The organism is Bacillus sp. bc15, assembly GCF_900142585.1.
In the GTDB taxonomy this organism is placed as follows: domain Bacteria; phylum Bacillota; class Bacilli; order Bacillales; family Bacillaceae_G; genus Bacillus_A; species Bacillus_A cereus.
On the sequence record NZ_FRBJ01000003.1, the window covers coordinates 1 to 57,671 of the forward strand.

Consider the following 57,671-nt stretch of genomic DNA (forward strand, 5'->3'; position numbering starts at 1 on the left):
AAGGATATCGCTAGAAAAAACAAACTAACAGTTACAGGGAAAAAGTTGTACAAAGTACGCTGTTCAACTATAGAGCGAAGCTTTGCAGACGCCAAAGAACTACATGGCTATCGATATGCTCGATTTCGAGGGCTGAAGTCTGTCCAAATGCAGGCTTATCTCACCGCAGCTTGTCAAAACATGAAAAAAATAGCCCTCCATCTGACCAAAAAAGGTCTGGTGGAGGGCTATTTTTTTGAAACTCTATTATTTTATGTTGTTTTTATTCGCTAAAATCAAAATGATTACAGAGTGTTGGGAACCCCTAAAGGGTTTCCCAACACTCTGCCCAAAATATCTTTTGGAACAGCTTCTTCGTCCTACTTATATAAATCCTAATCCCCATACAAGAACGTATCCAAGAACCGATAAGCAAACCGAGCCAATCAGCCCTGCCACGAATGCTTTACTTCCTAATTTACGAAAAGTTTTAAACTCTACATTTAAACCGAGCCCTGCCATCGCCATTGCGATTAGCATATAAGCAATGACAACAATGTATCCCGCAACAACTTCTGGAATAATCCCAAGCGAATGCACTGCACTCATTGCTAAAAACCCGAAGATGAACCACGGAATTGGAAGGTCGCGCCATGATCTTTTTTCCTCGCTACCTTCACTCTTACCAAACCATAATCCGATTAAAATCGCTACTGGTACAAGCATTGCAACGCGCGTTAGTTTCACGATAACTGCGATATCTACAGCCGTGCTTCCTCCTGGCGCCGCAGCCGCAATTACGTGAGCAATTTCATGCAGTGTCGCCCCTGAGAACACTCCATATCCGTATGGAGATAGGCCAAGCACTGGATATAATAACGTATAAATAAGCGTAAATATTGTACCTAAAATTGCAATGATCGCCGCTCCAACTGCTGTTTCGTCATCTTTTGCTTTCACTTGCGGTGCAATTGCCACGACCGCGGCCGCGCCGCAAATTGCCGTACCGCATGCTGTTAAAATCCCAAGTTTCTTTTCTACTTTAAATACTTTCGTTAGTCCGTATACAACAAAAATAGTAAATGTAATAACAACCGCCGCGATGACCAATACTTTCGGCCCCGCCTTCGCAATATCAACAAGATTTAATCGCATTCCAAGTAAGATGATCCCAAAGCGCAGTAACTTCTTACTCGCAAAGTTCGTTCCTGCAATCGCATCATGAGGAACTCCAATTGCAGCGCGCCAAACCATCCCAATTAGAATAGCAATTACTAATTGTCCCATAATATTTAAAAATGGAAGCTCTGCTAAATATTTCGCGGCAATTGCGATTAATAATGTAATCCCAATTCCTTGCGAAAATCCAAAGCCCTTCTTCTTTTGTATAACAAGTGTTTGTTCCACCTTGTACCACCCCAACAATCGTATTGGAACATGCATGTTCTTTCTACTTACATTATAAGAGAGTTTCTATAATAAGTTTAATACCAATACCGAATCTCTATCATCAGAAATACTTATGATAAGATGATAGAAAAGAAAGGAGCCCATTATATGAACGTAGACATTTTAAAAATTTTTGTTACTGTCGTTGAACAGAAACACTTCTCTCGTGCAGCGGAATTATTAAATCTTTCACAGCCTGGCGTAAGTATGCATATACGCAACTTAGAAAACGAATTTGGAACTACACTCATTCAGCGATCTCCGAAACATGTCCAAGTCACGGAAGCTGGAAATATATTATATATACATGCAAAGCAAATGCTCTCTCTTTACGAAGATGCTAAGCAAGAAATTAATGAACTACATAACGTTGTAACAGGAACACTTCGCATCGGTGCTAGTTTTACAATTGGCGAATACTTACTTCCAAAAATACTCGCTAACTATGCGAATGAAAATCCACGCGTCGAAGTGCATACCTTTATCTCAAATACAGAAGAAGTTTTGCAAAGTCTTCGCTCTAATCAAATTGATATCGGCTTAGTGGAAGGGCAAGTCGTATACGCTGATGTTAACGTTGAAACATTTATGCAAGATGAAATGAAGCTCGTCGTTCCGCCAAATCATCCATTGCTCCGCACAAAGGAAATAAATGAAAGCACACTCCAAGACCAAGTATGGGTATTAAGAGAAAGTGGTTCTGGTACACGTGCTTATAGCGATCGATTTATTCATCAACACCATTTAAAAATGAAGCGATTCTTTACATTTAGCAGTATTCAAAGTGTGAAGGAAGCCGTCGCCGCCGGTCTTGGCATCGCTATACTTTCTGATTGGACTGTACGGAAAGAGCTACTAGCAAGAGAACTATTCCACATCGAGGTTCCAAATGAACAACTAATCCGTCCGTTCTCCATCGTGCGCGGCAAATATTTCATTCCCTCTAAAGCCATTCAAGTGTTCTTAAATCATGTAAATTCTTTTGCGAAAAAACAGCATTGACCTTCACATTAGTGTGAAGGTTTACAATACATGTAAAAGGAGTGAAACACATTGCGAATTGGAGAATTATCAAAAGAAACTGGCGTTAGTGAAAGATCACTAAGACATTACGAAGAAAAGGGATTACTCCCTTCTAAGCGCCTCGCAAATGGCTACCGTGATTTTGATGAAAGTGCCATCGGAAAAGTGGAGCTTATTCAAATGTACTTACAAATTGGCTTAAATTTAGAAGAGACGGCAAGGATGCTGCGCTGCCTTGAAATTGAACCGCACCTGTACGACAATCCGTGCAGCAGTATCCTTACGCTTTACGAAGATAAACTCAATGAAGTAACAAAGCAAATCACATTACTTTCCAACATCCAAACGAATTTGCAAAAACACGTTTCACTCCTAAAACAAGCAAAAAAAAAGGGATGATTACATGTTTGTTATACATGGCAGTTCAAGACAAAACGGAAATACGGAAGCTTTAACACATATGATGATTGATGGAATTGAAACAGAACAAATTTATTTACGTGATCACACAGTCTATCCTATTACAGATAAGCGTCATGATACAGAAGGATTCCAACCTGTAAATGATGACTACGAGCAGTTAACGAAACGCATGTTAGAGCACGACACGATTATCTTTGCTACACCATTATATTGGTACGGAATGAGTGGACATATGAAAAACTTTGTTGATCGCTGGTCACAAAGCTTGCGCGATACATCTCTTCATTTCAAAGAGAAAATGAAAGATAAAAAGATGTATGTTGTCATCGTTGGCGGAGACAATCCAAAACTGAAGGCATTGCCGCTTATTGCTCAGTTTCAATACATCTTCGATTTTGTTGGTTCATCATTTGAAGGATATATCATTGGAGATGCGAATGGATTAGATGAAATCAAAAACGATGCTGAGGCGCTGGCAAAAGTACAATTGTATAATAATAAATTCAAAAATAGCGAACAGAAATAAGTTTGACAAACTATTTAGACTTAGCAACGCAAGAAGAATTAGAAACCATGTTACAAGAATATCCTGGCACAATACTTTTCATTAGCCATGACCGTGCCTTTATTCGCTCTGTTGCAGACCATATTCTACAAGTAGATGAGAGTGAACCAAGAGTATTCCACGGTAATTACGAGCAATACACAAAAAGAACAATCGGGAATTCTGTAAACGTTACTGAACAAGAATTATTAAGGTTACAAACAAAATTAACTGAAGTCATCAGCCGGATTTCTATACCCAATCATCACGATGACATCACATCTCTCAACCAAGAATACGAAACACTATTAGTTCAAATCCGGAAGTGTAAAGAAGCGCTCTAATGTCTTCCCTATATATCGACGAGACCTTCTGCATTTCCCAAGAAATATTGAAACTTCGACATAGAATACAAAAAGCCGTGCACCAGCACGGCTTTTTACTTTATCCCGCATTAACGGGCAGTAAGACTCCCACCTCAAAATTCGGTTAAGGCAAAGAAGGTAGATGGGAGACCAACTGCCCGTAAATGCCCGATTGGTTCAACTAATAATCAGTGGGGAACAAACACCCCCACTGATTAAAGTTTCACTTTATATACGAACAGCAGTCCCGCTCACTGCAACCATTAGCATCCCTTCGCGAACGACTTCGTAGTCCACGTCAATACCAACAATGGCATTCGCATTTTTTTGTCTTGCGAAAGTTTTCATCTCTTCCATTGCAATGTCGCGTGCTTCTTTTAATTTACTTTCATAAGCACCCGCACGACCGCCGACAACGTCACGGACAGAAGCAAAGAGGTCACGAACGATATTCGCACCCATAATCGCTTCTCCATTGACGATATCGATATACTCAATAATTTCTTTTCCTTGAATTGTAGACGTTGTTGTTACAATCATACTTTATAGCCTCCCATATGAGATTTTTACCTACTTATGGTGCACTAATTCAGTACAAATTATATTTACGAACTAAACTGAGCTTCGTATAACCTACTGTATCCTCCGCCTTGCTCAATTAATTCATCATGTGAACCTTGTTCTGCAATACCGTCTTTATTTACAACGACGATTCGATCTGCATTTTTAATCGTTGCAAGTCTGTGAGCGATAACTAACGTTGTACGACCAGCTGCTAATTCAGCAAGTGATTTTTGAATTGCAAGTTCCGTCTCAGTATCTAGTGCGGAAGTAGCTTCATCTAGTATTAAAATTGGCGGGTTTTTCAAGAACATACGAGCAATTGCTAGACGCTGCTTCTGTCCACCAGAAAGTTTTACACCACGCTCACCGATAACAGTATCTAAACCGTCTGGTTGTGAGTAAATTAAGTCTTCTAACTGCGCACGTTTTACTGCCTGCCAAATTTCAGCTTCTGACGCCTTTAAGTTCCCGTAAGCAATATTTTCACGAATTGTTCCTGAGAATAAGAACACATCTTGCTGCACAATTCCAATTTGCTTACGAAGTGAAGATAATGTCATATCTTTCGTATCAATACCATCAATTTGAATTGATCCAGATGATTGCTCATAAAAACGTGGTAATAGGCTACATAACGTCGTTTTCCCTGCTCCTGATGGTCCAACGAACGCAACCGTTTCACCTGCATGTATGTTCAAACTAATATCTTTTAAAATCGGTTCTTTATTTTCATATCCGAACGTAATGTTGTTATATTGAATATCACCATGTACCTGTTTAACTTCCATTGCATCTTTAGAGTCTACAATGTCAGGCTCTGTTTCAAGAAGCTCTACATACCTTTTAAAACCAGCGATTCCTTTCGGATAGCTTTCGATTACCGCGTTAATTTTTTCAATTGGACGGAAGAAAATATTCGTTAATAGAACGAATCCGATAAATCCACCGTACGTTAATTCTCCTTGCAGAACAAACCATGTACCGCATATTAATACGAAGAGCGTTACGAGACGCATGAGCATATAACTAATCGATGAATTTAAAGCCATAATTTTATACGCCATTAATTTCGTTGTACGGAAACGAGCGTTGTTCACAGCGAATTGCTCTTTCTCAAACTTTTCATTTCCGAATGCTTGTACAACGCGAATACCACCAACGTTGTTCTCAATACATGCATTGAAATCAGCAACATCTGAGAATAAACGTCTAAACGTACCTGTCATTTTTTTATTGAAGTAAAGTGCTAACCATAATAGGAATGGAATGACGAAGAACGTTAATAACGCTAACTTCCAATTGATCATCATCATAAATGAGAATGCCCCAACTAAAGTCATTACGGCGATAAATAAATCTTCTGGTCCATGGTGAGCAATTTCCCCAATTTCCATTAAATCGTTTGTAAGGCGCGAAATTAAATGACCTGTTTTATTATTATCAAAAAATCTGAATGATAGCTTTTGAATATGATCAAATAATTTCTGCCTCATATCTGTTTCAATGTTAACACCAAGCATATGTCCCCAATATGTAACGACATATTGTAAGCCTGCATTTAACATATAAACTGCGAGTAAACCGAAACAAGCCCATAAAATAAGCGTCCAGTTTTGCCCTGGCAATAACTTATCAATAAATTGATTTACGATAAGCGGGAAGCCAAGTTCCAGTAATCCTGCGATAACTGCACAAGAAAAGTCGAGTATAAATAAACCTTTATACGGTCTATAGTAAGAAAAAAATTTACGTAGCATATCTTACCTCCATTTTCCAAAATTAAAAAGACTCCCTAAATGATAACCATTATCAAATGATTATTCAAGTTATCCGTCTATGAAACTGAAAATAAGCTTTACGATAGTTGTCGTTTTTTGCCGGAAAGTCGATATATTCGAATAATCGCCGATATATTTCGAGTTGCGCTGATATATTTGCAAAATCGCCGATATATTTTAAGTTGCGCTAATATATTCGGAAAATCGCCGATATAAATTTCATTTACTAACTACCCTTCCCCGCCCCAAAAACAAAAAAAGTATCACCACAAGGTGATACCTTTCCTTCTATTACATCGCTTCCGAATCCCACTCATGCTCCTGTTCAACGAATACAATACCTAATTCGTGATGTCCACCAGCATATAATGCAGTTTGTGCAAGACGAAGCTCACCATTTGTATCTAATACTTCTAATTTACAAAATGCTCCTGTCGTCTTCGTTTGAAGCGCATCATAAAATTCCTCGGCGCTTTTTGGAATGACTCCATTTACTTTCGTAATAATTTCTCCAGGCAGTAATTTCAGCTCTGCTCCAATTGTATTTGGAATTGTATCTAGTACAACGAGCCCATCATTGCGTGCAGCAAAATACGCTGGTCTTGTTTCATCGGCAATTTTCTCTTGCATCGAAATTGTGAAACGCCCAAGCATCGCGACTCCCATCGCGATAATTGCAAGTACGTGCCACCAGTAACTTGCGATTCCTAAAACGAGCACAAGTCCTGCTAATCCATAAACACGTCTTCCTGTAAATAATAAAGCTTCCGTCGGCTCATAACTTTTAATCTTTCTCATAAATCCAATTAAAAATGGAACGAGGAATAGAGAATATGTATTTGAACCTATTGAAACGACAGGCCACCATGAAATAAACTGCGTTACCGCATCACCCGGTACAAGAATAAAAATAGGAACGATCCATAAACGCTTTGATTCGTGTAAACCAATCTTTAATCCACGCTTCCCCTTCCTGATCTTCGGTGTAGAGTATCCTACCGCGTTTTTAGAAATCAATAAGCCTTCTACAATAAGCATAACGCCTAGTAAAATAGCAAGGGATACGATGGTATTCTCTTCACCTTCTCGAAGCTGTAAGAAGGAAACTGGTAGCTTAGAAGATAATAGAACACATACAATCGCAATGCTAAATGTATAAGCTGCCGATAAATACCGATACATAGCCGTTAATCCAAATAATAATGTCCAAATTAAAATAGCCCATAAGCTTGCTTTAGAAACAACAAGTCCAAGCCCAATCGTAATAATAGATACTACTAATCCGTATCCAATCCCTGCAAATAGAGAGGTTCGCAGTTCAAACCAAATATCATAAACTTTAAAAGAAAAATCTTTTCGTTCTCTTAACATACGTAAGTATCCAACGAAGATACTACTTATTACAAATATATAGACAGCAGGGTGTAAGAAAAAACGTCCAACTGCCCGCATTATTTCAAAAATCCACGCCTCCACGAACTCATTCACCACCATTTATATCATTCTTTCTTTTTATATTATCACAACTAAACAAACGTTTGTTTAACACAAAAAAATACAGGCAGCAAACTGCCTGTATTTCTTCTTATTTTGCCATTAACTTTAATGCTGACTGTAATTGTAAATCATTTTCTCCAGAACGGATTTTTTCGATAATTTTAGTTTGAATCGCTTCGGCTGTCTTTTTATCAAGCTGTCCTGTCGCTTCCATCTCATTTGCATTTTGGAATGCTTTCAGCGCCGATTCTGTCTCTTTACTAAAGTATCCATCTTCACGACCTGGTACATACCCTAAGCTCTTAAGCATTTCTTGAGCATGTTTTACTTGTACATCATTTGAATTGTATGAAAGTGTTTTTTCAATTTGAATTGGTGTCGCATGATAATAATTTGGTTGCTTCACTTCTACTGTTGGTGCGATTCCTTTTTTATGAATCCAGTTCCCATCCGGTGTTAACCATTTAAACATTGTTAATTTAATGTTGCTGCCGTCTTTAAATGGAACAGCTTGCTGGACAGTACCTTTACCAAATGTTTTTTCACCAATTAAATCGTATCCTTCTCCTTCTTTCAGCGCACCCGCTAAAATCTCTGAAGCAGAAGCACTTCCATTATCAATTAATACTGAAATTGGATATGGTTTCCTCTCTTTCAGTTCCGTAGAGAATTTCTTCTTCTCACCATTTCGCTGCTCTACTTGTAGCATTGGCTTTTTATTCGTCATAATTTCCCCTAGTATATCTTCTACACTATTTAAATAGCCACCAGGATTACCACGCACGTCAATAACTAAGCCTTTTATATTTTTCTTCTCTAACTCTTTTAACTGATCCTTAAATTCCTTCGCTGTATTTTCAGCAAAAGAAGTGATTTGCATATAACCGATATCTTTTCCACTCTCTTGCTTCACAGAACTAAACACTGTAAAGATTGGAATCTTTTCACGCTTAATTTTAAATACAATCGGATCAGTTACTCCCGCACGTTTAATTTCAATTGCGACAGTCGTTCCCTTTTTACCACGAATTTTTAATACCGCTTCTTCACGTGATAAGTCTTTCACACTGTTTCCATCTACAGATAAAATTTGGTCATTCGGTTTAATTCCTATCTTTTCTGCTGGTGAACCTTTAATTGGCGATACGATAATAAGCTTATCGTCCGTCTTGTTCACCTCAGCCCCAATCCCCTCTAATTCAGGATCAAGCGATTCACTAAACTGTTTGGCTGTTTCTTTATCCATATACGTGGAATAAGGGTCCTTCAGCGTAGACAACATACCTTGTATTGCACCTTCAACTAACTTTTCATCTTTCACGTCTTCCACATAACGTGAATCAATTAGTGCATACGCCTCATTAATTTTTGCCAAATTCCCTTGCGCAGTGCTAGCATTCCCACTCGAAATTGTTTGCGTTACTTCTGCTGGGGTAACCCCAAATACAGACATGCCTGCAAACATTCCGCCAGCACCAATTAAAAATGCAACAACCATTCCAATAATTGCAACTCTACGTTTCAATGCGGAATTCCCCTTTCCAAAACACACAGGTGGTGTAGCAAAAGGCATCACACAGTGTGTGATGCCTTTACCTATTTCTACTATATGATAAGCTTGTACGAATTATGTTTGCAACTTTTTATACTTTTAAGAAGCGACGAATTGACATTACACTTCCCCACATACCGATTAAAGCACCGATTAACACTAGTAAACCAGCTAATTGGAATACGAAAGGACTGTATGGTAGAAGCTCGAAAATTGTTCCGCCAAGTTTTTCGTTAAACACACCTTGCAACGAATTATACGTAACTAGAATTAGGCCAATTGGAATAATTGATCCTAATACTCCTAAGAATAATCCCTCTAGCAAGAATGGCCAACGAATAAACCAGTTTGTTGCACCAACAAGTTTCATAATTTCAATTTCTGTACTACGAGCATAAATTGTAATTTTAATTGTATTAGAGATTAAGAACATCGCTGTGAATAAAAGACCAGCAATTAACGCAATCCCAATGTTACGACCAGTTTTTACAGTATCAAATAATCGTTCAACTTGCCCTTTTCCGTACTGAACATTACTGACAAACTGCATTTTTTCAACTTTCTTCGCGATTGTCGCTGTATCTGTTGGTTCTTTTGCTTTTACAACGAATACGTTTTTAAGTGGGTTATCTTGTTCAAATAACTCAAACGTTTTTCCACTATCACCTAAGCTTTTAATTAAACGTTTTAACTCTTCTTCTTTAGAAGAATATTTAATAGAATCTACTTTTGCAATCTTACTCATATCTTCTTCTAATTTCTTTTGATCCGCTTCTTTTGCAGCTGGATCAATGTGTACACGAATCTCTACATCTTGCTCTACTTTCGTCGCAAAATGGTTCATATTCATAATCGCTGTTAAAAAGACACCTACAAGTAATAATGTAACTGTTACTGCACTAACAGAAGCAAATGTCATCCATCCGTTACGTGATAGATTCTTTACACCTTCTCGCAAATGTCGACTAAGGGTCTTAGCCTTCATATCCGTATCCTCCCTCAATCTCATCTCGAACAATTTTTCCGCCTTCAATCGCGATTACACGATGACGGATTGTATTTACAATATCTGCATTATGCGTCGCCATAACGATCGTTGTGCCGCGCTCATTAATGCGAGTAAAAATATTCATAATATCAAGAGCTGTTTCAATATCTAAGTTACCTGTTGGCTCATCGGCAATTACAACCTTTGGTCTATTTACAATTGCTCTTGCAATAGCCACACGTTGTTGCTCCCCGCCCGAAAGCTCACTTGGAAGTGCATCTGCACGATCTTCAAGGCCTACAAGACCTAGAACTTCTGTTACACGCTCACGAATTGCATCCGGTTCTTCTTCAATTACTTCTAAAGCAAATGCAACATTCTCATATACCGTTAATTTAGGTAGCAATTTAAAATCTTGGAAAATCACGCCTAATTGACGACGAAAATACGGAACGTCTCTTTCTGCCAATGTTTCGATAGTAAGTCCATTTACATTAATAGATCCTGTAGATGGTTTCTCTTCACGATACATCATTTTAATAAATGTAGATTTTCCGGCTCCACTCGGTCCAACTACGTATACGAATTCACCTTGTTTAATGTTAACTGTAAGACCAGCAATGGCTTTCATACCATTCGGGTACTCCTTATAAACATTCGTCATTTTTATCATTATTTATCACCCAATACTTAATGATTTTTTTCGAAATACTTTTCTGTACATCTGAAAATAAAAGACATCCTTCATTTTCACTTATTCATCCTTGTTGAAGATAGTTTACTTATGCTTTCTCATAAGCAATACCACTCTATGTAATATATTTCAGCAAAATTCTACAAACCCCATTGTAACATCAAACGGTTTCCAATTTGGATACATTTTTGTTACAGTTATGTTACATACCAGAAAAAAGGAAAACGAGTTGACTATATTATCAACTCGTCCATTTCACCTTTTTTATTTATGTTCAGCTAACCATTCAGACACTTTTTTCGCATCTTCACCTTGAATAAGTCCTGGTGACATTGAACCGCGGCCTTTTTTAATAATCTCTTCGATATCTGCAGCGTCGTACTTACCGCCTACTTTTCTTAAATCAGGTCCAGTTGCCCCTGATAAATCTGTTGCGTGACATCCCGCACAACTTCTTTGGAAAATTTGTTCTGCGCTGTCTGTGCTTGCAGACTGTTTCGAAGACTTACTCTCTTCTTTATTTCCGCATGCTCCTAAAGTAAAAACAACCGATGTCCCTAGCGCAATAGCCAACAATTTCTTTTTCACTTCTATCGCTCCCCATTGTTGATATTCTTTTTATTCCTAACACACTCATTTTCATTATAAGCATTATCTTTATATAGAAAAACTAAGGTGTATTTCATATTCCTCAAAAATACAGCGAGAACCTTGATAAAATAAAGCTTTCATAAGTTGTTTCAATTCTGTGAACAACTTAAAAAACTTCTATAAAGAATCCTTTTTAAAAGGAAAATTAGAAAAGTTCTATATAAACCTTCACCCTATTACCGCTCTATTTTACTATTCTCTACTTTTTACAAAACAATATACAGCATTGTAATCTACATATAATCCCATCAAAAAGAGAAGTTGTCGTTTCCAACTTCTCTTCCTCTTTACTTCATCTATAAAAATAAAATCAAATGCCTTATATCCTCTATATCCTCTATATCCTCAGCATGCGCCAACAATTTTGTTGGCTTTTTTTCGCTTATTAGATGCGAGAACGTAAGTAAGCATCAATAAATGGATCAATCTCTCCATCCATAACTGCTTGTACGTTACCAACCTCCGTATTTGTACGGTGGTCTTTTACAAGAGAATACGGGTGGAATACGTAAGAACGGATTTGGCTACCCCATCCGATTTCTTTTTGTTCCCCACGGATTTCATCTAATTGTGCCTGTTGCTCTTCTAGTTTCTTTTGATATAATTTCGCTTTTAACATCTTCATCGCATGCTCACGGTTTTTAATTTGTGAACGCTCTGACTGACACGTTACAACTGTATTTGTCGGTGTATGTGTAATACGAACTGCTGAATCTGTCGTATTTACGTGCTGTCCACCCGCTCCACTTGCGCGGTACGTATCAATTTTTAAATCTTCTGTACGTACTTCGATTTCAACTTCATCATTGAACTCTGGTACAACTTCACAAGATACAAACGATGTATGACGACGACCTGAAGAATCGAATGGTGAAATACGTACAAGACGATGTACACCTTTCTCTGCTTTTAAGTAACCGTAAGCGTTATGACCTTTAATTAATAAAGTTACACTCTTAATACCAGCTTCATCACCTGGTAAATAGTCAACCGTTTCTACTTTAAATCCACGTTTTTCAGCCCAACGTGTATACATACGTAATAACATAGAACCCCAGTCTTGTGACTCAGTTCCACCTGCACCTGGATGTAATTCTAAAATCGCATTATTTTTATCATAAGGATCACTTAATAGTAACTGAAGCTCATACTCATTCATTTCTTGAATTAAGCCTTTTACTTCTGATTCTAATTCCTCATGTAAATCTTCATCATATTCTTCTTTTAAAAGCTCATGCGTTACTTCTAAATTTTCGAACGTCTCATCTAACTGACGGAAACTTCCAACCATATCTTTTAACGCATTCGCTTCATTAATTACAACTTGTGCGCCTTGTTGGTCATCCCAAAATCCTGCGCCCATCATTTTTTCTTCTAATTCTGCAATTTGGTTCTCCTTAGTAGGGAGGTCAAAGAGACCCCCTAAAAGCCGCTAATCGCTTAGCCATTTTCTCTAATTCCTGTCTAATTTCTACTAATTCCATTTCCTTCACCTCTATGTAATTGCTGTTACTTTCGTATGAAAACAAGGGAAACTCTCTCCACTTATTACGGAGAGAGTTTAATTCTTCTTAATTATACATTTTTGATATAAAAGTTTGCAAAGCAGCCAAAGCTACCGCCCTATATTACTGAACAATACCACAGCAGTTTTTATATTTTTTACCGCTACCACATTTACATAAATCGTTGCGGCCCACTTGGTCACCTTTTACAACTGGCTTTTTCTTCGCTTCTTCGCCATCGCTAGATGGATGAACAGCTTCACCTTGAACAACTTCTTGACGTTCTAAGTTTTGTTCAATTTCAGCTTTCATAATGTAACGAGAAATTTCCTCTTCAATAGAAGCAACCATTGACTCGAACATCGCGAATCCTTCCATTTGGTACTCACGAAGTGGATCAATTTGACCGTAAGCACGTAAATGAATACCTTCACGAAGGTGATCCATCGCATCAATATGCTCTGTCCATTTCGTATCTACAACGCGGAATACAACAACCTTCTCAAACTCACGCATTTGCTCTTCTGGCATAAGCTTTTCTTTGTCATTGTAACGCTCTATTAATTTCGCGATAATCGGTTCGCTCATTTCCTCAGGAGCAAGGCGACGTAATTCTTCTTCTTTTATGTCTCCTTCTTGAAGCAGATTTGTATTTAAGTAGTCAACAAGACCTTTAATGTTCCAATCCTCTTCAATTTCCTCTTGTGTATGAAGCGCAACAGCACGTTCTACTGTAGATTTCATCATACCTTCAATAATGCCACGTAAGTTTTCCGATTCCATTACTTCTTGACGTTGCTTATAAATAACTTCACGTTGCTGACGAAGTACATCATCGTATTGTAATAACTGCTTACGTGCATCATAGTTATTTCCTTCAACACGTTTTTGTGCAGACTCTACCGCACGAGAAACCATTTTACTTTCAATTGGCTGAGAATCATCCATACCAAGACGATCCATCATTGCTTTCATATTATCTGAACCAAATCGGCGCATTAATTCATCTTCCATTGATAAGTAGAACTGCGTCACACCAGGGTCCCCTTGACGACCAGCACGACCACGTAACTGATTATCAATACGACGGCTTTCATGACGTTCTGTACCGATAACTGCTAGACCGAAGATTTTCACATCATCTCCAAGCTTAATATCTGTACCACGACCAGCCATATTCGTTGCAATCGTTACAGCACCTTTCATACCAGCTTCTGCAATGATATCTGCTTCACGGGCATGGTTTTTCGCATTTAAAATGTTATGACGTACACCTTTACGCGTTAACATTTTTGAAATAAGCTCTGAAGTTTCAATTGCAACTGTACCTACAAGAATAGGTTGCCCTTGTTTATGACGATTCACAATATCCTCAACAACTGCATTGAACTTACCTTCCATTGATTTAAAGATTAAATCGGCACGATCATCACGAATAATCGGTTTGTTTGTTGGAATTACGATAACATTCATATTGTAAATACTACGGAATTCTTCTTCTTCCGTTTTCGCTGTACCAGTCATACCAGATAACTTTTCATACATACGGAAATAGTTCTGGAACGTAATTGTTGCAAGCGTCATACTTTCATTTTGAATTTCTACACCTTCTTTTGCTTCAATCGCTTGGTGCAAACCTTCGCTATAGCGACGACCTTTCATAAGACGACCAGTGAATTGGTCTACAATTACGATTTCGCCCTCTTGTACAACATAATCTGTATCACGATGCATAACAACGTGTGCACGAAGCGCCTGATTAATATGGTGAAGAAGTGCTACATGTTTTAAATCGAATAAGTTTTCAATATGGAAAGCTTTCTCTGCTTTCGTAATACCATCTTCTGTTAACATTACATTTTTCGTTTTCACATCAAATGAATACTCTTTTTCATTTTCTAACGTACGAACGAATGCATTTGCAAACATGTATAGCTCTGTTGATTTTTGAGCTTGTCCCGAAATAATAAGCGGCGTACGCGCTTCATCGACTAAAATAGAATCGACTTCATCGATAATAGCAAAGTGAAGTGGACGTTGAACGCACTGCTCTTTATATAAAACCATGTTGTCACGTAAGTAATCAAATCCAAGCTCATTATTTGTACTATACGTAATATCAGCAGCATAAGCCTCTTGTTTCTCTTCGCGTGACATACTATTTAAGTTAATTCCTACCGTTAAGCCAAGGAACTCATGAAGTTGTCCCATTTCGTTTGCATCACGTTGTGCTAAGTATTCATTGACTGTAACAACGTGAACACCTTTTCCTGTTAAAGCATTTAAATATACAGGTAATGTAGATGTTAACGTTTTACCTTCACCCGTTTTCATCTCAGAAATATTCCCTTCATGTAAGGCAATACCACCCATTAACTGTACGCCATATGGACGCATTCCAAGAACACGAGTTGCCGCTTCGCGAACAACTGCAAAAGCTTCAGGTAGTAGATCATCTACTGTTTCACCTTTTGTTAGACGTTCTTTAAATTCAAGCGTCTTTCCTTTTAATTGTTCATCAGTTAGTGGCTTAATAGATGACTCTAATGCATCAATTTGCTCAACTGTCTTTTGCATACGTTTAATTTGGCGTTGGTTTACATCAAACACCTTTTTTAAAATACCGATCATAGGAAATACGCTCCTCTTTTATTAAAATAAAACTTCCGATTGTTTTTCTTTTTCTCTATTACAATCAGTCGTTGTAAAAATCAAATGTATGTTATGCCAATTTTTCTCCTAATTAAAAAAACTAAAATGTATATACCTAATGATAATTGTAACACTTGTCTTATAACTATGACAACAATCGGCCGAATGTCGGGCCTTATATTCAAAAAAAGTTTTCATTTCATTTGTTCTAACAAACTAACATGCCTTTTCTCCATCCCTCTATTGCAAATTTCGTATTAAATATCCCCCTTTAAAAGAGGATAATCGAAGGAAATCTATTAGTTTTAAATGAACAATTACAAAAAGCCGGAAATTCCGCAGGTGCAGCATCCATAGATACTTACACCTGCGAAACAACTACGACTTTAAACGATACTGTTATGTTGCAAGATCTACTCAACCACAGCAAAAAACACCCTTAAAATATATCTGGATCAATCACGAATTTTATTAATTTATTGGTATTTCTAATTCATGATATTTCCCTTTCTTATCCTTCATAAAAGAAATAAATTTCACCTTAGTTGATTCATTTGAAAAGTTTTTATAATTTTTATAAGGGTCATCTCCTATAAAATAATTTGTCCCTATATATCCTCGTACTGTTTTACCAGCAGGTATTACAGGATCAAACTGATATTGTTTAGGTAACTCCATTGCATACGGAATTACATTATAAAACTCTCCTATTTTAGAATAAAACAATGTATCGGAAATAGACTCATTACTAAGCAAGTTAATATCCCGATTTGTTGTATTTGTAATATTTAAAGGTAAAACATACGTCACTACTTCACGGTCTTCATAAGGATCATAAACTTTTGTAGGATCAAGAGGATCAAGAGCATGAAACGTAACTCCTTGTCCATCTTCAAAAGTTCTATTAGATAAAAATTCATCTTTTACCACTTTATAAGATTCATTATTTAGATTTAATGTTTTAAATCTAAATAAACTAGCAAATATACATAGCAACAGACACAATCCAATGATTATTAAGACATGATTTCTTGTCACTCTTAATCTACCAACTTTCCATTATTAACATGTACAATGCGATCTACTATACCGTTATCCAGGACATGCACATCATGACTAGCTACTATAATAGTCGTTCCTTTAGATTTTTCTACTTCCAAAATATCTAAAACATCTTTTATCCCATCACTATCTAAAGCATTAGTTGGCTCGTCTAATAACAATAGTGTTGGTTGTTCCATTAAAGCTTGCGCTATCCCTAAACGTTGTTTCATACCTAAAGAATATCTTTTATACTTTCTCTTATCTGTTTTATCAAGTCCAACCCTCTGAATAATATTATAAATTTCCTCATCAGAAATTTTATTATTAATCGATGATAAAAATTTCAAGTTCTGAAAACCAGTATACCCTGGAATAAAACTTGGATATTCAATCAATATCCCCATAGAATCAGGGAATTGCTTTTGTTTTCCAATCATTTCATTATCTATATAAACAACTCCAGAATTCAAACGCATTAATCCTGATATAGCACGTAAAATCATTGTTTTACCAGAGCCATTATGCCCCTTCAAAACTAAAAATTCGCCTTTTTTTACTGACAAATTAATATTATCTAACACAATATTTCCTTTTAATCTTTTCGTCATACATTCACATTTAATATAATTGTCCATAAATTATTCACCTATCACATCTAGTTTTTTAAAACAAAAACTACCTAATAAAATCATTACAACAACAATTACTACTCCTATTAGAAGTAAATCATTCCATTGAATAGATTGATTATTACCTAAAGTCAATTGAATTGAACTGTGATCAACAAAATACCAACGATTTGGCATAACAAAAGAGCCTAAAAAATAAATACTATGAAAGAAAATAGACAAAAACAGGTACAACAACATTAGTACAAAAACAATAGTTATTGGTATATAAAACGTTAAAAACTCAAAAACCAAAGCTAATAAAAAGCTTATAATTATTTGAATTAGCATAGTACCTAATATCTTATAAGGAAATTGACTATATAAATTTAAAAAATTATCCTCTCCTAAAGAAAGCAAATAGTAAGCGCTAAACCAAATAAAATACATACCAATCCAAATAATAATTATATAAAAAAACAAAGATAATATTTTCGTTAACCACAGAAAATGCTTCTTCTTAACACGAGGAAGTAAATAAACACCATTCTGTTGAATATCTGAAAAAGCAAAATTCCCTACAAGCAACAAAGGAGTGATTTGAAAGAATACCCAATAAAAAGGGATAGAAAATCGCCCCTCCTTATAAAAATAAGATAAATCCACAAAGTCTACTCCATGAAAAAATCGATAAAAGGTAACATCTACTAATACAGATTCTTTACCATTACTAAGAGGCTGATTGTATAAAAAAGCAATTGCAATAATAGCGTAAATTAAGAATAAAAAAGCCATTATCTTGATGGAATCTCGAAACCTTACATGTAAATCTCTTTTTAACAAATAATATAAGATCATAATGTAAACTAGATCACCTCTGTCTCATCATTCATAGAAATATAACTTTTTTTAGATAAAATCCATACACTTATAAAAAAGATAAAAAAACAGCCAAATAAGCGTATAAATAAACCAGTAGCATCTTCAAACACATTTATATAAAAAGCATTTGTAAATAAAAATCCATGTAATATAAATCTATCTAGTAAAACAGCAGTGATCATACATATTATTACAAGTAAACTAGGTAAAAATAATTGCAATAAAGCACTTATCATACATATAAAAACATTCGCAAATAATTGAATACAAAATAATAATGGATAATTTACATCAACACTAGTTACAGCCATCATATTTGACATCAAAAACAACTGTAAAATCATACTCCCAGCGAAAAAACAAACAAAAACGAATAGTTTCAAATAATATATAGAAACTAATTTCATTGCATTATTCACTCGACAAACTACATAAACACTAAAAAAATTCGACATAGAATATACAGAAAAAACGATGGTTAAAGGAATAAATATAGTCGACAAATTATAAAACGACATAACTTTATACAAAGTTTCTAATTCGTTCATTTTTTCTTTTACAATGCCCTGTTCAAAATAATTGAACAAGCAACCAATGATACTAACATTAAGTAAAAAAAGAATACTTAACCAAACGTACTTCATCCTTATAGTTTCTTTCATTGCATTATAAAAGAACATGCTTCCTACTCCCCCGTAAATAAAGAACTACAGAACAAAACCAAATACATAACAGGACACTAAGAAAAATTTGCAATTCAAAAAAACCGAAGTCTTTAATTAAATAATCTTTAGGATAGAGAATCCCCCTCCCAATACCAAGCCAAACAATATGTAAAACAAATGGAACTAAATAAATAAAATAAACTCGTTTTATAAAAAACGAAATTGATAAAGCCAAACTCGAAAATACCGCACCGTATAAACTATTTAAAAATACATACATTAGAAAATATAAAGTAGGATACTCATAATAAACCGTATTAAATTGAGCTGTTGGTGAAACAGTAGCCGCCATATAATTTAATATCGGATGCGGAGCAACTGTCGGATAAGTCATCGCATATAAATAAAAATGAAATAGTAAAGGGACACTTATAATAAAAAAAGATACTATAAAATTAATACAATAAAGTAATCTAAAATAATGACGCGTTCCCATCTTAGAAATGACAGGATAAATAAATCCATAATTTTTATCAATTCTATAAATCCCAGCTACAGCCATTGCAGAAATCATAGGAAATATAAGTAGATAAAATTCACTATAAAATGGTAATCTATTAAAATGTAAAATGTTAGATAAATATGGAGATACCTTTATAATCCCAGCATCATTAAATCCTTTCGTTGTTACACACATAGCAATATATTGAGCAATGACAATTACTAACATAATAAATACAGACAACCAAAACATCCTATCTTTTAAAATCCTTCCTAAAAAGTAACTCATCTACAACTCCTCCATAAACCATTAATGAAATTTAAATCTTTTTTAATATGAAAAGTTGATCCGCAACACCATAACATTTATTTTCTTTATTTAACCAAATGTAACGAAAAGAAACATTTGCTCTCTCTCCTTCAAATTTAGGAAACTCAACTTCATACTGATAAACATCATTTGTACCTTTTCTTTTTACACTCTTAACTTCTTGTTTCCACTGAATTATTTTTCCATCAATTTGTTCAATCCGTCCCAAAAGATACGTTGGTTTTTTCTTATTCGTCACACCCGTTAAAAAAACATAATAATTTTCTGGTATAACTCCTGACTTTAATTTTTTATTTGAAAGCTTATCCTCTATTAAGCTATCATTTCTTTCTATTTGACCTTGAAAGAAATCATGACCATTTTCACTTTTTAAAAACACTTGTTCAACAATAGTATTTTTCTTAATTTCTTGTAACTGAATACTTTTCAAATTATCTTTTTCCGTTAAAGTATCTTCAATATTTACAATCGGTTCATCTACTTTCTTTTGACAAGAAACTAAGAAACTAATACTCAATATAAAAAAACAAACTAAAATATATCTTGAGATAAACCTCATTACAACTCCTCCTATTTTAAAAATGAAATAGCAGGAAAAGCCGTATAATCAAGACTCGGAACTATACGACTTTTTCTAGTACTACACAATAAATAATTTCAATTTATAATTTCTAAATCAATATTCAGTGTAAGGTCCACTCGGTCTTACACTATCAGGACTCCAAGCAGTAGGATAAGCATTATTTTCTCTAGAATAACCACCAAATCTCACAGGTACATTTTTTCCATAGTTTTCATATGCGTAATTTTGGAAAAGATACGTTTTACCTGGTTTCACCGTTCCTTCATGCTTACCCGACTCACCTGAAACATTTACCCAATCTCTATTACCTTTACCTTTATTTTTATCAGCTTCTGTCCAAACGTTAAAAGAACCACCGCCCTTCTCACTACTCTTTACACGCATATACATAGAAGTAGGTGTCTCTTTAGGACGTGCATTAGTAAAATCATATGCATTCCAAAGTCTAAAGGTAAATTCTACATGATCATCCTTTGTATCAGCCTTAGCAGGTTCGGTTAAAGCAAAAGTACTAGCTAAAATACCTAACGATAAAACAGATCCAAACATAAAACGACTTTTTTTCTTAATGCTCACTAAAAGCACCTCCGATAATTTGTAGCATTATATCGATTTTATTTTTTTACTAAAGAAACAAAGTAAATCTATATAATGCAATTTAAAGATAACAAAAGCAAAATACACTATCAATTGATTCCAGAAAACTTAATATTTTATTTACAATTATAAAATATTGTTAAATTAAACAAAATTAGTATACTCCTAACAAGTACATACTTATGGAGATAATCACATTCAAAATCTCAATACAAAAAAGCGCAGCCATTTCGGCTGCGCTTTTGAATTATTATTTAGTTTCGATTAAACCGTATTTCCCATCTTTACGGCCATATACAACATTAGTTTCATTTGTATCAGCATTTGTGAAGACGAAGAAATTATGTCCTAGCATATCCATTTGTAGGATCGCTTCTTCAACGTCCATCGGTTTTAAATCGAATCGTTTTGTACGTACAAGTTCTAATTCATCCTCTTCTACCGCATCCAGAACAGCTACTGCTTCTGGAAGGATAAAGTTCGTTTTCACAGAACCTTTCTCACGTAACTTACGATTTACCTTTGTTTTATGTTTACGAATTTGTCGCTCAAGTTTATCAACTACTAAATCGATAGCAGCGTACATATCGCTATTAGTTTCTTCTGCACGAAGTAATAAATCAGTAAATGGTATTGTTACCTCGACACGTTGCTTGTCAGAGTATACTTTTAAATTAACTTTAATCTCTGGGAATGTATCAAAATAACGCTCTAACTTACTTAGTTTTTTCTCTACATATTCCTTTAATGCTGGAGTTACTTCAATATTTTCACCACGAATGTTGAATTTCATAGATGAATTCCTCCTTTCAAGCCTATGTACTATAATTTCGACACTGGCTTAAAAACTCCTTCTAACTTTTTTAAAAAAATTAGTGGAATTGCGATTTTTTTATCGTTTTTTGTTGAAATGAAAAGATGCATCGTTTCTATCTTTATTTTATCCTATTAACATCGTGAATAACGAATATAACTGTGGACAATTCGTTACAGAAAAGAAACAACTTTTTGACAACTTACCCTATAACAAAAAACCCCTTGCGAAAAACAAGAGGTTCTACTACATATATATAACGTTGCCACAAACGCAGCTTTCTCTTCCCAAAACAATATCCCCTACAGTTTCACAACATTAGCTGCTTGTGGTCCACGTGCTCCATCTACAATGTCAAACTCTACTTGTTGCCCTTCTTCTAATGACTTATACCCATCTTGTTGAATAGCAGAAAAATGGACAAATACATCGTCACCATCTTCACGCTCAATAAACCCAAATCCCTTTTCTGCATTGAACCATTTCACTCTTCCTTGCATGTTCATTCCATTCCCTTCACTCTAAAAATCAGGGCATTCGCCCCATATTTTGACTATAACGAATGACAACATATGAAGTCAAAGAAGACTTATCGCCTTTTTATTATCCCTTTCGACACTGCCATATTAACTTCTACAAAGTGTCAAACTAGATACTTCCCTTGCCCCTCTTTCATATAACAAACTTCCGATTTGCCTAACTGTAATTCCAGTCGTATACACATCATCAACGAGTAAAATATGTTGCCCAGAAAACATCTCTTCTCCCTGAAAATAAAAAGGATTGCTTCCTGACACCCTTTCTTTACGTGTCTTCTTACTTTGCTTTTCTGTTTCCCTTCTTCTTAATGATGGATAAGAAATTTTGACAGGTAAACAAGTTGCTAATAACTCAGCTTGATTAAAACCACGTTCAACTTCCCTTTCCTTACTAAGCGGAACAGCGATAACGGTTGAAACATTAGCAAAATACTTTTGAAATAAACTTCGAAAAGGACGATAAAAAATGCGCACTAACTCTGCATCCCCCCGAAACTTAAACTGCGCTACTATTTCTTTCATCTCATCATCATACATATATAACGAACGGTTTTTAAAAGAACGATACTTCGCCTCTTTCATCCACCTTAGACAATCTATACAAATACCGTCTTCTTGAAATGAGGCAGGAACATATTCTAAAGGCCGCCCACACTCCATGCAAATTTCTCCTATAATATAGGAAAGTTTCTGCTCACATCTATCACATATATATTTTCTATGACACTTTACAAAAAAATTGTACCAACTAACCGTTTCTACAAAACACTCATCACAAAGTAAACAATGCATTAATCGATCAATCCTTGTTCTTTCGCATTTTTATTCATACCTTGAATATGTTTTTTCGCGCGCACCATCGCCTCTGTCTTACCATAGTGAAAATAAACGACCTCTCCATACGGTGCTTCAAAGCTCCGCCCTGCTCGGCCCGCAATTTGTACGAGTGCACTTTCTGAGAATATTTCTTCTTCCGCCCCTAAAACCGCTACTTGCAAATTTTTTACTGTTACGCCTCGCTCTAAAATTGTCGTTGTAACTAATAATGGGATTTCTCCTTTTCTGAAAGCCGCTACTTTTTCTTTTCTACCCGGATCTTCTGCATGTACACCTTCAATTCGCTTGTTTAATGACTTTAACAACAGGCTTATCTCTTCTATATATCGCACATGGGGAACAAATAAAAAAATAGGATATTTTTTATTTAAGTACGTTTGTAACCACTGTAGTAAAACTCGAGGAATTCTTTTATGAATGAGGCTTTTTTTCCAATTCCCGCACCAACAAAATAAAGGAACTGGCAAAGGATGACGGTGATATCGTCCAGAAACAATAACACCTTTTTGTTCACCTCTTCTAACTTTTCGCTTCCACGTTTCATCTGGAGTCGCAGTTAAATAAATACGCGCCGCTCTTTCTTTCATCGCTTGTTTTACCGCGTACTGTAACATTTGATCTGCACAATATGGAAAAGCATCTATCTCATCTACAACCATGACATGAAACGCCCTATAGTAACGCAATAATTGATGCGTGGTTGCAACGACTAGTACTGCATCTTTTTCTTTATCCACACTCCCTCCATATAAAGCCGCTACCTTTATATATGGAAATACTTCTTGTAATCTCGGTGCTAATTCCAGAACAACATCCGTTCTCGGCGTTGCGATACAAACTCTTTCTCCTTTTTGAAGCGCTTCGTTAATACCGTAAAACAACATCTCTGTTTTCCCAGCCCCGCATACAGCCCAAATAAAAAATGATTCTTTTTGCTTAATAGCCTCTATAACTCCTTGTGCCGCCAGATTCTGACCAGTAGACAACTTCCCGTCCCACTGTAACAAATTTAAATTCTTTTCTCTCTTTCTTTCAGCAATCCCGCGAACAAGTACAGCACATTCACTTACCCTCCCCATCGTTATACACTTCCGGCAATATGTGCACACTTTACTGCACCTTTTACATAAAAACGACGCAAATAGCCGCTGTTCTATATTTCCACAACGCTGACATACATCTTTAGAAGCCTTCTTTTTTACACCTTGTACACACACGACCTCTCCCTTCTTTTTCAAATCATTTAATTCCCTCTGTAAATCTGAAGAAAGTTCGTCTAATAGCAACTGTTTCCCCGGTAGCATCGACAATCACCTCCAAGCACTACTATAAACCCTTCTTCAAATCCCGTAAAAACTCAAAAAAGCCGATAACCTACTTATAAAATAGTAAGCTATCGACTTTATACACGTTTTTTATTCTTTTATAAATCCTAGAATCGACCGTAACCTAAGAAATGTTTTTGGTTATATGAGCTGTTAATATCACCATACGCAATTCCTTTATCACTAGCATGAATCATTTGGCCATTACCAACGTAAATACCGATGTGAGATGGACCTGCTTTATAAGTACCTTGGAAGAATACTAAGTCTCCTGGTTGTGGGCTATCTACTTTAGAAACTGAGTTCCAGTAACCTCTAACGTCTTGACGACCTACACCAAAGATGTAAGAAATGAATCCACTACAATCAAAACCACCGTTTGATGGAGATGCACTTCCCCAAACATAAGGCATACCTAAGTATTGCTTTGCCTTACCAATTACGCCCGGAGCCGGATTTGGATCGGGTGTTGGTGTTGGCTTTTGCTCTTCTTTTTTAGGTGCTTCTTTCTTAGGCTCTTCTTTTTTTGGTTCTTCTTTTTTAGGCTCTTCTTTTTGAGCTTGTCCACCATTGTTTGCTGGTGCAGCTTGCTCTGCAGGTGCTTGTGCTGGCTGAGCTTGCTCTGCTTGTTTTTGAGCAGCAGCTTCTTGTGCAGCTTTTGCTTGTGCTTCTTCTTCTGCAATACGTTGTAATTGTAACGCTTGTTTTTCAAGCTCTTTCAATTGACCTTCTGTACTTGTCATTGTAGTTACAACTGTATCCATTTTACCGCTTAAATCGTTTACCGCTGTTGCTTTTTTCTCTTTTTCAGCGTCAAGTTCTTTCTTAGCAGTTTCAATTTGAGTTTGTGCTTCTTTTAATTCTTTTTGTTTCTCTTTTACCGTTGCAACATCTTTTTTCACACTAGCTTGGTCTTCTTGTTGTGTTTTCATGATATCTTCATCAGACTCAAGAATTTTAGAAACAGAAGTTAAACGATCAACTAAATCTGCAACGTTTTTAGAGTTTACAAGAACTTCTGTTACAACGTTCGTATTTGGCTGTTCTTGAAGTGCAACTAAACGCTTTCTTAATAAATCTTCACGTTTTGCAATCTTCGTTTGTAATTCTGCAATATCTTTATTTTTCTTTTCAATTAATTGCTCAGTATCAGAAACTTTTTTCGTTGTTTCATCAAGCTTTGCAGCATTCTCTTGAACAGACTTATCTAAACCTTGAATTGTTTTGTTTAAGTCATTCATTTGTTTTTGTAATTCATCACGTTCTTGTTGTTGTTTATGTAAAGTGTCATTTTGTGTATTAATTTGTGATTTCACGTCAGAAATTTTATCTTCTGCAAATACATTTGGTGTTAGCCCTGAAAACATTAACCCTGCAACTAATGCGCAAGATGCCATTTTTAGCTTTTTCATTTTATTTTTTACACCGCTTTCTTTTTTCTTTTTCCGTATATAACCTATAAAATTTATACCATAATTCGGGATTTTTTTTGCTAATGTTACGTTTTTGTAAAACAAATGTAATATTATATGTAGCTCTAGCGCAAAATTCGTATATTTTTGTATGTGTGTGTAGAAATTTATATACTTTTCTTACTTCTATAAACAAAGAAAAAACGTAAGGAATCCCTTACGTTTTATTAAATATACGAATACAAATGAAATGCTACTTCATCCATTTCTCAGCCCAATTTTGGACCTCATCCATAACACTTTCTAACGCTTTCCCCTTGTCAGTTAAGCCATACTCGATTCGAACTGGTACTTCTGGATAGACATTACGAACTACAATGCCCTCGCTTTCCAATTCCTTCAAACGCTCTGACAACATACGATCGCTCATATTTGGGATAATATCTGCGATTTCTCTAAAACGTTTCGACTCTTCAAGCAAAGATTTAATAATTAAGCCAGTCCACTTCTTACTAAGCAGAGTAAAAGCTGACTCAAACTTTGGACATAAACAAGAATTATGCTCCATATGTTTCACCTCTCTTCTATTATAATATAGTTTCTTGTAAAAAGTAAGTTATAAAACTTTCCTCATTATTTTATTTTACGTACATTTTACCATTTCCAAATATTAACTTGTCAACTAAACGTAACATACCCGTAAAAAAACCCTCTTAAAAAGAGAGCTTTTTATATCTTTATTACTTCGTATACCATCCAAGACCTAATGCACCTTCACCTAAGTGCGTACCAATTACAGCTCCAAAATAACCTGTACGAATTGTGACGTGAGGATATTTTGCTTCTAATTCTTTCTTCCATTCATTCGCTTCCTCTTCACGTTGCGCATGAATGATAACTGCTTCCATAGGTACACCTTTACTTGCTTGCTCATCAAAAATTTCAATGATACGTTTTAATGCTTTTTTACGTGTACGAATCTTTTCAAACGGAATAATGATTTTATCTCTAAAATATAAAACTGGCTTCACTTGTAACAGACTGCCGATGAAAGCTTGCGCGCTATTTAATCGACCACCACGTTGTAAATGATGTAAATCATCAACTACAAAATAGGCGTCCATCGTTTTCTTCATTTCATCAAAACGAGCAATAATCTCTTTTGGACTCTTTCCTTCACTTGCTAACCTTGCACCTTCACGCACATAAAATCCTTGTACTTCACAACTAATTTCAGAGTCATACGTGTATACATCAATACCCTCTACCATCTGTCCAGCTGTCGTTGATGTTTGATATGTACCACTAATTCCACTTGATAGGTGAATACTAATAACTGCATCATAATCTTTAGCTAGTTCTTCATATAGCTCAACAAACTTTCCGATTGCTGGTTGAGAAGTTTTTGGAAGTTCCTCTTGTTCACGTACTTTCACATAAAAATCATCTGCTGAAATTTCAGCTTCTTCTTGATAAGATTCTGTTCCAAACACAACGTTTAATGGAATCATATATATATTGAGTTCATCACGGATTTGCTTCGGTATATATGCTGTACTATCAGTAACAATAGCTATTTTCATTTTCGTACCTGCCTTATAAAAAGTTTTATTTCCTAATTTTACACGAAAACTACAAATGGTGCATCCATACAGGGAAATGCCGGTTGAAATTATACTCACCATCTCGACAAATTACAACAAAAAGATAAAATACTCACCAAAAACTTCAGCCTATTTAGAAAAAATGTTTGAATATAAAAAGGCTCGCTTTTAAAATGGAAAGTACTAGTCATTTTGATAGATAGGGGCGTATACAATTGCTATTACAATATTTAACAATCAAAGACTACGGCGAACACGAAATCGTCATTCAAAAATCAAGATTTATTTGTTATATTAGCCGAGCAACGACTGAGGAAGAGGCTCAAGAATTTATACAAAAAATAAAAAAACAGCATTGGAATGCAACACATAATTGTTCCGCTTATTTAATTGGCGAACAAGATCATATTCAAAAAGCAAATGATGACGGCGAGCCTAGCGGTACAGCTGGCGTACCAATGCTAGAAGTACTAAAAAAACGTGGGCTAAAAGATACCGTCGTTGTCGTAACACGCTATTTTGGTGGCATTAAACTTGGCGCAGGTGGATTAATTCGTGCATATGGAAAGTGTACAAGCGAAGGCATTAATCATGTCGGTGTTGTCCAGCGAAAACTAATGCGTGTGATGCAAACCGAGATTGATTACACATTACTTGGCAAAGTAGAAAATGAATTACGTAATTCAAAATATGCCATTAAAGATATACATTATCTAGAAAGTGTCACATTTGATACTTATGTAGAAGAAGACGGCAAACAAGCATTTACAAATTGGATGATTGAATTAACAAACGGGAAATGTACAATTACAGAAGGAGATATGTTGTACTTAGAACAAGATGTTATCTAAGCATAACTCTTTTATCACCTTCAAAGATTAATGTAGTGAATTACTTCCCTACAAATGAACTAACGAACTAAGGAGATTATATATGGAAGAACGTTATTATCATCTCCAAAATAGCAGAATAAAAAAGAAGCGCAGAAGGAAACTTTTCTTCTTCCTTATTTTCGCATTTTTATTTGGCAGCATAGGAGTTTATGTGTTAAATTCTTACTCTTCTCTTATGGGGATGTATAGTGGTTTTACTCGTGAAAAATCGGATTTAAGAAACAAAGATGTAGAAATTACAAAGGAACCTTTTACAATTCTCATTATGGGTATAGAAGATTATGCGACAGACGGTCAAAATGGTCGTACAGACTCATTAATGTTTGCAACAGTCAATCCGAAAACTCAAAAGATTTCACTTATGAGTATTCCTCGTGATTCTCGAGTTAAAATTGTTGGTAAAAATAAGGAAGACAAAATTAACGCTGCCCATGCTTACGGCGGAGAAGAAATGGCAATCAAAACTGTCGAAGGCTTTCTAAAAGTTCCTGTAGACCATTATCTTAAAATTGATTTCCAAGGTTTTAAAGGTATCGTTGATGCTGTCGGCGGCGTTACGGTTGACGTACCCTTCGATTTCTGGGAGCGCTCTGACGTAGATTACTACAAAAAAATTCAATTTAAGCAAGGACAGCAAAACTTAAACGGTGAAGAAGCACTTGCTTACGTCCGTATGCGAAAACAAGATCCAAATGGCGATTATGGTCGAGCTGCTAGACAAAGACAATTACTAGCCGCTGTTGCCCAAAAGTTAAACTCCACCTCTACTGTATTTAAAATTAAAGATTTAACAGCTGTCGTTGGAAAATATATAAAAACCGACATTCCTATTTCAGACGGACTTGCTCTTTACAATAAACTTTCTGGATTTGATCCTTCTACAATGCAAACGTTAAAGCTTGAAGGCGAAGACAAAAAGATAGGCGGTATTTATTACTTCCTTCCAGATCCAATCAGTGTAGAAACGGTGCGTAACGAAATTGAAAAAGAATTAGGGGAAAAAGCAAAAAATCCAACTACAAAAAACAACTCAAATCCTGATTCAAATTCAAGTTCTAATTCTAACGAACAAGCAAAAAAAGAAACAAACCAAAATAAAACACCAACTGATCCGCCACCTTCTACAAATGCTCATGCAGAGTGGATTATGCGCAATCAGCCGTAACAAAAAGGCCCAATCTATCCGATTGGGCCTTTTTTATTTACTTATTAAAGTGTTGTAAAATTGCTTCTACAATGCGCTCTGATGCACGACCATCACCGTAAGGGTTAGATGCTTTCGCCATCTTATCATGAGCTTCTTTATCTGATAACAACTCATCTGCAAGACCAAAGATTGTCTCTTCGTCTGTTCCTGCTAATTTCAGCGTACCTGCTTCAATACCTTCAGGGCGCTCTGTTGTATCACGAAGAACAAGAACTGGTACCCCAAGTGATGGAGCTTCTTCTTGTACACCGCCAGAATCCGTTAACATTAAGTATGAACGAGCTGCAACATTGTGGAAATCAATTACATCTAGCGGCTCAATTAAATGAATACGATTATGTTCACCTAAAATTTCATTTGCTATTTCACGAACAACAGGGTTCATATGAACAGGGTACACAACTTGTACATCTTCATGCTTATCAACAAGACGCTTAATTGCACGGAACATATTACGCATAGGTTCACCTAAGTTTTCACGACGGTGAGCTGTCATAAGTACAAGACGATCATTTCCAAGTTTCTCTAGTACAGGATGACTATATGTTTCTTTAACAGTCGTTTGTAGCGCGTCAATCGCTGTATTTCCTGTGATGAAAATACGTGACTCATCTTTATTTTCCTTCTGTAAGTTCGTTGCTGATTTTGCTGTTGGTGAGAAATGAAGATCCGCCATTACGCCTGTTAATTGACGATTCATCTCTTCTGGGTATGGAGAATACTTATCCCACGTACGAAGGCCCGCCTCAACATGACCTACTGGAATTTGATTATAAAAAGCAGCTAAGCTTGCAATAAATGTTGTTGTTGTATCACCATGTACAAGTACAATATCCGGCTTCGCTTCTTTCATTACTTTATCCAAACCTTCTAAACCGCGCGTTGTAACATCAATTAAAGTTTGGCGGTCTTTCATGATATTTAAATCGAAATCTGGCGTAATTCCAAAGATATTTAATACTTGATCTAACATTTGGCGATGCTGTGCTGTTACAGTCACAATCGATTCAATTTTTTCTGGGTGTTTTTGCAACTCTAATACAAGAGGTGCCATTTTAATTGCTTCTGGACGTGTCCCGAAAATTGTCATTACTTTTAAACGTTCAGTCATATGATTGCCTCTTTTCTTTCACTATTTACAGCTTCTATTATGACATATAAAAATATGGATGAGTACATCCCTTTTTAACGCATAATAGAAACATGTCTATTACAAATACTTCTTCTGCCAACTGAATAATAATCTATCTTTTGTTTCTTAACATCTTCATCAGTATAACAATTTCTCCCATCAAATAAAATAGGCTCTCTCATAAGTTGTACGTACTTTTCTAACGGATAAGTTTGAATATTTTCCCATTCTGTTACGATAAAAGCCGCACTCGCATCTCGAATCGATTCATCTATACATCTACTATATTGTATAGCATCTCCAAATATATTTTTCACATATTGAATTGCTTTTGGGTCGTACAGAACAATATCTGCACCTATATTAAGTAATGCTTCTATTATAATAAGAGATGATGCCTCTCTAATATCATCCGTATTCGGTTTAAAGGATGCGCCAAGAACTGCAATCCGCTTTTTATTCATGTTAATAACTTTTTTCGCTTTTTCAATCAATAGCAGCTGTTGCTTATTATTTACTTCAATGACCGCTTTTAACAAACGAAAATCATGAGCAACATTTCCCGCAATTTGCACCAGTGCTTTCGTATCTTTCGGGAAACACGATCCCCCGTATCCAATGCCCGCATTTAAAAAAGATGCACCAATTCTCTTATCCATTCCCATCCCTTTGGCAACATCCAATACATTTGCGCCTATCTTCTCACATATATTTGAAATTTCATTAATGAAACTAATCTTTGTAGCTAAAAAGGCATTCGATGCGTATTTAATCATCTCTGCACTTTTAATATCTGTAACATACGTTTCTAAGCATAATTGGCTATACAAACTCTCTACTCTTCTTGCTACTTCCTCACTATCCGCTCCAATTACAATACGATCTCCATGAAAGAAATCATAAATACCTGAACCTTCACGCAAAAACTCTGGATTCGATACGATATGTACTGTATGCCTCCCTTTTAAATTCCCCTCAATCCATTCCTTCATTACATCATTTGTACCTACTGGAACTGTACTTTTCGTAACAACAATAATATCGTTCTTCGCATATAATCCAATATCTTTACAAGCACTCTGAATATACGTTAAATCCGCCGTCCCATCTAATAAAGATGGTGTTCCAACTGCAATAAATATAAACTCTACATCATCAAATGCCTCTTCTTTATTTGATGTAAAAGTTAAAGCGTTATTCTCATATGCATAATTTATTAATTCATGTAATCTAACCTCATAAATAGGTAAATCCCCTTGTTTTATCCGTTCAATTTTTTCATCATCTATATCAAAACATGTAACTGAATGCCCCAACTTTGCCAATCCTACTCCTGTAATCAATCCAACATATCCAGTACCTATTATCGTAATTTTCATTTCCTTTTCGCACAGGAATTTACAATAGAAAAGATATGAAATACAGAATTCTCCCTGTGCTTCCCCCTCTCACATTAAAAATGAGAAAACCCTTTTCCTTCTTCATTATATGAATTACTTCCCTCATTCTTTTTAAAGTTTTTGTAAAATTAAATGCACTATAATATAAAGTGAAACTTTAATCAGTGGGGCTTTTACGGGCAGTTGGTCCCCACCTAACTTCTTTGCTTCGCTGAATTTTGAGGTGGGGGTCTTACTGCCCGTTAATGCGGGATAAAGTAAAACTTTAATTAGTAGGAATGGGGCTACTAGTTGACGCGAGATAAATTCCCACATTTTAACATGAAACTTACTCATTTCTACGTGTAACACTTATAATACTGAACTAAAAGTATTCACTATCGAAGAAAAAAGGAAATGTCATATTCCAAAGTCCAGTACGATTAACCTTCTCATATGATGCAACATTCTATATACAATTGTCATATATTCTATCCGCTTCCATTAACCGTAAAGAGAAAAAAAGATTGAATTCTAATCTTTTTGTGATACCATATGTTATGAGCCTGTAAATAAACATCATAATTTTCAGATAAATATATTTTCAAAAAAAAAAATTACGTTAGAATATAAAGGGTGGGGTATTAATGGACTCACAAGTGATTTATGCCATTTTGGCATCTTTCATCACTGTACTCGTCGTTACTCCTTTAGTTATTAAATTAGCTTTTAAAATAGGAGCGACAGATAAGCCAAACGCACGTAAAGTGCACCAAAAGATTATGCCACGTCTTGGCGGGTTAGCAATATTTATTGGTGTAGCTGTAGGATTTGTTGTCGGCGGCTTATATGAGCAAAGAATGTTATCGATAACACTAGGTGCGATTATCATTGTAATCATCGGAATTTTAGATGATATGTACGAGTTATCTGCGAAAGTAAAATTCGGTGGACAACTGTTAGTTGCCATTATGATTGTAAAAAGTGGATTATTAGTGCAAGTATTATATATCCCATTCCTTGGGGATACTGAACTTGGATGGCTTGCTTATCCAATTACAGTATTTTGGCTTGTAGGTATTACGAATGCAATCAACTTAATTGACGGCTTAGATGGATTATCTGCTGGTATTTCATCTATCGTACTTGCAACGCTAGCATATATGGCCTTCACTAGCCCATGGGGTACTGGAACAGCTATTATCTTGCCACTCGCATTAATTATATTAGCAAGTACAATTGGATTTTTATTCTTCAACTTCCATCCAGCAAAAATTTTCATGGGAGATACAGGAGCACTATTTTTAGGATACTGTATTTCTGTTATATCGTTACTTGGATTATACAAAAGTGTAACGTTATTCAGTTTTATCGTTCCAATTATCATTTTAGGTGTACCTATATTTGATACGATATTTGCAATCATCCGTCGTATCGTAAATAAAAAACCTATTTCAGCACCAGATAAATCGCATTTACATCACCGCTTACTTGCAATGGGATTCTCTCATCGTAAAACGGTACTAATTATATACGCATTCGGTATTTTCTTTAGTGTAAATGCCATTATTTTCACTAGTGCAACGTTATGGTTATCCATTATTCTTCTTTTCGCTTTGATTTTCTTCACAGAAATCATTGCTGAAATAATCGGTCTTGTACATGAACGTTACAAACCACTTATTTCCTTTTATAAAAAAGTGAAAAAACGCGAAGACTAATTGTAGTATAGCCTTTACCATTATGAAATATTCAAATAGCATCCTTTAGGATGCTATTTTTTATTCCTTATTTTATATTTCCAAAATATAGATTGTTTGAGAGTTCCTCTATTGGAGAAAGATATACATAATAAGAAAAGTATCAAGTTTTTTTACATCTTGATTGTCAAACTGAGGGTGAATGTTATGATCAAGCGAGTATTTCAATGTATTATTTTATTCTTAACAATTACTATGTACGCATCATCTAATACTGAAGCAACAACCGTTATTCCTGCTGAACATCATCCAAATACTGAAACAACTTCTCCTACACAAAAAATTGCGTACTTAACATTTGATGACGGTCCAAACAAATATACTACACAAATTTTAAACATCTTAAAAGAAAAGAACGGAAAAGCAACTTTCTTTGTTATTGGCGGAAAAGTGCCGCATTACAGAAAAACGATGCAACGATTAATTAAAGAAGGACATTATATCGGGCTCCATAGCATGTCACATGATGTAAAACGCCTTTACACTGGTGACCCTTCCACTTTAATTGCAGAAATGGAACAAACACAAAGCATTGTCCAGCAAGTTACGAAATTAAATACACATCTCGTTCGCGTTCCATATGGTAGTATGCCTTACTTAAAAAAGAATTACCGTGACGCACTTGTATCAGCCCAGTATAAAATGTGGGATTGGACGATCGATACTTATGACTGGAAAAGCTATGATAATCCTTCTGCCATACTCGAAAGAGTGCGTAATCAAAGTGATGAACAAGTCGAAGTTATTTTAATGCATGATTCGAGTGTGACCGTACAAATACTGCCAAAAGTAATTGATTATTTACAGTCACAAGGATACAAACTTCTTCCCTATAATCCATCTTCTCATCTCGAAGTAAATTTTTGGAAAGACACAAGATTGTAACAGCTTTAGTACTTCTAGACTAAAGCTGTTTTATTTTTCTCTTCCCACCCTTCCCATTTTTGTGTAAACTTTTAAATAGTGATGAAGTTTCGAGGTGAATGGAAATGAAACGAATAGATCTCATTTTTAATGTAATACAAGAAGGAAATTATACAGAAGGTGTAACCGCATCAGAACTCGCTACATTTCTACAACTAGATCGCGCCAATGTAAGTAGCGACTTAAACAAACTTGTAAAAGATAAACGGTTATTAAAAACAAATACGCGACCTGTTCGTTTTTACATAGAAACGAACACTTCGTTGGAAACGCATTCAAAAGACATAACTTCATTAGATACATTTGCAATTGAAAATACGAGCCTTAAAATCGCAATTGAAAAAGCGAAAGCTTCTATTCTCTACCCTCCAAACGGTATGCATACTTTACTACTGGGAGAAACAGGGGTCGGAAAGTCTATGTTTGCTTCTTTAATGCACGAATATGCAATTGAAGTTGAACAGCTTCCCAAAAATGCACCATTTATCGTCTTTAACTGTGCTGATTACGCAAACAATCCACAACTACTACTTGGACAGTTATTTGGGATTAAAAAAGGAGCTTACACAGGAGCAAGTGATCAAAAAGGGTTAATTGAAAAAGCACATGAAGGAATTCTTTTCTTAGATGAAGTACATCGCCTACCTCCAGAGGGACAAGAAATGCTTTTCACCTTTATTGACCGCGGAGTGTACCGCCGCCTTGGAGAAACAGAGAACGAACGTAAAGCACAAGTATTAATCATTACTGCAACAACAGAAGAACCAAATTCCTTTTTATTAAAAACATTTACAAGACGTATACCGATGACTGTTACGCTGCCACCACTTCGTGAGCGTACACATAAAGAGCGCTTTGCTTTACTACAGCTATTTTTCACAAATGAAGCAATTCGTCTGCGAAAAGACATTCACGTTAGCCCAAATGCAATGCGTGCTTTCGTCTTTTACAATTGTCCCAATAACATTGGTCAATTAAAAACAGATGTTCAAATTGCCTGTGCGAAAGCCTATTCTGATTTGGTCACAAAGAAACGTGATTCTGTCTATGTTTCAAGTACAGATTTACCTTGGTATATGAAAGAAGGGTTGTTCATTGAAAGGAAGAGCCGTCACTTATACCAAATACCAAATGAAACATTTGTATTTACAGGTGAGGAAGGTTGGAGTAATCATAAAACAGAAGATGAAAAACGATCTTCTATTTACGATTATATTGACTATAAATACGAAGAACTTCAAGCACGTGGTATTGAAGAGGAAGAATTAGAATTACTAATAGAAAATGATGTTCAAAGCTTTTTCGTACAATATTTTAACCAAATATCAAAAAAAACAAGCCATGAAAATGTTTTTAAAATTGTGGATCGTAATATCGTTTCCGTATGTGAAAAAATAGCGGAACTTGCTGAAAAGCATTTATCTAAGACGTTTGATGAAAAAGTATTTCTTGCTTTAAGTTTACATGTACAGACAACTCTACAACGTTTACAAAGCGGAAAACAAATACATCACCCACAATTAAATCAAATTCGTACGAAATATAAAGAAGCTTTTTCCGTAGCTATGCAATGCATTCAACTACTGGAGGAAGAATTACAAATAACAATGCCTATTGATGAAGCTGGCTTTTTAACAATGTTCTTCGTTGTTGATCCAATTCCTGCCTCACAAACCGAAGTAAAAGTATTAATATTAGCACACGGTAATGGCATCGCAACTGAAATGGCAAACGTTGCAAACGAACTTCTCGGCATTGAGGAAGTAACCGGTATTGATATGCCGTTACACGAATCACCGAAAGATTTCTTAGAGCGTGTGAAAGTTTATATGAAAACACTCCAAAATGTAAATGGGCTTCTTTTACTTGTTGATATGGGGTCACTTGCTTATATCGGTGACATATTAGAAACGGAATTCAAAATTCCTGTACGTGTTCTCTCGATGACGAGCACACCACATGCACTAGAAGCAGCTCGAAAAGCTCAGCTCGGTTATTCATTAGATGCGCTATATGAAACAGTAAAAAATTTAACACCGTTTTACTTAAACGTACAAGAAGAAAAGAAAAAACCTCTCTCTCCAATGAAATCTGTTATTTTAACAGCTTGTTTAACTGGTGAAGGAAGTGCTTTAGCTATTCAAAAAATGTTAGAGAACTATTTACGATTTGATAAAGACTTAATTGAAATTATTCCGATTAGTATCGTCCATGAAAAAGATTTAACGAAAATGATCGAGAACATAAAAAAAGAGCGTAACATCATTTGTATCGTTACGAATTTCGATGTGCAAGTACCATGCTTAACATATCATTTCCAAGACATCGTAAACTACACAGCGATTCAGCCCATTCAAGAATTAATTACGTATGAAGAAACATATGCAAAAATGGCGGATATTCTTGAACAACAAATGCAACGTAACGATGGGGCATTACTGATCAAAACAATTCGTTACGCATTAAATACAATCCAAGAATTAATTTCCTTACAGCTAACTCCTGATAGCTTAATGGGTGTTATTCTGCATATGAGCTGTATGGTTGACCGTCTCCAAAAAGGAGAAAGCCTTCTCCCTCATCCTGATAAGGAGAAAAGGAGACAAGATGAATACTGGATGTATATGAAAGTAAAAAAAGCATTGCAACCAATTGAAAATACATTTGAAATACAAATACCAGATGACGAAGTATTTTACGTTATGGACTTCTTTATTAAAAATCAACCTGTTAAAAATTAATCGAGGCAGTTTTTAAAAATATCGACCGTAACGCGAGTTATATCAGCGATTATTGAAATATATCGGCGCAACTCAGATTATATCAGCGATTTTCAAAATATATCGATTTACCGACAATAATCGCTAAAACTGGCACCTTATATAATGAGAAAAGGCTGTTCCAACATATGGACAGCCTTTTCCTCTACTTCTTTACTTTTCTAACTCGCCCTCTTATTTCTCCTCTTTTTTGTGATTTCGTATGAACATTAACATATACATTTGCTTGAATAATTTCTTGAAGTAAATGTACAAATGATTTCCCTTGTAAAGGTCCCTCAAAATCCTCCACATTCACTACACCAGTAATACTTCCCTCGTTCAAGCTAATCCCTTGCTCCAGTGGACCATACAAATATAAAACAACAGGGCCAATTTGAGTAGACTTCCCTAAATGAATTTGACACGATGTAACCTTTTCGATATTTTTTAGTATTACTCTGTAATGCAATTTCGTTAAATCATCACTAAAAATAAACTCTGCTACCCCAAAAGCTTCTGTATTTACAGGAGGCACTTCCCTCTTACCTGTTAACCTGGCAAAGAAATGTGTTGTCATAAGGCATTCTCCTTATATAAATTTCCCAGCACTACTTCTACTACTTTATGGTTTAGACATAATCATTTATGACTTTTTCAATTTTAATTACAAAGAAAAGATTCACAAAATCTTTACATTAGATTTGTTCCTTTTGCTTTACCACTTCTTGTATAATGCACATAGCAAAAACATTCTAGGAGGTTATTTTGAAAAAAAACAAACACACCTTTCACACATTATTAGAGATTTTTCTCGTCTCATTTAAATTAGGACTTACTTCATTCGGCGGTCCTGTCGCTCATCTCGGCTATTTTCACCACGAATACGTGCAAAAAAGAAAATGGATGGATGAACGAAGCTATGGAGATTTAGTAGCGCTATGTCAATTCCTTCCTGGTCCTGCCAGCAGTCAAGTCGGTATGGGGGTTGGATTATTACGGGGCGGACTTTTAGGAGCTATTATTTCATGGATTGGATTCACTTTACCGTCTGTCCTTGTTTTAGTTTTCTTCGCCTCATTCCTTAATCAGTTCGATCTTGGGAGTGCTGGCTGGATTCATGGACTAAAACTTGTAGCAGTCGCTATTGTCGCTCACGCCATATGGGGAATGGCGCAAAAGTTAACTCCAGATCGCAACCGTGCGACGATTGCGATTGTAACTGCCGCAATCGCCTTATTATGGCCAAGTAGCTGGACGCAAGTGATCCTCATTATAATATGTGGCTTTATCGGCTGGTTTTTATATCGCAACCAACCAATTAGCCAATCTCAGCATATAAAAGTACCTATTTCAAAAAAGATAGCAGTTTCTTGTCTCGTCTTATTCTTTGGACTCTTACTACTGCTACCGATATTAAGACCTTTCTCTTATTACATCGCTTTATTTGATAGTTTCTATCGCTCTGGCGCACTTGTATTTGGAGGAGGACACGTCGTGCTGCCCCTTCTTGAAGGTGAGTTCGTACAAAACGGCATGATGACGAAAGAACAGTTCCTAGCTGGATACGGATTAACACAAGCAGTACCAGGACCACTATTTACATTCGCCTCGTATATAGGAGCAGTGTTAAACGGGACGCTTGGGGCAATACTCGCAACAATTGCGATTTTCCTCCCTGCTTTCTTACTCGTTATTGGTGTTTTACCATTTTGGAACAGTGTGAGAAAAATATCATTCATACAAGGCGCACTACTTGGTGTTAACGCCGCAGTTGTTGGTATTTTAATTGCCGCTTTTTACGATCCCATTTGGACGAGTACAATTATAAATACTTCAGATTTCGTTTTCGCTTCGCTTCTTTTTTGCTTACTAGCTTTTTGGAAAACACCACCTTGGGTTATCGTTATACTGGGAGCCTTTGGCGGATATATTCTGTCCATTTTATAAATAGAAAAAACGACGGCATGATGTAGCCGTCGTTTTTTCTATTAAAACTTCACAAGCTCTATTCCTTCTGGCAACTCACTCTCTGTTAAAATACGCAATTCCTTCACACGATCCATTACGTAAGAAGAACGCTTCACAAGCTCTGGATCAATATAAGCTGGATGAACCATAATTTCTACCGTTTGTTCACCTTGTACTCTTTCTTTTAACTTCACAAAGTAATCTTCCGTCACACCATCCGCATAAAAGTCACTGTAAAACACATCAGAAAATGGATGCACCGCTCTATCTTCCTCACAACGACGAATCGGAACATTATATTTAGCCGCTAATCTCTCAAGAACATCATGTAAAATCGGTAAACCATGCACATGATGATGACTATCTAAATGAGTTGGTGTTAATCCGTAAGATAAAAACTTCTCAATTTGAGCAGTCCATTCTCTCTCAACTTCTTCTGGATTTATATTCCCTTCCCTTACAACACTTTGTTTATGAAACGATCCGTCGCTACCTACAAGTGATGGTACGTCTCCAAGAAGTGGTTCTCCTGCCGTTAATACGAGATGTACGCCTACTCCGAGTAGGTTATACTCTTTCGCTAAGCGTACCGCATGCTCTGTTCCTGGCATATTCATCATCATCGTCGTTGAATTTACAAGTCCATTTATATGCCCATCAATAATGCCGTAATTTGTACCTTCTGTAAGACCGAAATCATCTGCATTTACAATTAACTTAATCATCATAATACCTCCTAATAGAATAAAAAAAGCGGGCTAAATAGCGCCGCTTTTACTTCTCTACCTTTTTAAAGAACTGTGGAAGATACTCTTTATGTGCTTCCAACATTTCATCTAAAATTTGTTTTGCAACTTTATCTGATGGTACAAGTGGATTGATTGTCATAGCAAGCAGCGCCTTATGATAATCCCCTGTAACAGCAGCTTCAATTGTTGTGCGCTCGAATGATTTAATTTGTTGTACTAAACCGCGAACTGGTACTGGAAGGTCTCCAACTGCAATTGGTTTTGGGCCTTCTTTCGTAATAATACAGTTCACTTCAACAGCTGAATCATGTGGTAAGCTTGCAATTGTTCCGTTGTTTCGTGTATTAACAGGCTGGATATCACCTTTATTATTGTAAATAGACGTAATTAAGCTACATGCTGCATCACTATAATAAGCTCCGCCACGTTTTTCTAATTGTGGTGGTTTAATATCTAAGTTCGGGTCTTTATATAACTCAAATAAATCATTTTCTAATTGTTTTACTACTTCTGCACGTGTACCTTTTTCAACAGAAGCTTCTTTCTCTTCTTCTAACATTTCACGTGTTTTGTAGTAGTAACGATGGTATGGACATGGAATTGCACGAAGTCCGCGAATAAAGTCTGGTTCCCAGTTAAGCGCTGCGATATTTTCCATCGTAATTTGCTTTTCTGGATCTGTTACAAGCTCTAACACGCGGTCCATTACACTCACGCCATCTAAATATACGTCTAGTCCGTATACCATATGATTTAAACCTGCGAAATCAACGTGAACACGACTCGCATCTACTTCCAGTAATCTTGCAAGACCCATACGAATTCCGATTGGAACGTTACATAGACCAACTACTCTTTGAATATTTGTATAACGAAGGACAGCCTCTGTTACCATACCAGCTGGATTTGCAAAGTTAATTAACCATGCATTCGGACAGAGCTCCTCCATATCCTTACAAATATCTAAAATAACAGGAATCGTTCTCAACGCTTTGAATAAACCACCAGGACCATTCGTTTCCTGACCGATTACATCATACTTTAACGGAATTGCTTCATCTTTTGCACGTGCTTCTAATAAACCAACGCGAAGTTGTGTTGTTACGAAGTCAGCATCTTTTAATGCTTCACGGCGATCAAGTGTTAAATGTACCTCGATTGGTAAGCCTGATTTTTTCACCATACGTTTCGCTAAGTTACCAACGATTTCTAACTTTTCTTTTCCTGCCTCAATATCTACTAACCAAATTTCACGAACAGGAAGCTCATCATAACGCTTAATAAATCCTTCAATTAACTCTGGTGTATAACTAGATCCACCGCCGATTGTAGCAATTTTAATTCCAGTCATGCTTTATTCCCCTTTCGCTTCAAGCTTTTTATAAAGATCGATAAACTCTGCTGCTAATTCTTTCACTGTAATCGCATTCATTAAATGGTCTTGTGCGTGAATTAAAAGAACACTAATCTCTGTTTTTTCTCCTCTTGCTTCTGATTGTATGAGCTCTGTTTGGAAATGATGCGCTTCATTAATCGCTTCTTTCGCCTTTACCATCGCTTCATCTGCTTCTGCCATTTTCCCCTGTTTGGCAAATTGAAGTGCCTCCATCGCAAAGCTTCGTGCGTTACCACTATTTAAAATCAATTGGAATGGAATTTGTTCTGCTGTAGTCATCATAATTACCGCCCTCTCTATAAGGTTCAACCGATTTAAATACCCCTTCAGTTTGAACATCTCTATTAAAGTTTTAATTTATTAATGATAGTTTGGTGTTCTTGCAGATGTGTTTCATCTTTTTGAACATGATATAAAGGTGATTGTTCTCACAGACACCGTTGTCTGCGAGAACAATCTCTATGTTACATAGGTACAGAGTTGTTGTTTCCTTGCGCTGCTTCTTTTTCAGTACGAACAACTGAACGGTCACATAATACAACGAATGGATAATAGATTACCATCGCAATTACAAAGTTGAATAACTGTAGAATTGCACCTGAAAGATGTCCACCTGTTACAAGATAACCACTAATAATTGGTGGTGTTGCCCATGGGATCATCGCAACTGTTTTTGGTACCCAGCCAATAGATATAGCTGTATAAGAAGTGATTACTAATACAATTGGTGTTATGATAAACGGTAAGAATAAAACTGGATTTAAAATAATTGGTGTACCAAATATTACCGGTTCATTAATATTGAATGCACCTGGTCCAATCGATAAGCGAGATACACCGCGTAACTGTGCACTTTTTGCTACAAGTAATACCACTACCAAGAATGCTAATGTTGCACCAGAACCACCAAGATATACGAAAGTATCAAAGAATGGTTTTGTAATAATGTTTGGAACATCAAATGCAGATGTACCACCTTGGAATAACTTCATGTTTTTCTCTAATGCCGGTAAGTATAATGGCTCAATAATACCACCAACGATATTTGGACCATGTAAGCCGAAGAACCAAAGAAGATGAACAAGGAGTACAATGACAATTGCACTTGGTAATGTCCCTGCTAAACTTTGTAGTGGTGATTGAATCGTATTAAAGATAAATTCATGAACACTTGTACCAGCTAATTTCACTGCTAATTGAATACCTGCAACTACTGTTAAGATAACAAATGCTGGAACTATAGCTGCGAAAGATCTTAAAACTGCTGGTGGTACTCCATCAGGCATTTTAAAAGTAATGTTTCTTTGTACAAAGAAACGGAATACTTCAGTAACAAGGAGTGCCACGATAATTGCTACAAATAACCCTTGTGCACCTGTCCAAGCTAAGTTCAATCCGCCTTCTTTCGGTGTTGTTGGCGTAAGAATAATTAACGCACCAAATGAAATAATACCTGCTGACAAACCATCAACGCCGTAAGATTTTGCTAAGTTATAACTTGTTGTAAATGCTATGATTAGTGCTAGAATCGCGAAAGAACCAGTCCACATTCCACCGCCGACTTGTTTCCACGTTTCACCAAACATACCTTTCATGAAATCTTGGAAAGCTTCAGACGGAAAACCATTAATTAGTGATGCCAGTGCACCAACTAAAATAAGTGGCATAACTGCAATAAATCCGTCACGGATTGCAGCTAAGTGACGTTGCGATCCGATTTTACCAGCGACAGGAACAATATATTTCTCCATAAATGCAATAAACTTTTGCATTTCGCTTCCCCCCTAATTATTTTTTAAGTGTTAATGCGTGATCTAAAACTGCTTCCCCATTCATCATGCCGTAGTGCATTGGATTGATAACGTCGATTCCAACGTTTCTCTCGTCAGCAAGCGTTTTCATTGAAGAGAGCATGTAACGAACTTGTGGTCCTAGTAATAATACATCTGCTTGATCGATATTCGTTTTTACTGCATCCCCAGATACAGCCCAAATCTTGCCTTCTAAACCGCGAGCTTTTGCAGCCGCTTCCATTTTTGTAACTAGTAAACTTGTAGACATCCCTGCTGAGCAACATAATAAAATATTCATTTGAAAATCCCCCTTGTGTAGTATAAAAAATTTATGTTTATTTATTTTTCTTTACGCTATTTATTAATGCAATTAGCGTGCCAACTTTTTAAAACCACTAAAATCAGTGCTTTTTCGAGCATTTTCTTTGTGTGTTAACGCTTTCAATTAGTGTGTCGTCCAAAAAACACACAGTGTGTTATAAAACAACACGCTTTTAACACATAACTGTATGAAAATAGATTAGTGTTTAGTTGTCTAGTTATGTTTAATATGAAAAAACACTAAAAAAATTTTTTTATCGTAGAAATCTAGTAAAAAACAACATTTTCTTGAGCTCAGTCTTCTATCTATTCTATTGTCCAAGCACACTCTACTAAATTACATAAAATAAAATAGAATAAAATAACACAATTCGAAAGGGGATTCCTATGCCAAAACATAGAAAACAAAGCAAAATAAAGATTTATAGAATAACAAGCTATAAAAAGGACAAGCGTTCTGAATTAGACTCTGACAAATTTGAACTAGAACAGCAGGACAAGCATGATACACAAGACAAACAGGACAAACAGGACAAACAGGATGAGCAGAATAAGCAAGATAAGCAAGTACAATCGGAAAATGTAATTATAGTACCTACAGATTCACACAGCTTAGATGTGTGGGATGAAATTTCTCTAAAGGAAATACAAGCTGGTGAACATACGAACCTATTTGAAGAAAAGAGTAATTATCAAAATATTAATTTAGTCCAAGTAAACGATGTTCGCTTATACTTGGACAAGCAACTACAATTTAGTTCCGTTGATGAGCAAATTTATCATGAAGCACTTGTACATCCAATTATGTCAAAAGTAATCGATCCAAAACGTGTTCTCATATTAGGTGGTGGCGATGGTCTTGCCTTACGAGAAGTTTTGAAATATGAAACTGTGCTACATGTAGACCTTGTTGATTTAGACGAGGCAATGATTAATATGGCACGTAATGTTCCAGAAATAGTATCTTTAAACAAAAATGCTTTTTTTGATAATCGCGTGAACGTGCACGTATGCGATGCAAAAGAATTTCTAAATTCACCTTCATCTTTATACGATGTAATCATTATTGATTTTCCAGACCCAGCGACAGAGTTGTTAAGTACTTTATATACAAGCGAACTATTTGCTCGTATAGCTACATTCTTAACAGAAGATGGTGCTTTCGTCTGTCAATCTAATTCACCTGCTGATGCACCTCTAGTATATTGGAGTATCGGTAATACAATTGAACACGCTGGATTAACTGTAAAAAGCTATCATACAATCGTTCCTTCTTTCGGAACTGACTGGGGATTTCATCTTGCTACTAATTCTGCACATGTACTCGATCAAATTGAACAATTATATGTTGTACCAAATCCTCGAACATTGCCTTCTCTTCTTTTTCCTTTATTCCAATTTAAAGAAGAACATCTAGAACAACGTAACCTCGCTCTTTTAAATTCAGAATCAAATCTTATCTTACATCAATGCTACAAACAGGAAATGAAGTTTTGACGATATTAATAGTAAGGAGTGCTGCCCTATGGAATACTCTACCTTTGGCAAGCATATAATAGTAGATTTGTGGGGAGTGGACTTTTCCCTATTAGATGATATGCACTTTTTAGAATATCATCTAGTTACAGCTGCAGATTACTCTGGTGCCCATGTTTTAAACGTAAGTAAAAAAGAGTTCCAGCCATATGGTGTTACTGTATTAGTGCTATTATCAGAAAGCCATCTTTCCATTCACACTTACCCGGAACAAAATTTTGCAGCTATTGACTGTTATACTTGCGGTACAACCGTTGAACCACAAATAGCGATTGATTATATCGTAAATATATTAAAACCGGAACGGATGCATATAAAAAGATTAATTCGTGGTATAGGAGAAATTGTTACTGCCGATTAATTATAACTCTTACTCATCCGAAAAAAGGAGGATTGTAAAATACCATCAGTGGGATGAACATTCCACTGATGGTACAGGCACATACATAAAATGAAATTTTAATTAGTGGGAGTTTTACTGCCCGTTAATTCTAGATAAAAAAACCTTGCATAAGCAAGGTTCATTCATCCACCGACATCTTCCTATATAACTCTACAAACTCACTCGCTAATTCTTTCACCGTAATTGCATTCATTAAATGGTCTTGTGCGTGTACCATTAAAAGAGTAACTTCGGTCTTTTCACCACCAGCTTCTTTCTGGATAAGCTCCGTTTGTACACGGTGCGCCTCTTTTAATTCCTCTAGTGCTTCTTGTAATTTAGCTTCAGCTTCTGTAAACTCCCCACGCTTCGCACAATCAATTGCTTCCATTGAACAACTTCTCGCGTTTCCCCCATGCAAGATTAAATGAAAAGCTTTCGTCTCTATCGTATCCATTTTAGTTCTTTACTCCCCCTTTTCTTCCGCCAGTTTTTGTTTATCCCATATTTTTAAGAACGGTAAATAAATGAAGAATGCTAGCGCAAAGTTAACAAGTTGCAAAATAACACCTGAAATTTTCCCGCCCGATCCTAAATATCCACTAAAAAGAATAGGTGTCGTCCAAGGTACAGCGGCCCCACTCGGACGTGCGACCCATCCCCATTCCATTGCAAAGTAAGAAACAATTGTTAACACAACTGGAACTAATATAAATGGAATTAGTAAAAGTGGGTTCATTACAATCGGCATACCAAAAGTTACCATCTCATTAATATTAAATATACCAGGTGCAATTGACAATCTCCCTAAACTTTTTAATTGTTGACTTCGTGCAAATAGTAACATTCCGACAACTAGAGCAAGCGTTGCACCAGAACCGCCCATATAAATCCATAAGTCAAAAAACTGTGCCGTAATTGTATTTGGTACATCTTGCCCAGCTTGAAAAGCAACTCGGTTTTGATCCATTAACGACAACCAAACGGGGCTCATTACACCACCAACAATAGTAGCACCATGAATTCCACACGACCAAAGAACATGAACGAGAATAACTGCTATTATTGCGCCCCAAAGACTAGCACCAAGTACACTAAGTGGTTCCTGTAAAATTTGTCCTACGATATTATGGATACTGCCAAAAGAAGTATTTTCTATAATTAAGCGTAAAATCCAAATAACTGTTACAACAATAAATCCTGGAACAAGTGCGGCAAATGAACGCGTGACAGCTGGTGGAACTGTCTCTGGCATCTTTATAATTATCTTTTTTTGTACAATAAACCGATAAAGTTCAGTAGATATAAGTGCAATAATCATTGCTACAAATAACCCTTGGCTTCCCATTAATGCAGCTGGGATAGCGCCTTCTACAAGTACACTTTCTTTTGTACTTGGTATAATATATGCAACTTGAAATGGAGTCGCAAGTAAAAACGCCACAAGCGACAATGCCCCGGATGCTAAAGCATCTACTTTATAATACTCTCCAAGTCTGTAAGCGATTCCAAAAACAGCTATTAAAGCCATTATATTAAAAGTTGCACTAACTGGATACCCTAAAGCTCTCTGCCAATTCTCACCAAACAAACCTGCCATAAACTCGTTATATCCAGGTATCGGCAGTGCACTAATAATGAGGAAAAACGATCCAATAATTAAGAAAGGCATCGTTAAAATAATTCCATCTCGAATTGCTTGCAAATGCCTCTGCTCTGCAACCTTCCCTGCTACCGGCATCACGTACTTCTCTAAAAACCGTATCATCTATCCCACTCTCCTCATGGTTTCATTGACAAAGCTGCTTGCAAGATAGCTTCCCCATTACAAAGTCCGTAATGGACGGATTGAATAACATCAACAGGTATCCCTTTATCCTTACATAATTCTTTCATTTTCGGTAATAAATAACGTACTTGCGGTCCAAGTAAAAGTACATCAGCTTTATCAATATGACTATTCACTTCAGAACCTGATACTGCCCAGATTTTCACTTCTATCCCTCTTGCCTCTGCTGCTTTCTCCATCTTTGTAACAATCAAACTGGAAGACATTCCCGCTGCACAGCAAAGTAAAATATTCATTCCGCTTCCCTCCCCCTTTTTCTAAACCTAAGTTATGGTGCATCCCTTGCCACCACTAGGTTACAAATATATATGTCTAGATTTCCTGCTGTATGCCGAGCTTAAAAACAAAAATTTCTTGGTTTTCACGCTATTCCATTTATCCGTATTCTCCTAGTAAAGAGGACTCTAACTCGCTATAATGATTCAGTATGATTTTTTTAATTGATAGGAGGATATATTTATGAAGGCATATCGCTTTCCACTTATTTTATTATCTTCTATCCTAATTGGTGGTTTCATTGGTTATTTCATGGGTGCCGATGCAGTTGCTTTAAAGCCGCTTGGTGATATTTTCTTAAACTTAATGTTTACGATTGTTGTACCTCTAGTGTTCTTTAGCATCGCATCGTCTATTGCTAATATGGATGGATTAAAACGTTTCGGTAAAATTATGTCTAGTATGGCTGGGACTTTCTTATTTACAAGTATTTTAGCTGCTATTTTTATGATTATTGTCGTGAAAGTATTCCCGCCAGCACAAGGTGTTGTACTAGAACTAACACAACCTGACAAAGCCGGCAAAGCTGTTAGTGTTGCAGATCAAATCGTCGGTATTTTAACAGTATCTGACTTCTCGAAGTTACTATCTCGTGAAAATATGTTAGCTCTTATTTTCTTCTCTATCTTAATGGGGATTGCAACTTCAGCCGTTGGCGAAAAAGGAAAGCCATTCGCTACATTCCTACAAGCTGGTGCAGAGATTTCAATGAAGGTTGTATCTTTCATTATGTACTACGCTCCAATCGGACTTGCTGCTTACTTCGCAGCATTAGTTGGTGAATTCGGACCACAACTTCTTGGAACTTACTTCCGAGCAGCAATGGTATACTATCCAGCTTCTCTTATCTACTTCTTTGTATTCTTCACGTTCTATGCATACCTTGCAGGTCGCAAACAAGGTGTACAAGTATTTTGGAAGAACATGGTCTCTCCTACAGTTACATCACTTGCAACTTGTAGTAGTGCCGCAAGTATTCCAGCGAACTTAGAAGCAACGAAGAAAATGGGTATTTCTTCAGACGTTCGTGAAACAGTTGTCCTTCTTGGTTCTACACTTCATAAAGACGGCTCTGTTTTAGGTGGCGTATTAAAAATTGCTTTCTTATTCGGTATTTTCAACATGGAATTCGAAGGACCGAAAACATTAGCAATCGCACTTGTTGTTTCTCTATTAGTAGGAACAGTAATGGGTGCTATTCCAGGCGGTGGTATGATCGGTGAAATGTTAATCGTATCTCTATACGGTTTCCCGCCAGAAGCACTGCCAATTATCGCAGCAATTAGTACAATCATTGATCCACCTGCAACGATGTTAAACGTAACAGCAGATAACGCTTGTGCGGTAATGACAGCTCGCCTTGTAGAAGGTAAGAATTGGATCAAAAACAAATTTGCTTAATAGCTAGAAAGAGGATGCTCTAAACGAGCATCCTCTTTTTGTCGTTATTTGTTGATAAGTTGATATTTCCTCTCGCCACAAATTTGTTAAAATCTTCACAAATATTCCACATCCATTATCCATTCTCCGTACTATAATCATGTATGGAAAAGGAGATGGACACGATGACACAAAGCGCACCAGAATTTAAAGTTTTGCAAAGCATTGCATTTCTCGCTGTCGTTTTGCAAAGTTCCTTATTATATACAATGAATCAAGGAAATGTCTTACTTGAGCAATCCCTCATTATGGGCATGCTATTTAATCTTGCAAAATTCTCAGCACCAGCATTCATATTTATCGTTGGATTTCACTTAATTCGTCACTATACGAAGCAATTAGTATATAAAGAATATATTTCTGAAAAAGCGACACACTTACTCATTCCTTATTTCTTTTGGTCTATTCTTTACTTATTAACAACAAATGATCTTATTACGTTACAAAGTGGAATAAAAAGTTTATTACTCGGAACAGCCGCGCCCCATCTTTGGTACGTTATTATGATGTTCCAAATTCACTTATTGTTCCCTTTACTATGCACACTTTTTTATTGGTTTCAAAAACGAACAGAAAATAAAAAAGACATATATAAATATATGACCTTTTTCGCTTGCCTATATTTTCTATTAATGTGGTTCTCTTCTCACTATATTTTTAATGGAGAAAAATTAACAAGTTCAACAATTTTACATTATACAGATCGATCATTTCTATTCTACTCATTCTATTTCGTTATGGGCGGCATTGCCGCTGTAGCACTAAAAACTTGGCGGCTATTCGTCATGAAACATATCCCGCTTATAACAATATTATTTTTCATCTTATTTTTATTCATCAATTATGAGTTATTTAGTTTTTACGGAGCAAACTCTATTCATTTAACTGTTTCTACCTATTTAAAACCATCTATGTTTTTATATATCGTATGCGAAATTATCATACTGTATGTGTTATCTATTATGATAGTACAGCGTCGTGGTTTCTTATATAAAACGTTACGTTTCATTGGAAATTACACGTATGGTGCTTATTTAGCTCATTTATTCTTCTTGCAACTATGCACAAAACTTCTTTCCTTATTCACGCTGCAAGAAAATACTATATTATATAGCCTATTACTATTTGTGTTAACGGCTATTATCTCTATTTCAACAATGGTCATTTGTAGCACAATACCATTTCATACTTGGATTACAGGTCCTTCTCCTACAACAAAGATGAAATGGACGAAGGTTGTATTCCGAAAAAATCATAAAAAACTATTCAAGCCATATATTTGATATAATGATACGCATATAAAAAGAAAGCGAGAGACACCTATGATCAATCAAGTTGGACAAATTATGCTATATGTAAATAACCAAGACGAAACAGTACAATTTTGGACAGAAAAAGTAGGGTTCCAAATCATTGCGGAAGAAAATAACGGAAACGGATTCCGCTGGATTGAAATTGCACCGGCGAAAGAAGCAGGAACAAGCATCGTCCTTCACGATAAAGCGTTAATCGCGAAGATGCAACCTGAACTAAACCTAAATACACCTTCACTTATGTTCTTCTCAAATGACTTAGACCGTCTATATAAAGATCTTTCTGAGAAAAATGTCACAGTTGGACAGGTTGTAGATTTACCTACTGGTAGAGCATTCAACTTTGCTGATAATGAAAATAATTACTTTGCAGTAATGGAACGCAAATAAAAAATAAGCTATCCGAAAAAATCGGATAGCTTATTTCATTTTAAGAAACTTGTTCTGCATTCGTTTCTCTATGCTGTATATGACTCGTGATCCAAGCAATTCCACCGGCAACAACGAGGTAACATAACAATATTAAAATTTGCATTTGTAATTGTGACCAATCTCCTAAAGAGATAACATCTTGTAATCCTCTAAGAGAATGAGACATTGGGAGAAATTGTCCAATTTTACTAAGAACAGCTATGTTTAATTCTCCTGGGAAAGTCCCCCCACTCGTCGCTAATTGCAAGACAAGAAGCGTTACTGCTAAGAACTTTCCAATAAGACCAAATACTGTTACTAACATAAGAATAAATGTCATGAACGTAAAGGAAATCACAATACTTGATAAAACAAAGAGTGGCACACTGGCAACTTCTAATTTCATAACACCTAGCACAACTACATCTACGAGTAGCGCTTGAATAAGTCCAATTAAATATACCAATCCTAGTTTATTAATAAAATGTACCGTTCCACTTACCTTCATATTTTGTCTACGACCAAGCGGTAAAATATTCGATGCCATAATTCCGCCAACATAAAATGCAAGCGATAAGAAATATGGTGCAATGCCTGAACCGTAGTTAGGAACGTCAGAAACTGTTGACTTCACTAACTGAACTGGCTCTGAGAACATCGTATTACGTGCATCATCATTACGAACATCCGCTATCTTCTCTGCACCCTCTCCCAATTTCGTAGAAAGTTCTTTCGCACCATCATCAAGTTTAACAAGTCCATTTGTTAATTTACCAGCACCGTTATTCAGCTCCGTTCCACCACTCGCAAGCTGGTTTACACCTTCTTGCAATGATGTAAATCCATTTCCCCACTTCGTAAATCCATCAGCCAAATTCGATGCACCATCTGCTATCTTTTGCGTTCCAGCAGTAGCTTCATTTAACTTAACTCCGAATGTATTTATGCCTTCTTCAATCTTATGTTGACCGTCAGTAAGCTTCTTCGCACCTTGTGTCAATTGTTGTTGGCTATTATTTAAAGTACTTGTTGCGTTAGCTAGTCCGTTAGATGTAGCAACAATTTTTTGAAAAGCGGGATCTTGCTGCACTTCTGGATGATTTTTCACGTACTCTTCTAATTGTTGTTTTATACTATTAGCCGCACCATCCGCTTTTACTTGGCCTTCAGCAAGCTTCTCACTTCCGCTCACCCATTCATTTGTACCAGCACTTAATTCACTAACTCCTGATTGTAACGTTTTTTCACCTTGTGCTAATAACTCCATACCACTATGAAGTGATGTCGCTCCTTGACTCAGCTCATTTGCTCCCCCGGTTAAAGCAGATTGACTGGATGCAAGCTTGTCACTTCCTTCTTTCAATTTCGATGTCCCATTACTTAAACGATCAATACCATCCGCAAGCTGATTCGCTCCATTTCTTGCATCGGTCGTTCCTTCATGTAACTTCCCAGCACCATTACTTGCATCACTCAATCCTTGTGCCAAATCTTGAAACTTTGAAAAGACACCTTCTGTATAAGATTTCGTAATACTGTTTGAGATTTTTGTTTTCATATTTTCAACAGCTGTCGTTCCAATTTGAGCTGCTACAAAGTTTTTACCTGGATTTACTTTGTACTGCAACTTTGCCGGCTCTGGTTTCTCATCCATAAGTGTACTTACCTTTTTAGAGAAATTCTCTGGAATCGTAACAACCATATAATATTTATCTTCTTTTAACCCTTCATCAGCATTTTTTTCTGATACGAAATGAAAAGCCAGTTCTTTATTCTCCTTTAAATTTTTTACAAAATCGTCTCCTGCATGAATTGTTTTCTCATCCATCGCAGCCCCCTTATCTAAGTTCACAACTGCAACAGGTAATTTATCTAATTTTCCGTACGGATCCCAATACCCAGCTAAAAAGAATCCTGAATAAATTAATGGAACGATTAATAAAAAAATTAAAGCGATACGTCCATGTTTATGGTGCCACATCGCTTTCCAATCTTTAAATATAAGTTTAATTCCCTTCATGAAACATACTCCTCTTCTAATTTAACACCCTTCGAATGGTTTAACAGATTTACTATACACGTCACTTTCCATACTGTATAATACATCTTTAATTATCAATTCATTCCTTTTGGTCTATAGAAAGGGGATTCTAAATGGAACTGCTCCAGTTAAAATACTTTCAGACAGTCGCACGACTAGAACATATGACGAAGGCAGCTGAAGAATTGCATATCGCGCAACCTTCACTCAGCAAAACAATCGCTAGACTTGAAAAGGATTTAGGCGTCCCTTTATTTGATCGCCAAGGCAGACAGATTACTTTAAATTCTTTCGGAAAAGTATTTTTAAAACGGGTAGAACGTATTTTTCATGAATTAAGTGAAGGGGAACGAGAAATTAAAGATTTAGCCGAATTACAACAAAGCTCTATTACACTGGCCGTTTCTATTCCGAGAATATTACCAGAACTACTTGGCTCTTTTTTAATAGAACATCCTAACGTTCGATTTCAACAATTTCTTGCATCTACTCCTTCTATGAAACGACAACTAGATAATATAGAAATTGACTTTTGTATCTCCTCTGTGCCAATTGAAGGTGAGGAGATTGTTTGGGAACCACTTATTACAGAAGAAATTTTCTTAGTCGTCCCTTCAGGCCACCGTTTATCCGGCCGAGAAAATATCCACCTGCATGAAGTAAAAGACGAACCGTTTATTAGTATGAACACTGGCTACGGATTTCGGCACTTAACGGATGAATTTTGTAAAGAAGCTGGTTTCACTCCGCATATTGCTTTTGAAGTAGATGAACCGACCGTGATTAGCGACCTCATTAAGCAAGGTCTCGGCATCGCTTTTGTTCCAAGTTTAACTTTATTAAAAAACTCTACTTTAGCATCAAGCAAGTTGCGTATTATTGAACCCACTTGTCAGCGAACCATCGGATTAAGTTGGTCAAAAAAACGTTACTTATCAAAAACAGCTCAGCAATTCCGTGAATTCGTGATTGACTACTTCTCTAATATTAGGACGTAAAATTATATGAACAAATAAAAGGTGCCACCCTCATATGGTGGCACCTTTTATTGTTCACTCTTTTTTAATTCTATTTCAGCTAAAAGTGGTAGTACGTTATCAAAAATATGCGTATTATTATTTTCACCTGTTACATATCCACCGTAATATCTACTAAATACGTTGTCATTTCGGAATGTGGCCATATGATCATACAATTCCTTCGCAAACTTTGTATCACCTGTTTGTAGTACGTACAAAATCGTTAGTCCATACGCGGCTGGCGATTCATAATTCACAGTTTGTTTTCCCGTTTCTAAATTGTAACGACCGTATAGCTTTCCATCCTCCTGGAATCTCTTCTTTATAAATTCCAAATAAGCAGCTGATGAAAGACCACCTAAACTTCGATGATATGCAACGTATGATTGGTCAATAAGATTCACTTCTTTATCGTACGTAAATGTACCATCTTCTTTATATTCTTTTGGGAATGCCCAGCCATGCCTTGGATAATCCGCTAAAAATTGAACGATTTCCTGATATTGCTGAGCAGAAACTTTGCCGTACTTCTTCATATAGGAGAATGCACGCGGATTTATGTATGATGTTGTTACAAAATTATTTTGTTTCCCTGCATCTGCATCATAATAATCAACATAATAATTATCTTTTTTATTATAACGAAGTACAGCATCACTTAATTGATCGGCAAGGTTTTTATAACGCTCTTCCTTATACATTTCATAAGCACGATATAATTGTTCTATAATACGAAGATCATCTATAAGTGCATTTGTAGCTGACTGCCTCTCTCCCTTTTCAGAGAGTTTCCATAAAACGATATGATTCTTATATATGAAATTATCTTGAATAACCTTTACTTGCTCATCAAATAACGCCTGATCATCTTTATCAAGTGTATACTGTAACCATAATCCCGCCGATTCTGATAAAGCTTCACGTCCCTTAGCTTCACCCGTACCTGCCTTAGTATCTACTAAACGATACGTGGCAAGTGTTCCATTGTCATTCACCATATGTCTTAAAATAAAATTTTCTGTACGGTTTCCTTGTAAAGCTGACCAAAATACAATTCCACCTAAAGCGATTAAGAAGATAACTCCAATCCCTATATATAAACGTTTCCGCAATCTTTTCACCTCCCTAGTAAGGCTAACCTTAATTTTATCAGAACATACATAAATTTAAAAAAGACAATCTATTAGATTGTCTCCCCCATTTCTATCCCCCGCAAACCTCTTTAGAAGGTTTATATAGCGATTGTACAAGTCGATCATATTCACGACGCGTAATTTCTTTATTATATAGCTTCAATAATAAATCTCTATGCTCTTTTGAAAATGCCATCTTTTTAATGACTTCAGGATACATAAAACACCCTCTCCATTTCACATAAACTTCTTGATTCTGAAAAACAGAACTTATGTTCGCATATAAGATTATAAAAGATTCCTGAGCAAAAAACAAACAAAACATGACCAACTATTTATTTCTTTCTATTCAAAATATTACAACATTATATTATCATATTCACTTTTTAAATACATATATATTTTTGGTAGTTTTTTTGAATAAATCTTCCAATTCAATCAGAAAATAATGGCAAAAAAGAAGAGGAGTTTACATATGGATACGGTAACATTAGCAAGAGCATTTTTTGGTTCTTCATTAGCATTCCACATTATCTTTGCAACACTTGGCGTCGGACTTTCATTGATGATTTTTATAAGCGAAATACTCTATCACTGGAAGAAAGACTCCGACTATGCCATTATGGCGAAAAGATGGACAAAGGCGTTTGCTATTCTTCTCGGTGTAGCAATTCCAACTGGAACAATTGTTGGTGTGCAAATCTCACTTCTTTGGCCTGGTTTCGCCAAAATTGTTGGGCAAGTTATCTCTGTTCCCTTCCAAATTGAGATTTTCGCCTTCTTTTTGGAAGCTTTATTCATGTCGATTTACGTATATGCAGCCGATAAACTTCCTCCATTTATGAGATTAATCTCGCTATTTTTCGTCATGCTTGGTGCCACAGCATCCGCCGTGCTTATTACATCAGCAAATACATGGATGAATACACCAGCAGGATTTTCAATGAATCCAGATGGATCTGTTTTTAACGTTGATCCGTGGAAAGCTTTCTTTAATCCGAGTTTTGGCACAAGTGCATTCCATGTTGTTATTACGGCTTATGCAACTGGTGCGGCTGTCATTGCTTCTATCGCTGGATTTAAATTATTGAAGAAAAATTTAAGTACACGTGAAATTGCTTATCATAAAAAAGGGCTACTATTAGGGCTTGTCGTTACATTTATTACAGGCGCTACGATGTGGCTTTCAGGACATGAATCAGCGATTGCCTTACATAAACACTCACCTGAAAAACTTGCATCTGCTGAAGCTTTATTTGAAACGACATCACACGCACCGCTATCCATTGGCGGAGTTGTGGACCCTAATACACTTGAACTAAACTACGCACTTGAAATTCCAAACATGCTTAGCTTATTAGTGGGACTAGACCCTAGCACTGTCGTAAAAGGTTTAAAGGAATTCCCACAAGAAACATGGCCACCATTTTATACACATACACTATTCAACTTAATGGTCGGCACTGCTGCGTTTACCTTTGCAGTTGCAGCAATTGCACTCTTATATTGGTATTTCGTGTACCGAAAAAAGGGAACAGAACTACCGAAGTGGCTACTTTGGGGAGCTGCCGCATGCGGACCAATTATGATGCTCGGTATTGAATTCGGATGGATTTTCAGTTGTAGCGGTCGTCAACCATGGACAATTTATGGTATGCAACGTACCGTCGATGCAGCTACACGCGCTGATTTCGTCGGTCCTTTATTTATTTTGTTCATCATTTTATATATTGGACTCGCTATTTTAACAGTCTTTGTTCTACGGACATTCTTTAGAAGACATCCATTAAAGAATGATTTACAACACCAAGGAGGCGATTCTCATGCATGAGGAAAGTATTGCAATCATCATCTTATGGGCCCTTATTTTCGTATACAGTATACTAGGGTCCATCGATTTTGGAGCTGGTTTTTGGGGCATGGTATACGCAAAACATCCAACGCTCGCTGCTAAACTTGCGAATCGGTACTTATCACCCACTTGGGAAGTAACAAATACGTTTCTCGTCTTCGTCGTTGTCGCATTTCTCGGCTTCTTTCCGAAAGCAGCCTTTACTCTTGCGACAGTAATGTTCGTACCAGTTATGTTAATTTTAGTGCTCGTTGCAGTACGTAGTACATTTATGGTATTTGCTTACTCCTTGCCAAAATATCAGTACCTTCTTCGGGTTATTTCAGGTATTACTGGTCTCTTAATTCCAGCACTATTAATTACCGTTTTACCCGTTACAGAGGGAGCCTATATTACAATGTCTGAAGGGAAAGAAGTACTCCTGTATGGAAAACTTCTTTCTAGCCCGGTTATCTATTGCTATATGCTCTTCGGAATAACGTCTGAACTATTTCTCTCCTCTCTCTTTCTTGCTGATTTTGCGAGAGAACAAAGTTCAGAAGATACGTATAGAATTTATAGAAGAAATGCCATCATCCTTGGTCCTGCAACGCTCGTTACAGCGATCATCGCCCTCGTTGTAATGGATCCTGAAACACATTGGCTTATGCAAGGATTAATAAAGCAATTCCCGTGGTTTACAGTTTCTATTGTTTTATTCGTTATCGGATACTCGTCCCTTTGGTGGAC

At 36.2% G+C, this 57,671-nt stretch carries 56 protein-coding genes and 1 pseudogene (1 of these 57 running past the window's edge); 19 read left to right on the top strand and 38 right to left on the bottom strand.

Going from position 1 to position 57,671, the window contains the following annotated elements:
* Positions 1-284: pseudogene (locus tag BUA87_RS13790) on the top strand (transposase); the annotation flags it as partial.
* 79 nt (positions 285-363) lie between these two features.
* On the opposite strand, the gene BUA87_RS13795 reads toward BUA87_RS13790, so the two are convergent.
* Entirely contained in the window at positions 364-1,386 is a 1,023-nt protein-coding gene (locus BUA87_RS13795) for a YeiH family protein (protein ID WP_000438413.1), read from the bottom strand.
* A gap of 150 nt (positions 1,387-1,536) precedes the next feature.
* Here BUA87_RS13795 and BUA87_RS13800 point away from each other — a divergent pair, with 150 nt between their 5' ends.
* From BUA87_RS13800 to BUA87_RS13815, 4 genes are read left to right on the top strand one after another with little or no spacing between them, the layout of a single operon-like run.
* Complete coding sequence (locus tag BUA87_RS13800; protein ID WP_071713836.1) at positions 1,537-2,430, top strand: LysR family transcriptional regulator; 894 nt, start codon at positions 1,537-1,539, stop codon at positions 2,428-2,430.
* Between the two features lie 51 nt (positions 2,431-2,481).
* Entirely contained in the window at positions 2,482-2,850 is a 369-nt protein-coding gene (locus BUA87_RS13805; protein ID WP_071713837.1) for a MerR family transcriptional regulator, read from the top strand.
* A gap of 4 nt (positions 2,851-2,854) precedes the next feature.
* The gene (locus BUA87_RS13810) at positions 2,855-3,400 is read left to right on the top strand and encodes a flavodoxin family protein (protein WP_071713838.1); all 546 of its coding nucleotides are present in this window, start codon (positions 2,855-2,857) and stop codon (positions 3,398-3,400) included.
* Positions 3,401-3,402: 2 nt separating this feature from the next.
* Positions 3,403-3,762 (top strand): macrolide transporter, encoded by a 360-nt coding sequence (locus BUA87_RS13815; RefSeq protein WP_072940003.1) that lies wholly within the window; start codon positions 3,403-3,405, stop codon positions 3,760-3,762.
* Between the two features lie 249 nt (positions 3,763-4,011).
* Here the strand turns inward: BUA87_RS13815 and BUA87_RS13825 are convergent, their stop codons facing one another.
* The 23 genes from BUA87_RS13825 to BUA87_RS13945 all read right to left on the bottom strand — a co-directional run bounded on the left by BUA87_RS13825 (position 4,012) and on the right by BUA87_RS13945 (position 27,385).
* Complete coding sequence (locus BUA87_RS13825; protein ID WP_000637523.1) at positions 4,012-4,323, bottom strand: heavy metal-binding domain-containing protein; 312 nt, start codon at positions 4,321-4,323, stop codon at positions 4,012-4,014.
* 65 nt (positions 4,324-4,388) lie between these two features.
* Positions 4,389-6,104 (bottom strand): ABC transporter ATP-binding protein, encoded by a 1,716-nt coding sequence (locus BUA87_RS13830; RefSeq protein WP_072940006.1) that lies wholly within the window; start codon positions 6,102-6,104, stop codon positions 4,389-4,391.
* A gap of 312 nt (positions 6,105-6,416) precedes the next feature.
* Positions 6,417-7,619, bottom strand: coding sequence for a PDZ domain-containing protein (locus BUA87_RS13840; protein ID WP_016085217.1), 1,203 nt, complete (start codon positions 7,617-7,619; stop codon positions 6,417-6,419).
* A 91-nt stretch (positions 7,620-7,710) separates the two neighbouring features.
* Positions 7,711-9,195 (bottom strand): S41 family peptidase, encoded by a 1,485-nt coding sequence (locus BUA87_RS13845; protein WP_002094199.1) that lies wholly within the window; start codon positions 9,193-9,195, stop codon positions 7,711-7,713.
* A 70-nt stretch (positions 9,196-9,265) separates the two neighbouring features.
* On the bottom strand, positions 9,266-10,159 hold the full coding sequence (gene ftsX / locus BUA87_RS13850) for a permease-like cell division protein FtsX (protein ID WP_000645028.1): 894 nt from the start codon (positions 10,157-10,159) through the stop codon (positions 9,266-9,268).
* Positions 10,149-10,835 carry a cell division ATP-binding protein FtsE gene (gene ftsE / locus BUA87_RS13855; RefSeq protein WP_000594319.1) on the bottom strand — a complete coding sequence of 229 codons (687 nt, stop codon included), beginning with the start codon at positions 10,833-10,835 and terminating at the stop codon, positions 10,149-10,151. Before ftsE ends, ftsX begins: the two co-directional genes overlap by 11 nt.
* A 285-nt stretch (positions 10,836-11,120) precedes the next feature.
* Positions 11,121-11,444: a cytochrome c551 gene (gene cccB / locus BUA87_RS13860; RefSeq protein ID WP_000727975.1), complete on the bottom strand. Its 324-nt coding sequence runs from the start codon at positions 11,442-11,444 to the stop codon at positions 11,121-11,123.
* 448 nt (positions 11,445-11,892) lie between these two features.
* Positions 11,893-12,991 (bottom strand): peptide chain release factor 2 gene (prfB, locus tag BUA87_RS13865; RefSeq protein WP_096001455.1). Its coding sequence is split into 2 segments (ribosomal slippage): positions 11,893-12,918 and positions 12,920-12,991, totalling 1,098 coding nucleotides; the frame shifts between segments, so codons are not numbered across the junction.
* Between the two features lie 144 nt (positions 12,992-13,135).
* On the bottom strand, positions 13,136-15,643 hold the full coding sequence (gene secA, locus BUA87_RS13875; RefSeq protein WP_000579372.1) for a preprotein translocase subunit SecA: 2,508 nt from the start codon (positions 15,641-15,643) through the stop codon (positions 13,136-13,138).
* A 492-nt stretch (positions 15,644-16,135) separates the two neighbouring features.
* Positions 16,136-16,663: a hypothetical protein gene (locus BUA87_RS13880; RefSeq protein ID WP_029948375.1), complete on the bottom strand. Its 528-nt coding sequence runs from the start codon at positions 16,661-16,663 to the stop codon at positions 16,136-16,138.
* A gap of 41 nt (positions 16,664-16,704) precedes the next feature.
* A complete protein-coding gene (locus BUA87_RS13885; protein ID WP_065229560.1) occupies positions 16,705-17,343 on the bottom strand; it encodes an ATP-binding cassette domain-containing protein in 639 nt (212 codons plus the stop codon).
* A 3-nt stretch (positions 17,344-17,346) separates the two neighbouring features.
* Positions 17,347-18,111, bottom strand: a complete 765-nt coding sequence (locus BUA87_RS13890; protein WP_072940198.1) for a hypothetical protein — start codon at positions 18,109-18,111, stop codon at positions 17,347-17,349.
* Positions 18,112-18,182: 71 nt separating this feature from the next.
* Positions 18,183-18,878: a hypothetical protein gene (locus tag BUA87_RS13895; protein ID WP_071713842.1), complete on the bottom strand. Its 696-nt coding sequence runs from the start codon at positions 18,876-18,878 to the stop codon at positions 18,183-18,185.
* Positions 18,865-19,653, bottom strand: coding sequence for a hypothetical protein (locus BUA87_RS13900; RefSeq protein WP_072940009.1), 789 nt, complete (start codon positions 19,651-19,653; stop codon positions 18,865-18,867). The genes BUA87_RS13895 and BUA87_RS13900 overlap by 14 nt, the downstream gene beginning before the upstream one ends.
* A 31-nt stretch (positions 19,654-19,684) precedes the next feature.
* On the bottom strand, positions 19,685-20,254 hold the full coding sequence (locus BUA87_RS13905) for a hypothetical protein (RefSeq protein WP_001211060.1): 570 nt from the start codon (positions 20,252-20,254) through the stop codon (positions 19,685-19,687).
* Positions 20,255-20,371: 117 nt separating this feature from the next.
* Entirely contained in the window at positions 20,372-20,854 is a 483-nt protein-coding gene (locus BUA87_RS13910; protein WP_000023374.1) for a hypothetical protein, read from the bottom strand.
* Between the two features lie 271 nt (positions 20,855-21,125).
* Entirely contained in the window at positions 21,126-21,668 is a 543-nt protein-coding gene (gene raiA / locus BUA87_RS13915) for a ribosome hibernation-promoting factor, HPF/YfiA family (RefSeq protein WP_000671193.1), read from the bottom strand.
* A 323-nt stretch (positions 21,669-21,991) separates the two neighbouring features.
* Entirely contained in the window at positions 21,992-22,189 is a 198-nt protein-coding gene (gene cspC / locus BUA87_RS13920; protein ID WP_001990088.1) for a cold shock protein CspC, read from the bottom strand.
* Between the two features lie 126 nt (positions 22,190-22,315).
* A complete protein-coding gene (locus BUA87_RS13925) occupies positions 22,316-23,020 on the bottom strand; it encodes a ComF family protein (RefSeq protein ID WP_071713846.1) in 705 nt (234 codons plus the stop codon).
* Positions 23,020-24,369 carry an ATP-dependent helicase ComFA gene (gene comFA, locus BUA87_RS13930; RefSeq protein ID WP_065229564.1) on the bottom strand — a complete coding sequence of 450 codons (1,350 nt, stop codon included), beginning with the start codon at positions 24,367-24,369 and terminating at the stop codon, positions 23,020-23,022. The genes BUA87_RS13925 and comFA overlap by 1 nt, the downstream gene beginning before the upstream one ends.
* A gap of 128 nt (positions 24,370-24,497) precedes the next feature.
* Positions 24,498-25,907: a C40 family peptidase gene (locus BUA87_RS13935; protein ID WP_072940012.1), complete on the bottom strand. Its 1,410-nt coding sequence runs from the start codon at positions 25,905-25,907 to the stop codon at positions 24,498-24,500.
* A 148-nt stretch (positions 25,908-26,055) separates the two neighbouring features.
* Positions 26,056-26,370: a winged helix-turn-helix transcriptional regulator gene (locus BUA87_RS13940; protein WP_000400857.1), complete on the bottom strand. Its 315-nt coding sequence runs from the start codon at positions 26,368-26,370 to the stop codon at positions 26,056-26,058.
* A 172-nt stretch (positions 26,371-26,542) separates the two neighbouring features.
* Complete coding sequence (locus tag BUA87_RS13945) at positions 26,543-27,385, bottom strand: DegV family protein (protein ID WP_000684727.1); 843 nt, start codon at positions 27,383-27,385, stop codon at positions 26,543-26,545.
* Between the two features lie 236 nt (positions 27,386-27,621).
* Between BUA87_RS13945 and BUA87_RS13950 the strand changes: the two genes are divergently transcribed.
* Together BUA87_RS13950 and BUA87_RS13955 are read left to right on the top strand one after the other, a co-directional pair.
* On the top strand, positions 27,622-28,257 hold the full coding sequence (locus BUA87_RS13950; protein ID WP_071713849.1) for a YigZ family protein: 636 nt from the start codon (positions 27,622-27,624) through the stop codon (positions 28,255-28,257).
* 82 nt (positions 28,258-28,339) lie between these two features.
* A complete protein-coding gene (locus BUA87_RS13955) occupies positions 28,340-29,464 on the top strand; it encodes an LCP family protein (protein ID WP_000392800.1) in 1,125 nt (374 codons plus the stop codon).
* Between the two features lie 37 nt (positions 29,465-29,501).
* Here the strand turns inward: BUA87_RS13955 and wecB are convergent, their stop codons facing one another.
* Together wecB and BUA87_RS13965 are read right to left on the bottom strand one after the other, a co-directional pair.
* Positions 29,502-30,617, bottom strand: coding sequence for a non-hydrolyzing UDP-N-acetylglucosamine 2-epimerase (gene wecB, locus BUA87_RS13960; protein WP_000140121.1), 1,116 nt, complete (start codon positions 30,615-30,617; stop codon positions 29,502-29,504).
* 74 nt (positions 30,618-30,691) lie between these two features.
* Positions 30,692-32,017: a UDP-glucose dehydrogenase family protein gene (locus tag BUA87_RS13965; RefSeq protein WP_065229565.1), complete on the bottom strand. Its 1,326-nt coding sequence runs from the start codon at positions 32,015-32,017 to the stop codon at positions 30,692-30,694.
* A gap of 647 nt (positions 32,018-32,664) precedes the next feature.
* On the opposite strand from BUA87_RS13965, the gene BUA87_RS13975 reads away from it, so the two are divergent.
* The 3 genes from BUA87_RS13975 to BUA87_RS13985 all read left to right on the top strand — a co-directional run bounded on the left by BUA87_RS13975 (position 32,665) and on the right by BUA87_RS13985 (position 37,442).
* Positions 32,665-33,738, top strand: a complete 1,074-nt coding sequence (locus tag BUA87_RS13975; RefSeq protein WP_000378306.1) for a glycosyltransferase family 4 protein — start codon at positions 32,665-32,667, stop codon at positions 33,736-33,738.
* Between the two features lie 186 nt (positions 33,739-33,924).
* Positions 33,925-34,662: a polysaccharide deacetylase family protein gene (locus tag BUA87_RS13980; protein ID WP_016513232.1), complete on the top strand. Its 738-nt coding sequence runs from the start codon at positions 33,925-33,927 to the stop codon at positions 34,660-34,662.
* Positions 34,663-34,766: 104 nt separating this feature from the next.
* Entirely contained in the window at positions 34,767-37,442 is a 2,676-nt protein-coding gene (locus tag BUA87_RS13985) for a sigma-54-dependent transcriptional regulator (protein ID WP_072940015.1), read from the top strand.
* 184 nt (positions 37,443-37,626) lie between these two features.
* Here BUA87_RS13985 and exsM read toward each other — a convergent pair whose 3' ends face one another.
* A complete protein-coding gene (gene exsM, locus BUA87_RS13990) occupies positions 37,627-38,040 on the bottom strand; it encodes an exosporium regulatory protein ExsM (RefSeq protein WP_000207046.1) in 414 nt (137 codons plus the stop codon).
* A 188-nt stretch (positions 38,041-38,228) separates the two neighbouring features.
* Here exsM and BUA87_RS13995 point away from each other — a divergent pair, with 188 nt between their 5' ends.
* The gene (locus BUA87_RS13995) at positions 38,229-39,410 is read left to right on the top strand and encodes a chromate transporter (RefSeq protein WP_065229566.1); all 1,182 of its coding nucleotides are present in this window, start codon (positions 38,229-38,231) and stop codon (positions 39,408-39,410) included.
* A gap of 41 nt (positions 39,411-39,451) precedes the next feature.
* Here BUA87_RS13995 and chbG read toward each other — a convergent pair whose 3' ends face one another.
* The 5 genes from chbG to BUA87_RS14020 all read right to left on the bottom strand — a co-directional run bounded on the left by chbG (position 39,452) and on the right by BUA87_RS14020 (position 43,667).
* Positions 39,452-40,156, bottom strand: coding sequence for a chitin disaccharide deacetylase (gene chbG / locus BUA87_RS14000; RefSeq protein ID WP_016079721.1), 705 nt, complete (start codon positions 40,154-40,156; stop codon positions 39,452-39,454).
* Positions 40,157-40,205: 49 nt separating this feature from the next.
* Entirely contained in the window at positions 40,206-41,531 is a 1,326-nt protein-coding gene (celF, locus tag BUA87_RS14005; protein ID WP_000145762.1) for a 6-phospho-beta-glucosidase, read from the bottom strand.
* 3 nt (positions 41,532-41,534) lie between these two features.
* On the bottom strand, positions 41,535-41,858 hold the full coding sequence (locus tag BUA87_RS14010; RefSeq protein ID WP_000989050.1) for a PTS lactose/cellobiose transporter subunit IIA: 324 nt from the start codon (positions 41,856-41,858) through the stop codon (positions 41,535-41,537).
* A 182-nt stretch (positions 41,859-42,040) separates the two neighbouring features.
* A complete protein-coding gene (gene celB / locus BUA87_RS14015; RefSeq protein WP_065229567.1) occupies positions 42,041-43,348 on the bottom strand; it encodes a PTS cellobiose transporter subunit IIC in 1,308 nt (435 codons plus the stop codon).
* 16 nt (positions 43,349-43,364) lie between these two features.
* A complete protein-coding gene (locus tag BUA87_RS14020) occupies positions 43,365-43,667 on the bottom strand; it encodes a PTS sugar transporter subunit IIB (RefSeq protein ID WP_001023569.1) in 303 nt (100 codons plus the stop codon).
* Positions 43,668-44,077: 410 nt separating this feature from the next.
* Between BUA87_RS14020 and BUA87_RS14025 the strand changes: the two genes are divergently transcribed.
* Positions 44,078-45,187: a polyamine aminopropyltransferase gene (locus BUA87_RS14025; protein ID WP_072940018.1), complete on the top strand. Its 1,110-nt coding sequence runs from the start codon at positions 44,078-44,080 to the stop codon at positions 45,185-45,187.
* A 28-nt stretch (positions 45,188-45,215) separates the two neighbouring features.
* Positions 45,216-45,587: an adenosylmethionine decarboxylase gene (gene speD / locus BUA87_RS14030; RefSeq protein ID WP_000456821.1), complete on the top strand. Its 372-nt coding sequence runs from the start codon at positions 45,216-45,218 to the stop codon at positions 45,585-45,587.
* Positions 45,588-45,747: 160 nt separating this feature from the next.
* Here speD and BUA87_RS14035 read toward each other — a convergent pair whose 3' ends face one another.
* Genes BUA87_RS14035 through BUA87_RS14045 form a run of 3 tightly spaced genes read right to left on the bottom strand, consistent with a single transcriptional unit; the run spans position 45,748 to position 47,693 of the window.
* Entirely contained in the window at positions 45,748-46,065 is a 318-nt protein-coding gene (locus tag BUA87_RS14035) for a PTS sugar transporter subunit IIA (RefSeq protein WP_000379645.1), read from the bottom strand.
* 9 nt (positions 46,066-46,074) lie between these two features.
* Positions 46,075-47,376: a PTS cellobiose transporter subunit IIC gene (gene celB, locus BUA87_RS14040; protein WP_072940021.1), complete on the bottom strand. Its 1,302-nt coding sequence runs from the start codon at positions 47,374-47,376 to the stop codon at positions 46,075-46,077.
* A gap of 14 nt (positions 47,377-47,390) precedes the next feature.
* Positions 47,391-47,693: a PTS sugar transporter subunit IIB gene (locus BUA87_RS14045; protein WP_001023543.1), complete on the bottom strand. Its 303-nt coding sequence runs from the start codon at positions 47,691-47,693 to the stop codon at positions 47,391-47,393.
* 223 nt (positions 47,694-47,916) lie between these two features.
* On the opposite strand from BUA87_RS14045, the gene BUA87_RS14050 reads away from it, so the two are divergent.
* The 3 genes from BUA87_RS14050 (at position 47,917) to BUA87_RS14060 (ending at position 50,876) form a co-directional block, all read left to right on the top strand.
* Positions 47,917-49,134 (top strand): dicarboxylate/amino acid:cation symporter, encoded by a 1,218-nt coding sequence (locus BUA87_RS14050; protein ID WP_000649376.1) that lies wholly within the window; start codon positions 47,917-47,919, stop codon positions 49,132-49,134.
* 164 nt (positions 49,135-49,298) lie between these two features.
* Positions 49,299-50,456, top strand: coding sequence for an acyltransferase (locus BUA87_RS14055; RefSeq protein WP_065229570.1), 1,158 nt, complete (start codon positions 49,299-49,301; stop codon positions 50,454-50,456).
* Positions 50,457-50,495: 39 nt separating this feature from the next.
* The gene (locus BUA87_RS14060; protein ID WP_000610162.1) at positions 50,496-50,876 is read left to right on the top strand and encodes a VOC family protein; all 381 of its coding nucleotides are present in this window, start codon (positions 50,496-50,498) and stop codon (positions 50,874-50,876) included.
* Positions 50,877-50,916: 40 nt separating this feature from the next.
* Here BUA87_RS14060 and BUA87_RS14065 read toward each other — a convergent pair whose 3' ends face one another.
* Positions 50,917-52,917, bottom strand: coding sequence for a YhgE/Pip domain-containing protein (locus tag BUA87_RS14065; protein ID WP_072940024.1), 2,001 nt, complete (start codon positions 52,915-52,917; stop codon positions 50,917-50,919).
* 134 nt (positions 52,918-53,051) lie between these two features.
* Between BUA87_RS14065 and BUA87_RS14070 the strand changes: the two genes are divergently transcribed.
* Positions 53,052-53,936 (top strand): LysR family transcriptional regulator, encoded by an 885-nt coding sequence (locus tag BUA87_RS14070; RefSeq protein WP_000421923.1) that lies wholly within the window; start codon positions 53,052-53,054, stop codon positions 53,934-53,936.
* 47 nt (positions 53,937-53,983) lie between these two features.
* On the opposite strand, the gene BUA87_RS14075 is transcribed toward BUA87_RS14070, so the two are convergent.
* Both BUA87_RS14075 and BUA87_RS31365 read right to left on the bottom strand, forming a co-directional pair.
* Complete coding sequence (locus BUA87_RS14075; protein WP_072940027.1) at positions 53,984-55,069, bottom strand: transcriptional regulator; 1,086 nt, start codon at positions 55,067-55,069, stop codon at positions 53,984-53,986.
* Between the two features lie 91 nt (positions 55,070-55,160).
* Complete coding sequence (locus BUA87_RS31365) at positions 55,161-55,310, bottom strand: hypothetical protein (protein ID WP_000283180.1); 150 nt, start codon at positions 55,308-55,310, stop codon at positions 55,161-55,163.
* A 255-nt stretch (positions 55,311-55,565) separates the two neighbouring features.
* On the opposite strand from BUA87_RS31365, the gene cydA reads away from it, so the two are divergent.
* Complete coding sequence (cydA, locus tag BUA87_RS14080; protein ID WP_000381975.1) at positions 55,566-56,921, top strand: cytochrome ubiquinol oxidase subunit I; 1,356 nt, start codon at positions 55,566-55,568, stop codon at positions 56,919-56,921.
* Positions 56,914-57,671, top strand: partial view of a cytochrome d ubiquinol oxidase subunit II gene (locus tag BUA87_RS14085; RefSeq protein WP_000544183.1) — the 5' portion only. Its footprint extends 268 nt past the window's final position; 758 of the gene's 1,026 nt are visible here — the first part of the coding sequence; the start codon lies at positions 56,914-56,916; its stop codon lies off the right edge, out of view. Before cydA ends, BUA87_RS14085 begins: the two co-directional genes overlap by 8 nt.

What these genes read in the sequence shown, in the direction of transcription:
- BUA87_RS13985 (WP_072940015.1), top strand. Translation starts at nt 34,767, where the DNA reads ATGAAACGAATAGATCTCATTTTTAATGTAATACAAGAAGGAAATTAT.
- cspC (WP_001990088.1), bottom strand. Translation starts at nt 22,189, where the DNA reads ATGCAAGGAAGAGTGAAATGGTTCAATGCAGAAAAGGGATTTGGGTTT.
- celB (WP_072940021.1), bottom strand. Translation starts at nt 47,376, where the DNA reads ATGATACGGTTTTTAGAGAAGTACGTGATGCCGGTAGCAGGGAAGGTT.
- raiA (WP_000671193.1), bottom strand. Translation starts at nt 21,668, where the DNA reads ATGAAATTCAACATTCGTGGTGAAAATATTGAAGTAACTCCAGCATTA.
- BUA87_RS13900 (WP_072940009.1), bottom strand. Translation starts at nt 19,653, where the DNA reads ATGAGTTACTTTTTAGGAAGGATTTTAAAAGATAGGATGTTTTGGTTG.
- comFA (WP_065229564.1), bottom strand. Translation starts at nt 24,369, where the DNA reads ATGCTACCGGGGAAACAGTTGCTATTAGACGAACTTTCTTCAGATTTA.
- BUA87_RS13845 (WP_002094199.1), bottom strand. Translation starts at nt 9,195, where the DNA reads ATGCCTTTTGCTACACCACCTGTGTGTTTTGGAAAGGGGAATTCCGCA.
- BUA87_RS13800 (WP_071713836.1), top strand. Translation starts at nt 1,537, where the DNA reads ATGAACGTAGACATTTTAAAAATTTTTGTTACTGTCGTTGAACAGAAA.
- BUA87_RS13975 (WP_000378306.1), top strand. Translation starts at nt 32,665, where the DNA reads ATGGACTCACAAGTGATTTATGCCATTTTGGCATCTTTCATCACTGTA.
- speD (WP_000456821.1), top strand. Translation starts at nt 45,216, where the DNA reads ATGGAATACTCTACCTTTGGCAAGCATATAATAGTAGATTTGTGGGGA.
- BUA87_RS13925 (WP_071713846.1), bottom strand. Translation starts at nt 23,020, where the DNA reads ATGCATTGTTTACTTTGTGATGAGTGTTTTGTAGAAACGGTTAGTTGG.
- exsM (WP_000207046.1), bottom strand. Translation starts at nt 38,040, where the DNA reads ATGACAACACATTTCTTTGCCAGGTTAACAGGTAAGAGGGAAGTGCCT.
- BUA87_RS13895 (WP_071713842.1), bottom strand. Translation starts at nt 18,878, where the DNA reads ATGTTCTTTTATAATGCAATGAAAGAAACTATAAGGATGAAGTACGTT.
- ftsX (WP_000645028.1), bottom strand. Translation starts at nt 10,159, where the DNA reads ATGAAGGCTAAGACCCTTAGTCGACATTTGCGAGAAGGTGTAAAGAAT.
- BUA87_RS13840 (WP_016085217.1), bottom strand. Translation starts at nt 7,619, where the DNA reads ATGGTGGTGAATGAGTTCGTGGAGGCGTGGATTTTTGAAATAATGCGG.
- BUA87_RS14020 (WP_001023569.1), bottom strand. Translation starts at nt 43,667, where the DNA reads ATGAATATTTTATTATGTTGCTCAGCAGGGATGTCTACAAGTTTACTA.
- BUA87_RS13945 (WP_000684727.1), bottom strand. Translation starts at nt 27,385, where the DNA reads ATGAAAATAGCTATTGTTACTGATAGTACAGCATATATACCGAAGCAA.
- BUA87_RS14035 (WP_000379645.1), bottom strand. Translation starts at nt 46,065, where the DNA reads ATGGATACGATAGAGACGAAAGCTTTTCATTTAATCTTGCATGGGGGA.
- celB (WP_065229567.1), bottom strand. Translation starts at nt 43,348, where the DNA reads ATGCAAAAGTTTATTGCATTTATGGAGAAATATATTGTTCCTGTCGCT.
- BUA87_RS13980 (WP_016513232.1), top strand. Translation starts at nt 33,925, where the DNA reads ATGATCAAGCGAGTATTTCAATGTATTATTTTATTCTTAACAATTACT.
- BUA87_RS13885 (WP_065229560.1), bottom strand. Translation starts at nt 17,343, where the DNA reads ATGGACAATTATATTAAATGTGAATGTATGACGAAAAGATTAAAAGGA.
- BUA87_RS13905 (WP_001211060.1), bottom strand. Translation starts at nt 20,254, where the DNA reads ATGAGGTTTATCTCAAGATATATTTTAGTTTGTTTTTTTATATTGAGT.
- wecB (WP_000140121.1), bottom strand. Translation starts at nt 30,617, where the DNA reads ATGACTGAACGTTTAAAAGTAATGACAATTTTCGGGACACGTCCAGAA.
- BUA87_RS14060 (WP_000610162.1), top strand. Translation starts at nt 50,496, where the DNA reads ATGATCAATCAAGTTGGACAAATTATGCTATATGTAAATAACCAAGAC.
- BUA87_RS13810 (WP_071713838.1), top strand. Translation starts at nt 2,855, where the DNA reads ATGTTTGTTATACATGGCAGTTCAAGACAAAACGGAAATACGGAAGCT.
- BUA87_RS13955 (WP_000392800.1), top strand. Translation starts at nt 28,340, where the DNA reads ATGGAAGAACGTTATTATCATCTCCAAAATAGCAGAATAAAAAAGAAG.
- celF (WP_000145762.1), bottom strand. Translation starts at nt 41,531, where the DNA reads ATGACTGGAATTAAAATTGCTACAATCGGCGGTGGATCTAGTTATACA.
- ftsE (WP_000594319.1), bottom strand. Translation starts at nt 10,835, where the DNA reads ATGATAAAAATGACGAATGTTTATAAGGAGTACCCGAATGGTATGAAA.
- BUA87_RS14055 (WP_065229570.1), top strand. Translation starts at nt 49,299, where the DNA reads ATGACACAAAGCGCACCAGAATTTAAAGTTTTGCAAAGCATTGCATTT.
- secA (WP_000579372.1), bottom strand. Translation starts at nt 15,643, where the DNA reads ATGATCGGTATTTTAAAAAAGGTGTTTGATGTAAACCAACGCCAAATT.
- BUA87_RS14025 (WP_072940018.1), top strand. Translation starts at nt 44,078, where the DNA reads ATGCCAAAACATAGAAAACAAAGCAAAATAAAGATTTATAGAATAACA.
- BUA87_RS14050 (WP_000649376.1), top strand. Translation starts at nt 47,917, where the DNA reads ATGAAGGCATATCGCTTTCCACTTATTTTATTATCTTCTATCCTAATT.
- BUA87_RS13825 (WP_000637523.1), bottom strand. Translation starts at nt 4,323, where the DNA reads ATGATTGTAACAACAACGTCTACAATTCAAGGAAAAGAAATTATTGAG.
- BUA87_RS13830 (WP_072940006.1), bottom strand. Translation starts at nt 6,104, where the DNA reads ATGCTACGTAAATTTTTTTCTTACTATAGACCGTATAAAGGTTTATTT.
- cydA (WP_000381975.1), top strand. Translation starts at nt 55,566, where the DNA reads ATGGATACGGTAACATTAGCAAGAGCATTTTTTGGTTCTTCATTAGCA.
- BUA87_RS31365 (WP_000283180.1), bottom strand. Translation starts at nt 55,310, where the DNA reads ATGTATCCTGAAGTCATTAAAAAGATGGCATTTTCAAAAGAGCATAGA.
- BUA87_RS13965 (WP_065229565.1), bottom strand. Translation starts at nt 32,017, where the DNA reads ATGAAAATTACGATAATAGGTACTGGATATGTTGGATTGATTACAGGA.
- BUA87_RS13940 (WP_000400857.1), bottom strand. Translation starts at nt 26,370, where the DNA reads ATGGAGCATAATTCTTGTTTATGTCCAAAGTTTGAGTCAGCTTTTACT.
- BUA87_RS13890 (WP_072940198.1), bottom strand. Translation starts at nt 18,111, where the DNA reads ATGGCTTTTTTATTCTTAATTTACGCTATTATTGCAATTGCTTTTTTA.
- chbG (WP_016079721.1), bottom strand. Translation starts at nt 40,156, where the DNA reads ATGATTAAGTTAATTGTAAATGCAGATGATTTCGGTCTTACAGAAGGT.
- BUA87_RS14010 (WP_000989050.1), bottom strand. Translation starts at nt 41,858, where the DNA reads ATGATGACTACAGCAGAACAAATTCCATTCCAATTGATTTTAAATAGT.
- BUA87_RS14070 (WP_000421923.1), top strand. Translation starts at nt 53,052, where the DNA reads ATGGAACTGCTCCAGTTAAAATACTTTCAGACAGTCGCACGACTAGAA.
- BUA87_RS14065 (WP_072940024.1), bottom strand. Translation starts at nt 52,917, where the DNA reads ATGAAGGGAATTAAACTTATATTTAAAGATTGGAAAGCGATGTGGCAC.
- BUA87_RS14045 (WP_001023543.1), bottom strand. Translation starts at nt 47,693, where the DNA reads ATGAATATTTTACTTTGCTGTGCAGCGGGAATGTCTTCCAGTTTGATT.